General features: G+C 64.5%; 56 protein-coding genes (2 of these 56 running past the window's edge). 28 read left to right on the top strand and 28 right to left on the bottom strand.

The window, feature by feature from the left end; all coding sequences use genetic code 11:
- The 5 genes from JJB99_RS34300 to JJB99_RS34280 all read left to right on the top strand — a co-directional run.
- Positions 1–522, top strand: the 3' portion of a protein-coding gene (locus tag JJB99_RS34300; RefSeq protein WP_200496510.1) for a cytochrome c oxidase assembly protein. Its footprint begins 132 nt before the window's first position; 522 of the gene's 654 nt are visible here — the last part of the coding sequence; the start codon falls outside the window, past its left edge; its stop codon occupies positions 520–522.
- Between the two features lie 79 nt (positions 523–601).
- A complete protein-coding gene (locus JJB99_RS34295) occupies positions 602–1498 on the top strand; it encodes a cytochrome c oxidase subunit 3 (protein WP_200496509.1) in 897 nt (298 codons plus the stop codon).
- A gap of 96 nt (positions 1499–1594) precedes the next feature.
- On the top strand, positions 1595–1996 hold the full coding sequence (locus JJB99_RS34290; protein ID WP_200496508.1) for a DUF983 domain-containing protein: 402 nt from the start codon (positions 1595–1597) through the stop codon (positions 1994–1996).
- Positions 1993–2745: an SURF1 family protein gene (locus JJB99_RS34285; RefSeq protein ID WP_200496507.1), complete on the top strand. Its 753-nt coding sequence runs from the start codon at positions 1993–1995 to the stop codon at positions 2743–2745. Before JJB99_RS34290 ends, JJB99_RS34285 begins: the two co-directional genes overlap by 4 nt.
- A gap of 115 nt (positions 2746–2860) precedes the next feature.
- On the top strand, positions 2861–3226 hold the full coding sequence (locus tag JJB99_RS34280) for a nuclear transport factor 2 family protein (protein WP_200496506.1): 366 nt from the start codon (positions 2861–2863) through the stop codon (positions 3224–3226).
- Positions 3227–3323: 97 nt separating this feature from the next.
- Here the strand turns inward: JJB99_RS34280 and JJB99_RS34275 are convergent, their stop codons facing one another.
- The gene (locus tag JJB99_RS34275; protein WP_200496505.1) at positions 3324–4664 is read right to left on the bottom strand and encodes a histidine kinase; all 1341 of its coding nucleotides are present in this window, start codon (positions 4662–4664) and stop codon (positions 3324–3326) included.
- 87 nt (positions 4665–4751) lie between these two features.
- Between JJB99_RS34275 and JJB99_RS34270 the strand changes: the two genes are divergently transcribed.
- From JJB99_RS34270 to JJB99_RS34250, 5 genes are all read left to right on the top strand, one after another.
- Positions 4752–5396, top strand: a complete 645-nt coding sequence (locus tag JJB99_RS34270; RefSeq protein ID WP_200496504.1) for a response regulator transcription factor — start codon at positions 4752–4754, stop codon at positions 5394–5396.
- Positions 5397–6003: 607 nt separating this feature from the next.
- Entirely contained in the window at positions 6004–7422 is a 1419-nt protein-coding gene (gene thrC, locus JJB99_RS34265; protein ID WP_200496503.1) for a threonine synthase, read from the top strand.
- Complete coding sequence (locus JJB99_RS34260) at positions 7419–8708, top strand: M16 family metallopeptidase (protein WP_200496502.1); 1290 nt, start codon at positions 7419–7421, stop codon at positions 8706–8708. Before thrC ends, JJB99_RS34260 begins: the two co-directional genes overlap by 4 nt.
- A 40-nt stretch (positions 8709–8748) precedes the next feature.
- Positions 8749–9336 (top strand): GNAT family N-acetyltransferase, encoded by a 588-nt coding sequence (locus JJB99_RS34255; RefSeq protein WP_200496501.1) that lies wholly within the window; start codon positions 8749–8751, stop codon positions 9334–9336.
- Between the two features lie 143 nt (positions 9337–9479).
- Positions 9480–10136 (top strand): hypothetical protein, encoded by a 657-nt coding sequence (locus JJB99_RS34250; protein WP_200496500.1) that lies wholly within the window; start codon positions 9480–9482, stop codon positions 10134–10136.
- 453 nt (positions 10137–10589) lie between these two features.
- Here the strand turns inward: JJB99_RS34250 and JJB99_RS34245 are convergent, their stop codons facing one another.
- From JJB99_RS34245 to JJB99_RS34225, 5 genes are all read right to left on the bottom strand, one after another.
- Positions 10590–11075, bottom strand: a complete 486-nt coding sequence (locus tag JJB99_RS34245; protein ID WP_200496499.1) for an ATP F0F1 synthase subunit B — start codon at positions 11073–11075, stop codon at positions 10590–10592.
- A 5-nt stretch (positions 11076–11080) separates the two neighbouring features.
- A complete protein-coding gene (locus JJB99_RS34240; RefSeq protein WP_200496498.1) occupies positions 11081–11647 on the bottom strand; it encodes a F0F1 ATP synthase subunit B in 567 nt (188 codons plus the stop codon).
- A gap of 66 nt (positions 11648–11713) precedes the next feature.
- The gene (locus tag JJB99_RS34235) at positions 11714–11944 is read right to left on the bottom strand and encodes a F0F1 ATP synthase subunit C (RefSeq protein WP_007599451.1); all 231 of its coding nucleotides are present in this window, start codon (positions 11942–11944) and stop codon (positions 11714–11716) included.
- A gap of 53 nt (positions 11945–11997) precedes the next feature.
- Positions 11998–12747, bottom strand: coding sequence for a F0F1 ATP synthase subunit A (locus JJB99_RS34230; RefSeq protein WP_200496497.1), 750 nt, complete (start codon positions 12745–12747; stop codon positions 11998–12000).
- 110 nt (positions 12748–12857) lie between these two features.
- Positions 12858–13232, bottom strand: coding sequence for an AtpZ/AtpI family protein (locus tag JJB99_RS34225; RefSeq protein WP_200496496.1), 375 nt, complete (start codon positions 13230–13232; stop codon positions 12858–12860).
- Between the two features lie 358 nt (positions 13233–13590).
- Here JJB99_RS34225 and JJB99_RS34220 point away from each other — a divergent pair, with 358 nt between their 5' ends.
- Positions 13591–14121, top strand: coding sequence for a hypothetical protein (locus JJB99_RS34220; protein WP_200496495.1), 531 nt, complete (start codon positions 13591–13593; stop codon positions 14119–14121).
- A gap of 129 nt (positions 14122–14250) precedes the next feature.
- The gene (locus tag JJB99_RS34215; protein ID WP_200496494.1) at positions 14251–14724 is read left to right on the top strand and encodes a secondary thiamine-phosphate synthase enzyme YjbQ; all 474 of its coding nucleotides are present in this window, start codon (positions 14251–14253) and stop codon (positions 14722–14724) included.
- 126 nt (positions 14725–14850) lie between these two features.
- On the opposite strand, the gene JJB99_RS34210 is transcribed toward JJB99_RS34215, so the two are convergent.
- Positions 14851–16476 carry an MFS transporter gene (locus JJB99_RS34210; RefSeq protein WP_200496493.1) on the bottom strand — a complete coding sequence of 542 codons (1626 nt, stop codon included), beginning with the start codon at positions 16474–16476 and terminating at the stop codon, positions 14851–14853.
- Positions 16477–16816: 340 nt separating this feature from the next.
- Between JJB99_RS34210 and JJB99_RS34205 the strand changes: the two genes are divergently transcribed.
- A complete protein-coding gene (locus tag JJB99_RS34205) occupies positions 16817–17488 on the top strand; it encodes a response regulator (protein WP_200500431.1) in 672 nt (223 codons plus the stop codon).
- Positions 17489–17626: 138 nt separating this feature from the next.
- Here JJB99_RS34205 and JJB99_RS34200 read toward each other — a convergent pair whose 3' ends face one another.
- Entirely contained in the window at positions 17627–20467 is a 2841-nt protein-coding gene (locus tag JJB99_RS34200) for an ATP-binding protein (RefSeq protein WP_200496492.1), read from the bottom strand.
- A gap of 231 nt (positions 20468–20698) precedes the next feature.
- Here JJB99_RS34200 and JJB99_RS34195 point away from each other — a divergent pair, with 231 nt between their 5' ends.
- The 3 genes from JJB99_RS34195 to JJB99_RS34185 all read left to right on the top strand — a co-directional run bounded on the left by JJB99_RS34195 (position 20699) and on the right by JJB99_RS34185 (position 22809).
- A complete protein-coding gene (locus JJB99_RS34195) occupies positions 20699–21118 on the top strand; it encodes an organic hydroperoxide resistance protein (RefSeq protein ID WP_200496491.1) in 420 nt (139 codons plus the stop codon).
- A 35-nt stretch (positions 21119–21153) separates the two neighbouring features.
- Complete coding sequence (locus JJB99_RS34190) at positions 21154–22185, top strand: alpha/beta fold hydrolase (RefSeq protein WP_200496490.1); 1032 nt, start codon at positions 21154–21156, stop codon at positions 22183–22185.
- 114 nt (positions 22186–22299) lie between these two features.
- Positions 22300–22809: a cytochrome P460 family protein gene (locus JJB99_RS34185; protein WP_200500430.1), complete on the top strand. Its 510-nt coding sequence runs from the start codon at positions 22300–22302 to the stop codon at positions 22807–22809.
- Positions 22810–22848: 39 nt separating this feature from the next.
- On the opposite strand, the gene JJB99_RS34180 is transcribed toward JJB99_RS34185, so the two are convergent.
- The 8 genes from JJB99_RS34180 to JJB99_RS34145 form a co-directional block, all read right to left on the bottom strand.
- Positions 22849–26358, bottom strand: a complete 3510-nt coding sequence (locus JJB99_RS34180) for a PAS domain-containing hybrid sensor histidine kinase/response regulator (RefSeq protein ID WP_200496489.1) — start codon at positions 26356–26358, stop codon at positions 22849–22851.
- A 173-nt stretch (positions 26359–26531) separates the two neighbouring features.
- Complete coding sequence (gene hemA / locus JJB99_RS34175) at positions 26532–27761, bottom strand: 5-aminolevulinate synthase (RefSeq protein WP_200496488.1); 1230 nt, start codon at positions 27759–27761, stop codon at positions 26532–26534.
- A 207-nt stretch (positions 27762–27968) separates the two neighbouring features.
- Complete coding sequence (locus tag JJB99_RS34170; RefSeq protein ID WP_200496487.1) at positions 27969–29030, bottom strand: MBL fold metallo-hydrolase; 1062 nt, start codon at positions 29028–29030, stop codon at positions 27969–27971.
- Positions 29031–29146: 116 nt separating this feature from the next.
- Positions 29147–29593, bottom strand: coding sequence for a nuclear transport factor 2 family protein (locus JJB99_RS34165; protein WP_200496486.1), 447 nt, complete (start codon positions 29591–29593; stop codon positions 29147–29149).
- A 116-nt stretch (positions 29594–29709) separates the two neighbouring features.
- Positions 29710–31866, bottom strand: coding sequence for a methyl-accepting chemotaxis protein (locus tag JJB99_RS34160; RefSeq protein WP_200496485.1), 2157 nt, complete (start codon positions 31864–31866; stop codon positions 29710–29712).
- A gap of 187 nt (positions 31867–32053) precedes the next feature.
- Positions 32054–32779, bottom strand: a complete 726-nt coding sequence (locus JJB99_RS34155) for an outer membrane protein (protein WP_200496484.1) — start codon at positions 32777–32779, stop codon at positions 32054–32056.
- Between the two features lie 223 nt (positions 32780–33002).
- Positions 33003–33323, bottom strand: a complete 321-nt coding sequence (locus JJB99_RS34150; protein WP_200496483.1) for a hypothetical protein — start codon at positions 33321–33323, stop codon at positions 33003–33005.
- Between the two features lie 86 nt (positions 33324–33409).
- On the bottom strand, positions 33410–33814 hold the full coding sequence (locus JJB99_RS34145; RefSeq protein ID WP_200496482.1) for a RidA family protein: 405 nt from the start codon (positions 33812–33814) through the stop codon (positions 33410–33412).
- A 126-nt stretch (positions 33815–33940) separates the two neighbouring features.
- Here JJB99_RS34145 and JJB99_RS34140 point away from each other — a divergent pair, with 126 nt between their 5' ends.
- Both JJB99_RS34140 and JJB99_RS34135 read left to right on the top strand, forming a co-directional pair.
- Positions 33941–34705, top strand: coding sequence for an ArsR/SmtB family transcription factor (locus tag JJB99_RS34140; protein ID WP_200496481.1), 765 nt, complete (start codon positions 33941–33943; stop codon positions 34703–34705).
- A 41-nt stretch (positions 34706–34746) separates the two neighbouring features.
- A complete protein-coding gene (locus JJB99_RS34135) occupies positions 34747–35031 on the top strand; it encodes a hypothetical protein (protein ID WP_200496480.1) in 285 nt (94 codons plus the stop codon).
- Between the two features lie 59 nt (positions 35032–35090).
- On the opposite strand, the gene JJB99_RS34130 is transcribed toward JJB99_RS34135, so the two are convergent.
- Genes JJB99_RS34130 through JJB99_RS34120 form a run of 3 tightly spaced genes read right to left on the bottom strand, consistent with a single transcriptional unit; the run spans position 35091 to position 35774 of the window.
- The gene (locus JJB99_RS34130) at positions 35091–35300 is read right to left on the bottom strand and encodes a hypothetical protein (RefSeq protein ID WP_200496479.1); all 210 of its coding nucleotides are present in this window, start codon (positions 35298–35300) and stop codon (positions 35091–35093) included.
- Positions 35297–35473 carry a hypothetical protein gene (locus JJB99_RS34125; RefSeq protein ID WP_200496478.1) on the bottom strand — a complete coding sequence of 59 codons (177 nt, stop codon included), beginning with the start codon at positions 35471–35473 and terminating at the stop codon, positions 35297–35299. The genes JJB99_RS34130 and JJB99_RS34125 overlap by 4 nt, the downstream gene beginning before the upstream one ends.
- A gap of 46 nt (positions 35474–35519) precedes the next feature.
- On the bottom strand, positions 35520–35774 hold the full coding sequence (locus JJB99_RS34120) for a hypothetical protein (protein ID WP_200496477.1): 255 nt from the start codon (positions 35772–35774) through the stop codon (positions 35520–35522).
- Between the two features lie 63 nt (positions 35775–35837).
- On the opposite strand from JJB99_RS34120, the gene JJB99_RS34115 reads away from it, so the two are divergent.
- Together JJB99_RS34115 and JJB99_RS34110 are read left to right on the top strand one after the other, a co-directional pair.
- Complete coding sequence (locus tag JJB99_RS34115) at positions 35838–37199, top strand: class-II fumarase/aspartase family protein (RefSeq protein ID WP_200496476.1); 1362 nt, start codon at positions 35838–35840, stop codon at positions 37197–37199.
- Positions 37200–37312: 113 nt separating this feature from the next.
- Entirely contained in the window at positions 37313–38569 is a 1257-nt protein-coding gene (locus JJB99_RS34110; RefSeq protein ID WP_200496475.1) for an aminopeptidase, read from the top strand.
- A gap of 80 nt (positions 38570–38649) precedes the next feature.
- Here the strand turns inward: JJB99_RS34110 and JJB99_RS34105 are convergent, their stop codons facing one another.
- Positions 38650–39204: a hypothetical protein gene (locus tag JJB99_RS34105; protein ID WP_200496474.1), complete on the bottom strand. Its 555-nt coding sequence runs from the start codon at positions 39202–39204 to the stop codon at positions 38650–38652.
- Positions 39205–39440: 236 nt separating this feature from the next.
- On the opposite strand from JJB99_RS34105, the gene JJB99_RS34100 reads away from it, so the two are divergent.
- Positions 39441–39896 (top strand): cupin domain-containing protein, encoded by a 456-nt coding sequence (locus tag JJB99_RS34100; RefSeq protein ID WP_092212323.1) that lies wholly within the window; start codon positions 39441–39443, stop codon positions 39894–39896.
- A 76-nt stretch (positions 39897–39972) separates the two neighbouring features.
- Here JJB99_RS34100 and JJB99_RS34095 read toward each other — a convergent pair whose 3' ends face one another.
- From JJB99_RS34095 to JJB99_RS34060, 8 genes are all read right to left on the bottom strand, one after another.
- The gene (locus JJB99_RS34095; RefSeq protein ID WP_200496473.1) at positions 39973–41025 is read right to left on the bottom strand and encodes an amidohydrolase family protein; all 1053 of its coding nucleotides are present in this window, start codon (positions 41023–41025) and stop codon (positions 39973–39975) included.
- A gap of 112 nt (positions 41026–41137) precedes the next feature.
- A complete protein-coding gene (locus tag JJB99_RS34090) occupies positions 41138–41659 on the bottom strand; it encodes a hypothetical protein (protein WP_200496472.1) in 522 nt (173 codons plus the stop codon).
- A 73-nt stretch (positions 41660–41732) separates the two neighbouring features.
- Positions 41733–42677, bottom strand: coding sequence for an EamA family transporter (locus tag JJB99_RS34085; RefSeq protein WP_200496471.1), 945 nt, complete (start codon positions 42675–42677; stop codon positions 41733–41735).
- 71 nt (positions 42678–42748) lie between these two features.
- Entirely contained in the window at positions 42749–43564 is an 816-nt protein-coding gene (locus JJB99_RS34080) for an MBL fold metallo-hydrolase (RefSeq protein WP_200496470.1), read from the bottom strand.
- A 67-nt stretch (positions 43565–43631) separates the two neighbouring features.
- Positions 43632–44027 carry a type II toxin-antitoxin system VapC family toxin gene (locus tag JJB99_RS34075; RefSeq protein WP_200496469.1) on the bottom strand — a complete coding sequence of 132 codons (396 nt, stop codon included), beginning with the start codon at positions 44025–44027 and terminating at the stop codon, positions 43632–43634.
- A complete protein-coding gene (locus tag JJB99_RS34070) occupies positions 44024–44278 on the bottom strand; it encodes an AbrB/MazE/SpoVT family DNA-binding domain-containing protein (protein ID WP_200496468.1) in 255 nt (84 codons plus the stop codon). Before JJB99_RS34070 ends, JJB99_RS34075 begins: the two co-directional genes overlap by 4 nt.
- Positions 44279–44357: 79 nt before the next feature.
- Positions 44358–45884, bottom strand: coding sequence for a permease (locus JJB99_RS34065; protein WP_200496467.1), 1527 nt, complete (start codon positions 45882–45884; stop codon positions 44358–44360).
- Positions 45881–46630, bottom strand: coding sequence for an ABC transporter ATP-binding protein (locus JJB99_RS34060; protein ID WP_200500429.1), 750 nt, complete (start codon positions 46628–46630; stop codon positions 45881–45883). Before JJB99_RS34060 ends, JJB99_RS34065 begins: the two co-directional genes overlap by 4 nt.
- 262 nt (positions 46631–46892) lie before the next feature.
- On the opposite strand from JJB99_RS34060, the gene JJB99_RS34055 reads away from it, so the two are divergent.
- From JJB99_RS34055 to JJB99_RS34025, 7 genes are all read left to right on the top strand, one after another.
- The gene (locus tag JJB99_RS34055; protein ID WP_200496466.1) at positions 46893–47768 is read left to right on the top strand and encodes a branched-chain amino acid ABC transporter permease; all 876 of its coding nucleotides are present in this window, start codon (positions 46893–46895) and stop codon (positions 47766–47768) included.
- Positions 47769–47773: 5 nt separating this feature from the next.
- Entirely contained in the window at positions 47774–48925 is a 1152-nt protein-coding gene (locus tag JJB99_RS34050) for a branched-chain amino acid ABC transporter permease (protein ID WP_200496465.1), read from the top strand.
- Entirely contained in the window at positions 48922–49680 is a 759-nt protein-coding gene (locus JJB99_RS34045; protein ID WP_200496464.1) for an ABC transporter ATP-binding protein, read from the top strand. Before JJB99_RS34050 ends, JJB99_RS34045 begins: the two co-directional genes overlap by 4 nt.
- A 4-nt stretch (positions 49681–49684) precedes the next feature.
- Positions 49685–50476, top strand: coding sequence for an ABC transporter ATP-binding protein (locus JJB99_RS34040; RefSeq protein WP_200500428.1), 792 nt, complete (start codon positions 49685–49687; stop codon positions 50474–50476).
- 75 nt (positions 50477–50551) lie between these two features.
- Positions 50552–52390: an AMP-dependent synthetase/ligase gene (locus JJB99_RS34035; protein WP_200496463.1), complete on the top strand. Its 1839-nt coding sequence runs from the start codon at positions 50552–50554 to the stop codon at positions 52388–52390.
- 126 nt (positions 52391–52516) lie between these two features.
- Positions 52517–53716 (top strand): ABC transporter substrate-binding protein, encoded by a 1200-nt coding sequence (locus JJB99_RS34030; RefSeq protein ID WP_200496462.1) that lies wholly within the window; start codon positions 52517–52519, stop codon positions 53714–53716.
- A gap of 316 nt (positions 53717–54032) precedes the next feature.
- A protein-coding gene (locus tag JJB99_RS34025) for an IS4 family transposase (protein WP_200496377.1) crosses the window boundary here: on the top strand, positions 54033–55241 show its 5' portion. 90 nt of this gene lie beyond the right edge of the window; the window shows 1209 of its 1299 coding nt (coding positions 1–1209); its start codon is at positions 54033–54035; the stop codon falls past the right edge of the window.

The raw sequence follows: 55241 nt of genomic DNA, 5'->3' as shown, positions 1-55241 counted from the left end.
GGCGCCTCCTATGCGGCGGTGCCGTTCTACAACTGGTTCTGCCGCGCCACCGGCTTCAACGGCACGACCCAGGTTGCGACCTCCGCGCCGGCCGCCGGCCCGATCGCGCGAAAGATTTCGGTGCGCTTCGATTCCAACGTCGCGCCGGGTCTGCCCTGGAAGTTCGAGCCGGAGCAGAACGAGATCGAGGTCAATATCGGCCAGGTCGTCACGGTTTTTTACACCGTGACCAACCAGGCCGCGCGCACCACTTCGGGCCAGGCCGCCTACAATGTCGCGCCGCTGACGGTCGGGTCCTACTTCCAGAAGATCAACTGCTTCTGCTTTACCGAGCAGACCATGGCGCCCGGCGAGAAGCGCGAGATGCCGGTGGTGTTCTATGTCGATCCGTCGATTGCCGACGATCACGAGAACGACGGGCTGAGCACGATCACGCTGTCCTACACGTTCTATGCCGTGAAGGATCCGGTGGTGAAGCCGCTCGCATCCGGCGAGGACGATAAACGCAAGGGAAAGCTCTGATCACCGGGCTCGCGCCGCGGGGATTGGACACAAGGGGATAAGTGCCGCACAGGCACGGGATTGAGGAGAGAGACCGCAAATGGCTACCGCGCAAGGCAAGCATCACGACTACCACCTGGTCGATCCCTCTCCCTGGCCGGCCGTCGGCTCCGTCTCGGCCTTCATCATGGCGGTCGGTGCGATCGCCTGGATGCACCATATGTTCTCGGCCGCGCCGATCGTGTTCGGCGTCGGCACCGTCGGCGTGCTCTACACCATGGCGAGCTGGTGGGGCGACGTGATCAAGGAAGCCCAGTACAAGGGCGATCACACCCGCGTCGTGCAGCTCCATCACCGCTACGGCATGATCCTGTTCATCGCCTCCGAGGTGATGTTCTTCGTCGCTTGGTTCTGGGCCTATTTCAACGCGGCGCTGTTCCCGGCCGACGCCGTCCACGCCACCCGCGACGCGGTGTTCGGCTGCGGTCTCGGCACCCAGGCTGGCGCCTGCTCGGTCCCCGGCACCTGGCCGCCCCACGGCATCGAGACCTTCGACCCCTGGCATCTGCCGCTGCTCAACACGCTGATCCTGCTCACGTCGGGCACCACGGTGACCTGGGCGCACCACGCGCTGCTCGAGAACGATCGCCAGGGCCTGAAATACGGCCTGATTCTCACCGTCTTGCTCGGCGCGCTCTTCACCTGCGTGCAGGCCTATGAGTACAGCCATGCGGCGTTCTCGTTCGCCGGCAACGTCTATGGTGCCACCTTCTTCATGGCGACGGGCTTCCACGGCTTTCACGTCCTGGTCGGCACCATCTTCCTGATCGTGTGCCTGGCGCGCGCCTATGCCGGCCACTTCACGCCGAAGCAGCATCTCGGCTTCGAGTTCGCCGCGTGGTACTGGCATTTCGTCGACGTGGTCTGGCTGTTCCTGTTCCTCTGCATCTATGTGTGGGGACACGGCGCCGAGACTATGGCCCATGGCGCGCACTAAGTCCTGACGGATCGACCAGAAAGGGCGGCCGCAGGGCCGCCCTTTCGCTTTTCGGCCGCCGCGAGCATCGGCGGAGATTGTGATAGAGTCCGCCGCATGAACGACACTGCCGGCCCATCGGAGCCCGAGACCACCGTCCTGCAAACCGCGCTGCGGGGGCTGGCGTGCAAATGCCCGCGCTGCGGCCAGGGCAAGCTCTTTGCGGGTTTCCTGACGCTCGCGCCGTCCTGCGATCGCTGCGGCCTCGACTATGCATTCATCGATTCCGGCGACGGTCCGGCGATCTTCATCATCATGCTGGCCGGCGCGATCGTGGTCGGCTGCGCGCTCATCGTCGAGGTCAAGTATCAGCCGCCGTTCTGGCTGCATGCGGTGCTCTGGCTGCCGCTGATCCTCGCCACCACGCTATTGCCGCTGCGCTCGATGAAGTCGCTGCTGATCGCGCTGCAGTACCATCACAAGGCGGCGCCGGGCCGGCTGATCGACCGCACGAAATGAACGACACCGCGCGCAAGCCCCGCGTGGCCGGCTTCGCGCTGTTCACGTTCTTTCTCACTGCCGTCTTTGTCGCGCTCGGCCTCTGGCAAGTGCAGCGTCGCAGCGCCAAGCACGAACTGGTCGCAGCGCTCACCGAACGCCTGGCCGCAACACCGGTGGCGCTGCCGCCGCCGACGCAATGGAGTTCGCTCAATCCCGCGCACGATGAATTCCGCCGCGTCAGCTTCACTGCGACCTACGCTGCCCTGCCCGATGCCATGGTCTATTCCGCCGGCTCCGCCGTGCGCAAGGATGCATCCGGTCCCGGCACCTGGGCCTTCCTGCCGGCGCGGCTGCCGAGCGGCGAGATGGTCGTGATCGATGCGGGCTTCGTCGAGAACACGATGCAGGATCGCAGCGTCGAGGATCGCGCGGTGAAGAAGCTCGTCACCGGCACGCCGATCGTGCTCACGGGCTATCTTCGCTTTCCCGAGGCTCCGGGCTGGCTGACGCCGGCGGATAACCGGGACAAGCGGCTCTGGTTCGTGCGCGATCATCTGGCGATCGCAAACGCGCTTCATTGGGGTACCGTTGCGCCGTTCTACATCGATCTCGAGCAGCCGGCGCCCGAGAATGGCATTCCGCGTCCGGGCCCGCTCGACGTGCATCTGAAGGACGATCATCTGCAATACGCCATCACCTGGTTTGCGCTCGCGGGCGCGGTGCTGATTGCGTTCGGCGTCTGGATCAGAGGCCGGCGGCAGACGTGAGCCATGCGTATGTTCCCGGAAGGAACCGGGATAGTCCGGGGTTTATTATTCAGCACATATTCACGAGTGTGGTCCTAAGCCGCACACAGGTTTTCGCGGCAAACAGGATGTTGGCGTGAACGACATTGATCAGATGGGAATTGTCGTCGACTGGGTCGACGCCTGCCGCAAGGGTGACCTTGCGAGCCTGCTCGACCTCTACGCCGACGACGCTCAGCTTGAATGCACCTGCAACGGCACGCAGCACTATCGTGGCCGAAGCGAGCTCGAAGCCTATTGGCGACCGCGGCTCAGCACGTTCTCGTCGGTTGGATTCGGTCTCGAAGAAATCAATCCCGTGCCGCACGGCATCGATCTTGAATATTCCGTCGCGGGTTCGCTGCGCGTTCACGCCTCGTTTCGCTTCAGTGCGGAAGGCAAGATTTACAGCACGCTGTGCACGCCATCGCGGCAGAACTCCCACGACGGCTGCGCGTGCTAAGGCATGATCCGGAAAAGTGCCCAGCGGTTTTCCGAAAAGATCATGCCCAAACGACAACCTAAAGCGCGATGACGATTCATCCAAATCTCATTGCGCTTTAGCTGCGCGGCGGCTCGTCTCGCGCCGCTTCCACCGGCAGACGACAGCGCACATAGGTTCGCTCGTCGGCGCGCAGCAGTGAGAGCGAACCGCTGAGCGCACGCACGCGCTCATGCATTCCGGTCAGGCCGCGGCCGAACACGTTTCCTTCGGGAAAGCCGCCGCCGTCGTCGGAGATCTCGATCGCGAGCATCTCGCCGGCAATGGTCGCCTCGACATGGGCATGGCTGGCTGCGGCGTGGCGCAGCACGTTGGTCAGCCCCTCCTGGATCAGGCGATAGACGGTCTGGGCCAGCGGTCCGTCGATGGCGTTGAGGTCAGGATCGAGCGTGGCCGTCACGCTGATATGCGGCGCTTGCCTGCGAAAGTTCTGGAGCAGCGTCTGGACGCTGGTCGCGAGCCCCAGTTGCTCGATGTAGAGCGGCCGCAGCCGCTCGAGGATACGGCGATTGGTCTGCTGCAGCGCCTCGACTGACCGCATCACCTCCTGCGCCAATCTGCCGAGATCTCCCGCAGATGGTGCGGCTTCGACCAACGCGATTGTGCCGGCGCGGATGCCGAACAGCAGCGGGCCGAGCTCGTCATGCAACTCGCGGGCGAGGTCGCGCCGCTCGTCCTCCTGGAGCGACACCAGGCGATGCAGCAGGTCGCGATTGTCCTGGCTCAGCTGCGCGAGCGTTGTTGCCAGCGCATTGGCCTCCTCGCAGCTTTGGCGGATTTCCGGCGGCCCCGCCACCGGAATCGGCGTCGCGTAATCGCCGCGTCGTATCCGCGTGAGGCCGGCGCCGAGATCTTGCAGGGGACGCAAGGCCGAGCCCGCGAAGAGATAGGCGATCGTCCCGGTCAGCACCATCAGCACGGCGACCAGACTCGTCAGCGCCAGAAAGCCGATCCATTTCTCGAACAGGTCGGCCGAAAGGTCGGGCATGAAGACGATATCGCCGACACGTCTGCCGTCGATGATGACAGGTGAGGCCGCGTCCATGTCCGGAATGACGATGAGGTCGACGAACCATTGCGGCACGCCATGCAGATCGCGCAGACCGTCCTTCACGGAGGGCGCGGGACCCGCTTGCAAGGGGCGGAATTGGATATCAGAGGAGGGATCCAGCGAATGGACGAACGCGTCGAGAATCTTCCGCGGATTATCCGAGGCGCCGAGGGCGTCGTTGAGCGCGACGGCGACAGTCCGGGTCGAGCGGCGACCCGGCTCGCTCTCGTCGGCCAGCTGGCCGGTCGCAAAGGTCTGAAGCAGCACGCCGCCCATGGCCAGCGCGGCAAGAAAGCTCAAGCCGAGCGGAAGAAACAATTGTGTCCTGAACGAGAGCCGTTGCCACATTAGGTCGATTCTAACGCGCATTGGCGTGATTTGCTCTTTCCATTTATTCCCGCCGGTCTATGAGTTGGAGAAATAAGAGAGCGCGCGATGCAAGATACCGCCAAGCCGTCGACCAAAGTTCTGATCGTCGACGACCATCCCGTGGTGCTGTCCGGTTGCCGGACGCTGTTCGCGTCCGACCATTCGATCCGCATCGACGAGGCAACCGACGCCAAATCCGGGCATCGCGCCTATGTCAGCAAGCGGCCTGACGTCACGGTCATCGACATCAGCCTGCCCGACGTGTCCGGCTTCGAGCTGATGCGGCGGATCCGCAAGGACGATCCCGACGCCAAGATCATCATGTTCAGCATGAACGACGATCCGGCCTTCGTGGTGCGGGCGGTCGAGCTCGGTGCGCAGGGCTATGTGTCCAAAGGCGACGATCCCAGGATCCTGCTGAAAGCGGTGCGCAAGGTGGTCGCAGGCGACAACTACATCTCGCCCCAGCTCGCCGAGGCCGTGACGTTCTCCGGCGCCGCGATCAAGGCCAATCCGGCCTCGCAGATGACGCCGCGGGAGCTCGAGATTCTCCGTCTGCTCGGGCGCGGCGACAAGATCGTCGAGGTCGCTGAGGCACTCGGCATCTCCTACAAGACCGTCGCCAACACCACGTCACTGCTCAAGCAGAAGCTGGGTGCCAAAAACCATTCCGACCTGATCCGGATCGCGGTGGAAATCGGGATGGGCTGACGCTCGTATTGACGTCCCGGCACGATGGCCAAGGCACTGGCGGCCTGAGGTACTGACGGCCTGCCTGAGAGCACCGAACCGGCTGCTCCAATTTGCAGCCGGTTCGGCGGGGGCGGATCGGTATCGGCGCCAGCCGGGCAATGCATGGACACCGCCGACACTATCCGCGGACACAATGGGCAGGGTCGGCATTCGTTCCGGATTCGCCGGAAATTTCGGGATAAAGTGGCAATGGTGTTGACGAGGCCGCTCCTGCTTTCGTCAGCAAGCGTCGAGATACGCCGGGAAAAATAGGAACATCTTCCCGCACACGGCATTTTCTCCCTTGACGATTTCGTGACGGGCGCCGAAAGCTTGAATCGTCAGTTTTGGCGGGCCTGCGACCCGCGTGAGGCAAACTGGTCTGCACATATCAACGACAGACCTTCCAAGAGAGGGCTGCGGCATCGCCGCAGCCCTTTTCGTTGCAGCAGCCTCGGAGGGAAGCGGTTTCCCGATGCGGCAAAACACTTTATGGTGGCCCGACGCCTCTGGCTGTAAACAGTATTTCCATGAAATCAAAGGCTTGCAGATCGAGCCCAAGCTCGGCTGGCCTTTGGAGGGCAGTTTGACTCGTTATATCTCGACCCGGGGCGAGGCCCCCGAACTCGGCTTCTGCGATGTGATGCTGACCGGGCTTGCCCGCGACGGCGGCCTGTATGTGCCGGCTATCTGGCCGCAGCTTTCGACTGAAGCCATCGCCGGCTTCTTCGGCCGCCCCTATTGGGAGGTCGCGGTCGACGTGATCCGCCCCTTCGCCGGCGGCGAGATTTCCGACGCCGAGCTCGGCCGCATGGCGAATGAGGCCTACGCCACCTTCCGCCATCCGGCTGTGGTGCCGCTGCGCCAGATGGCGCCGCATCAGTTCGTGCTGGAGCTGTTTCACGGTCCGACGCTCGCCTTCAAGGACGTCGCGATGCAGCTGATCTCACGGCTGATGGACCACGTGCTCGCCAAGCGCGGCCAGCGCACCACCATCGTGGTCGCGACATCAGGCGACACCGGCGGCGCCGCGGTCGAAGCTTTCGCGGGGCTCGAGAACGTCGACCTCATCGTGCTGTTTCCGCACGGCCGCATCTCCGAAGTGCAGCAGCGGATGATGACGACGACGGGCGGTGCCAACGTCCATGCGCTCGCCATCGAGGGCACTTTCGACGACTGCCAGGCGCTCGTGAAGGGGATGTTCAACCATCACCGCTTCCGCGATGCCACGTCTCTGTCCGGCGTCAATTCCATCAACTGGGCGCGCATCGTCGCCCAGGTGGTCTACTACTTCACCTCGGCCGTTGCCGTCGGGGCGCCGGCGCGCGCGGTGGACTTCATCGTGCCGACCGGCAATTTCGGCGACATTTTTGCCGGCTATGTCGCCAAGCGCATGGGCCTGCCCGTGCGCACCCTCTGCATTGCCGCCAACGTCAACGACATCCTGGCGCGTACGCTGAAGACCGGGATCTACGAAGTGCGCGAGGTGCACGCGACCGCCTCGCCGTCGATGGATATCCAGATCTCCTCGAATTTCGAGCGGCTGCTGTTCGAGGCCGGCCGGCGCGATGCGGCCGGCGTCCGCCGCCTGATGGATTCGCTGAAGCAGTCGGGGCGCTTCGTGCTGCCCGATGCGATGCTGGCCGCGATCCGCAACGAGTTCGACGCCGGCCGCGCCGACGAGACCGAGACCGCGGCTGCGATCCGCGCCGCCTGGCGCGAGGCGGGCGAGCTGGTCGATCCGCACACCGCGGTGGCGCTTGCCGTTGCTGACCGCGACACCACCGACACCACGGTGCCCAGCATCGTGCTCTCCACGGCCCATCCGGCCAAATTCCCCGACGCGGTCGAGGCGGCCTGCGGCCAGCGGCCGCAACTGCCGGTCTGGCTCGATGGCCTCATGACCAAATCCGAACACATGAAGGTGATGAAGAACGACCAGAGCGAGGTCGAGCGGTTCGTGCTGTCGGTCAGCCGCGCCGCAAAACAAGGAGTTGCCGGATGAGCGTCGAGATTTCCAAGCTTGCGTCCGGCCTGACCGTCGTCACCGATGAGATGCCCCATCTTGAAACTGCGGCACTCGGCGTCTGGGCCGGCGTCGGCGGCCGCGACGAGAAGCCGAACGAGCACGGCATCTCGCATCTGCTGGAACACATGGCATTCAAGGGCACGACGAAGCGCTCCTCGCGCGAGATCGTGGAGGAGATCGAGGCGGTCGGCGGCGACCTCAATGCCGGCACCTCGACCGAGACCACATCCTATTACGCGCGGGTGCTGAAGGCCGACGTGCCGCTCGCGCTCGACGTGCTCGCCGACATCCTTGCCAATCCCGCTTTCGAGCCTGACGAGCTGGAGCGAGAGAAGAACGTCATCGTGCAGGAGATCGGCGCAGCGCAGGATACGCCCGACGACGTCGTGTTCGAGCACCTCAACGAGCTCTGCTATCCCGACCAGCCGATGGGCCGCTCGCTGCTCGGCACCGCGAAGACGCTGCGCAGCTTCAACCGCGACATGCTGCGCGGCTATCTTTCGACGCACTACCGCGGCCCCGACATGGTGGTGGCGGCGGCCGGCGCGGTTGACCACGCGCAAGTGGTCGCCGAGGCCGAGCAGCGCTTCGCGAGCTTCGAGGCGACGCCGGGTCCGAAGCCGCAGACGGCCGTGTTCGGCAAGGGCGGGGCCAAGGTGGTGCACCGCGAGCTCGAGCAGGCGCATCTGACGCTGGCGCTGGAAGGCGTGCCGCAGACCGATCTGTCGCTGTTCTCGCTGCAGGTCTTCACCAACATCCTCGGCGGCGGAATGTCGTCGCGGCTGTTCCAGGAGGTGCGTGAGAAGCGCGGCCTCTGCTATTCGATCTACACCTTCCACGCGCCCTATACCGACACCGGCTTCTTCGGCCTTTACACTGGCACCGATCCCGCCGATGCGCCGGAGATGATGGAGGTCGTGGTCGACATCATGAATGATTCAGTCGAGACCCTGACCGAGGCCGAGATCGCGCGCGCCAAGGCGCAGATGAAGGCGGGCCTGCTGATGGCGCTGGAAAGCTGCTCGTCACGTGCCGAGCAGCTCGCCCGGCACGTGCTGGCCTATGGCCGGCCGCAGACGGTGCAGGAACTGGTGGCCCGGATCGACGCCGTCAGCGTCGAATCGACCCGGGATGCCGCGCGTGCGCTGCTTTCGCGGAGCCGCCCTGCGGTTGTCGCATTGGGCAGTGGCAGGGGTCTGGACACGGCGGTGTCTTTTGCGGAAGGATTGACCCGGGCGCGCGCCAAGGCGCGGCTGCATTAGGAGCCGCGCCAAGTCGTCCCCCCCCCCGGGAAGCATCACCATGGCTCTGTTTCGCCTGCCATCCAGTGGACCTGCCGCCCTCGCGCCGCGCGGCAACGGGCTGTTGCTGCGCGCTCCGCAGATGTCGGACTTCCTGCAATGGGCGCATTTGCGCGAGAGCAGCCGCGACTACCTGACGCCCTGGGAGCCGATCTGGCCGTCGGACGACCTCACACGGTCGGGCTTCCGCCGCCGCCTGCGGCGCTATTCCGAGGATATCGCCGCGGACCGCTCCTATCCCTTTCTGATCTTCCGCGAGCTCGACGGCGCCATGCTCGGCGGCATCACGCTCGCCAATGTCCGGCGCGGCATCGTCCAGGCCGGCACCATCGGCTACTGGGTCGGCAAGCCCCACGCTCATCGCGGCTACATGACGGCCGCGCTGCGGCTGCTGCTGCCGACGCTGTTCGGCGAGCTCAACCTGCATCGGGTCGAGGCCGCCTGCATCCCCACCAATGCGCCGTCGATCCGGGTGCTGGAGAAGTGCGGCTTCTCCCGCGAAGGGCTGGCACGCCGCTATCTCTGCATCAACGGGATCTGGCAGGACCACCTGCTGTTCGGTCTGCTGCATGAGGATTTCCGCGGCTGAGCCCTCATTCCTGTGACCAAAGTCTCTTTGGTACTGCCTTTTTTGGTGCCTTGTTTACTGCCTTGGGTTCGCCGATTTTGACGATATAAACCGCATGCCCGGCCGGCGATCGGCCGGACAATTGTCATGGAGTATGGGCGTCGATGGTGCAGGAGCTTCGGTCATCGCGGAATGCGTTGCGGCGGGGGATGGGGATCGCGCTGGCGTTGTCGGTTGCGCTCGCCTCCGTCTCGCCGGTGGCGGCCCAGTCGCTCACCGACCGCTTCAAGAGCCTGTTCGGCGGCAAGTCCGACGAGCCGGCCCAGCCCAAGCCGGCGCCCGCGCCGGGCCAGCCAGCGGCCGATGACGACGTCGATTGCCCGCAGGTCACGGTGCGCGCCGGCGCCTCCACTTACGGGGTCGGGGCGACAGGCAAGCCGGCCGTCGGCAACGACGTCCGCTTCCAGGCCTCGATCAGCAAGATGGCGCGGGAATGCGTCCGGAACGGCGGCGAGATCACGGCCCGGATCGGCATCCAGGGCCGCGTCATCGCCGGCCCTGCCGGAGCGCCTGCTACGGTCGAGGTGCCGCTGCGCATCGCCGTGGTGCAGGGCGGCGTCGGCGAGAAGGTGATCGCCTCGAAGGCCTACCGGACCACGGTCGAGATGTCGGAGGGCGGCAGCGTGCCGTTCACCTTCGTCGCCGAGGACCTGTCCTATCCGATGCCCTCGGCCGCAGTGGCCGATTCCTACATCTTCTATGTCGGCTTCGACCCGCAGGCGCTCGCGCCCGAGCCGAAGGGGCGGGGGAAGAAGAAGTAGGGTGTATCTCTGGCAGCGGCAGCTCCCTCGGGTCCGCTACGACCAGGGATTTCCACCCATGTGGAAGAGCTTTGCGAGGTCGTAGCAAGCTCCGCAAAGTACCTTCGGATCGAGATGCTCCAGTGCATCTCCGATCCACTCACCGCCCGTAACGGCAACCCGGTTGTTGCACTCACTGCACCATGCGTCGGATCTTGGATTGTCTGAATCGGACGCCCAGAAGAAGCCAACGCGTTCGCGCCTCGCCAGCCCATGGACGACGTGCTGGCACACCAACGTCATGGGCTGCCGACCGTGCGTGCTGCATTGGACAGTTTTCATGCGATCTCAAAAGATCATGGGCCATATTGCTTGATTAGACAGCCAAACGGTCGGCCCGTCTACGATCGACTTGGCCCAACAAAAAAGCCGGCGCTCATCGCGCCGGCTTTTTGATGGGTGAAGGCAAATCCCTCAGTTCAGCTTCTGCCGAACCTCGTTGATGCCTTTGGCGAGCAGGTCGTCGGCGACATGGCCCTTGACCGACTGCGACAGGATCGTCGAGGCGGCCTGCACGGCGGCCTCCGCGGCTGCGGCGCGGACATCGGCCAGCGCCTGGGCTTCAGCGAGCGCGATCTTGCTCTCCGCGGTCTTGGTACGGCGGGCGACGAAGTCTTCCATCTTCGCCTTGGCTTCGGCCCCGATGCGCTCGGCCTCGGACTTGGCGTTGGCGATGATGTCGGCAGCTTCGCGCTCGGCGGTGGCACTGCGCGCCTTGTAGCCGGCGAGCACCTTGGCCGCTTCTTCCCTGAGGCGCGTCGCGTCGTCGAGCTCGGCCTTGATGCGGGCGGCGCGATGGTCGAGTGCAGCCATCGCCTTGTTGAAGATCCCGAGATAGCCGAACACGATCATCAGGATCACGAAGGCGACGGCGACCCAGGTTTCAGGATCGAAGAACATATCGACTAACCCTTCAAGGACGCATCGACCGCGGCATTGACTGACGCAGCATCGGGAACGACGCCGGTGAGCTGCTGCACGATCTGGCCTGCCGCATCGGCCGCGATGCCGCGGACGTTGCTCATGGCGGTCGCGCGGGTCGAGGCGATGGTCTTTTCCGCCTCGGCGAGCTTGACCGCCAGTTGCTCTTCCAGCGCCTTGCGCTCGGCTTCCGCCTGCGCATTCGCCTTGTCGCGGGATTCGTTGCCGATCGCCTGCGCCCGCGAACGCGCCGAAGCGAGCTCGCCTTCATAGGCCTTCAGCGCCGCCTCGGACTGATCCTTCAGCTTCTGCGCCTCGGTGAGGTCACCCTCGATCTTGTTCTGACGCGCTTCGATCGCGCCGCCGACCTTCGGCAGAGCGAGCTTGGACACGATCACGTAAAGCAGGACGAAGAAGATCGCGAGCGACACCAGCTGTGAAGCGAAGGTGCTGCTCTCGAACGGCGGAAACCCGCCACCGTGGTGACCACCGTCAGCCTCGGTGTGAGCGCCCGCCGCCGGACCTTTTGCGCCGCCATGACTCTCAGCCATGGAGTTCTCCTGTTGCTGTCACACGCGCCGCCCCAAGGAATTGGAACGGCGCGAAAATCGTCGTCCTCAGAGCGGAACGAACAGCAGCAGCAGCGCGATCAGCAGCGAGAAGATGCCGAGCGCTTCGGTCACGGCGAAGCCGAAGATCAGGTTGCCGAACTGGCCCTGAGCGGCCGACGGGTTGCGAACGGCCGCGGCGAGATAGTTGCCGAAGATCACGCCGACGCCGACGCCCGCGCCGCCCATGCCGATGCATGCGATGCCCGCGCCGATAAGTTTTGCTGCTGCCGGATCCATTTTAGACTCCTTGGAAGAAAGATTGGGTTGTGGGTGGAAATTCCCCGGACCGCTCAGTGTCCCGGATGAATGGCGTCGTTGAGGTAGATGCAGGTCAGGATCGCAAACACATAGGCTTGCAGGAACGCGACCAGAATCTCGAGCGCGTACAGCGCGATCGTCAGCGCCAGCGGCAGCACGCCGCCGACCCAGCCGAGGGCGCCGAGCGAGAAGCCGAGCATGGCGACGAAGCCCGCGAACACCTTCAGCGCGATGTGGCCGGCCAGCATGTTGGCGAACAGACGGACGCTGTGGGAGACCGGCCGCAGGAAGAACGACAGGACCTCGATGAACATCACCAGCGGCAGGATGTAGCCGGGGACGCCGTGGGGCACGAAGATGGAGAAGAATTTCAGGCCGTTCTTCGCGACGCCGTAGATCAGGACGGTGAAGAAGACCAGCAGCGCAAGCGCGGCCGTCACGATCAGGTGGCTCGAGATCGTGAAGGTGTAGGGGATGACGCCGACCAGGTTCGAGACGCAGAGGAACATGAACAGCGAGAAGATCAGCGGGAAGAACTTCATGCCTTCCGCGCCGGCCGTCGAACGGATGGTCGAGGCGACGAACTCGTAGGAGATTTCAGCGACGGACTGCAGACGCCCGGGAACCAGCTGCGTACCGCTGGCAAGCATCAGGATCGAGATGATGGCGACCGCCACCAGCATGTAGAGCGACGAATTGGTGAAGGCGATCGTGTGATTGCCGATATGGCCGATCGTGAAGAGAGGCTCGATGTTGAACTGGTGGATCGGATCGATTTTCATCAGCGCGGCATCTCTTGGTCTGCCGGGCCATGCCGGCGGGTCTCGGTCTGCCGGCCGGGCCGGCCCGCACCGGCGAAGCCGGCGCGATCAATTCCTCTGGTCGGATCGGCTCAAGAACCACCGCGCCTGTTTTGACCCGCGCCCGCCGTTCTCACCACATTCACCACGCCGGCGACGAAGCCGAGCAGCAGGAACACGATAAGTCCGAAAGGCGACGTCGACAGCAAGCGGTCGAACCCCCAGCCAATCCCCGCTCCGACAACAACCCCGGCGACCAACTCCGACGATAACCGGAAACCAAGCGCCATCGCCGAGGCTCTGGCCGCTCTGTCTTCTCCGTCACCTGCGGGTTGCTCGGTCTTGATGTGGCGGCCGCGAAGTTCGGACAACCGCTGATCGAGACTTCCGAGCCGTTCGGAAAGCGCAGCTTCCTCGGGCGATCTATCGCGATCTCCATTCCCGCCGTGTCCCGTGCCCTGTGTCATGCAACGAAGACCCGAAACGCCGCGGCTGAATGGAAATTACGCCCGCCACCCTCAAAAGCCGCGCGGACCATACTGATGGCCCATAATCAAGTCAAGCCAAGTCACGATTGCGTCGCTTTCTGTTATGTATCTGATTTATTTGACGATATTGACACGATTGGCAGCGCTGCACACAGCGTGACGCCGCACCGCAGCAGCTCTCCGCACGATCTGCCGATACGGCCGCCATTTCGCCCTGCTGCCGGGATCAAAGTGAGCGTCGCATTCGTTGAATTCAGCGTGCGCGTTTTTGACGGCGGATTGCCTGGGCGGGGTGTAGAACTAGCGAAGCCGCAGCAGCGCCGTGGCGGAGAGCGCGATGAGACCAGCGACGTCATTCACAACACCATGGCTTGCGGCGATGGCCGCTGTGATGGCCATCAGCGGCGGCCTCGTGGCCGCGCGATCCGCGCCCGACAGCGAAAACGGCCGCTACTCCATGACGGCCATCCCCGAGGGCGTGCTGCGGCTCGACACTCGCACCGGCACAATGTCGACCTGTTCGAAGAACGCCACCGGCTGGGCCTGCTACGCAGTGCCGGACGAGCGCGCCGCGTTCGATGCCGAGATCGGCAGGCTCCAGGCCGAAGTCGAAAAACTGAAAGCGCAGTTCGCGGCCGGGCCGACCGTGTCGGGGAAGATCGACGAGGCGCTGCCGAAATCCGACCCGCTCAAGAAGGCCGAGCCGCAAGCCCGAGAACCAAAGGCCGCCGAGGGCGACCGCACGATCGAGATCCCGCTGCCGAGCGACCAGGATGTCGACCGCGTGATGTCGTTCCTGGAAAAGGCCTGGCGCCGGCTGATCGACATGGCCAACCGCGTGCAGAAGGATGTGTCGGGGAAGATCTGACGCATACGAGATGCAAGGGTGGGCAAAGGCGCGAAGCGCTGTGCCCACCACCTTGATATCGTTGCGCGGATTGGTGGGCACGCTGCGCTTTGCCCACCCTGCGGCAGCTTTCGAATCGAGGGACTTTTCATGACATCGACCAAATCCGTGACCCGCTCAGCGCCATCGTCGGTGCAAGTCACCACGATCGCATCGTCACGGCTGACCGTGCAGACGCCGGGCCGCGGCTTCACCGATCTCACCAGCGAAGCCGCGAAATTTGTCAACGAGGCTCACGCGCGCGATGGCGCGCTGACACTGTTCATCCGTCACACCTCGGCTTCGCTGACGATCCAGGAGAACGCCGATCCGTCGGTGCTGGTCGATCTCACCACGGCGCTGTCGCGGCTCGCGCCCGAGGATGCGCCCTGGACGCACGACACGGAAGGACCGGACGACATGCCCGGGCACGTCAAGACCATGCTGACGCAGACCTCGCTGCACGTGCCGGTGCTGAACGGGGCGCTTGCGCTCGGCACCTGGCAGGCGATCTATCTGATCGAGCATCGTGCCCGCCCGCACCGGCGCGAGGTGGTGCTGCAATTCATCGGCGGCAATCAGTAGAGCGTTTTCGAGCGAAGCGGATACCGGTTCGCGTGAAGAAAACGCGTCAAAACAAAAAGCTATCCCCAAATGCAGACCGGCCGCGGATCGCTCCGCAGCCGGTTGGTCAGGTGCGTCGTGACGCGATCAGGTCGCCTTGATGTCGACGTCCTTGGTCTCGGGCAGGAAGAAGAAGCCGATCACGACGGTGATTGCCGCGAAGATGACCGGATACCACAGACCCGCATAGATATCGCCGGTCGAGGCCACGATCGCGAAGGCGGTGGCCGGCAGCAGGCCGCCGAACCAGCCGTTGCCGATGTGGTAGGGCAGCGACATCGAGGTGTAGCGGATCCGGGTTGGGAACAGTTCGACCAGCATTGCGGCGATCGGGCCGTACACCATGGTGACGAAGATCACCAGGACGAACAGCAGTCCGATAACCGCCGCCACCTGCGGACGGAAGATGTCGAACGGATGGACCATCTTCACGATGCCCGCGTCGCCGGCCTTCGGATAACCGGCGGCCTGCACCGCGGCGAGGATCGCCGGGTTGCCGTCCTTGGCGTTGGGGTAGGCGACTTCCTTGCCGTTGACCACCACCTTCACGCCGGAGCCGGCCGGACCCGGTGTGGTCGAGTACTTGACCGACGACTGCGACAGGTAGGCGCGCGCGGTGTCGCAAGGCGCGGTGAACACGCGGGTACCGACCGGGTTGAACAGGTCGCCGCAACCTGCGGGATCCGCCACCACGTCGACCTTGACCGACTCGATCGCCTTTTCCAGCGCCGGGTTGGCGTTGGTGGTGATCATCTTGAAGATCGGGAAGAAGGTCAGCGCCGCGATCAGACAGCCGCCGAGGATGATCGGCTTGCGGCCGATCCTGTCGGAGAGCATGCCGAACACGATGAAGAAGCCGGTGCCGAGCAGCAGCGACCAGGCGATCAGCAGGTTCGCGGTATAGCCGTCGACCTTCAGGATCGATTGCAGGAAGAACAGAGCGTAGAACTGGCCGGTGTACCAGACCACGCCCTGGCCCATCACGCCGCCGAGCAGCGCGAGCAGCACGAGCTTGCCGTTCTGCCAGTTGCCGAAGGCTTCCGTCAGCGGCGCCTTCGAGCTCTTCCCCTCGTCCTTCATCTTCTGGAAGATCGGGGACTCGTTGAGGCGGAGCCGGATCCAGACCGAGATGCCGAGCAGCAGCACCGAGACCAGGAACGGAATGCGCCAGCCCCAGGCCGCGAAATCGGCTTCGCCAGTCGCGGTGCGGGTGAACAGGATCACCAGCAGCGACAGGAACAGGCCGAGCGTCGCCGTGGTCTGGATGAACGAGGTGTAGTAGCCACGCTTGCCGTTCGGGGCATGCTCCGCGACATAGGTCGCCGCGCCGCCGTACTCACCGCCGAGCGCCAGGCCCTGGGCGAGGCGCAGCGCGATCAGGATGATCGGGGCCGCGATGCCGATCGTCGCCGCGCTGGGCAGCAGGCCGACGATGAAGGTCGACAGGCCCATGATCAGGATGGTGACGAGGAAGGTATATTTGCGGCCGACGATATCGCCGACGCGGCCGAACACGATGGCGCCGAACGGCCGCACCAGGAAGCCCGCGGCGAACGCCAGCAGGGCGAAGATATCGCGTGTGGCCGGAGGATAGGCCGAGAAGAACTGCGCGCCGATGATGCTGGCCAGCGAACCGTAGAGATAGAAGTCGTACCATTCGAAGACGGTACCGAGCGAGGAGGCGAGAATGACGAAACGTTCGTCCTTGGTCATCCCTCCCGCGCCTGTCTGAGACACAGCCATTGTCGACATGTTGAGTCGCTCCCCGAAATGCGTTTCCTCGCGCCCCGGATGTCCGGACATGCCGGATCAACCCAGGTCTTGCCGGCAAGGTAACATCGGCGTGAAACCCGCCCCAATACGACTTTCGGCCTTGCGCACTGACGCGCAACTGACGCCGTCACCGTCGATCCTCGCACCATCGTGCGATGCTGGGTTAACCCCATTCCCGCAAAGGGATATTGTCCACTTGCATGCCACGGCGGGTCGGGAAAGAATTGACCAAGGCCCCCGGGCCGGCCTACTGGCCGGTACGACTGCCAGCAAGAGAATGATGAACGCTGCCTCGACCCATCTCGTCATTGCCGATGACCACCCCCTGTTCCGCGACGCGCTGCGGCAGGCGGTGGCGGGCGTCCTGACTTCGGCCAGGATCGACGAGGCCGGGTCGTTCGAGGATCTGACCAGGCTTCTGGAACAGACCTCCGACGTCGACCTGATACTGCTCGACCTCTCGATGCCCGGGATCTCCGGCTTTTCCGGCCTGATCTATCTGCGCGCGCAATATCCGGCGATTCCGGTGGTGATCGTCTCGGCCTCCGACGACAGCGCCACGATCCGCCGCTCGCTCGATTTCGGCGCCTCCGGCTTCATCCCGAAGCGTTTCGGTGTCGAGACGCTGCGCGACGCCATCCTCAAGGTGATGGAGGGCGACGTCTGGGTTCCCGCCGACACCGATCTGTCGGCCGCCGCCGACCCCGACATGACGCGCCTGCGCGACCGTCTGGTGACGCTGACGCCGCAGCAGGTCCGGGTGCTGATGATGCTGTCGGAGGGGCTGCTCAACAAGCAGATCGCCTATGAGCTCGGCGTCTCCGAGGCCACCATCAAGGCGCATGTCTCCGCGATCCTGCAAAAGCTCGGCGTCGAGAGCCGGACGCAGGCCGTGATCGCCGCGGCGAAGATTGCCGGCGGCCAGTGGAAGCAGGGCACCCCGACGGGGTGATTCTCACTCCGTCTTCCTGAGGCGCCGAAGCGTAGCGGAGGCCTCGAAGGATGAACGGCCCGGCTGGCATCTTGGCCGTTCATCCTTCGAGGCTCGCTTCGCGAGCACCTCAGAATGACGGAGCTTGAGGGGCGGCGTCTATAATGTCTGCAGCACACTGTTCGCGGTTCTGGTATCCGCCGTCTCAGAGCCGTCCGTAAAACCTTCGAGCGTCGATTGAAGCAACCGCTTTGCTTCGTCACGCCGGCCACGTTCGGCAATGAACCCGGCGAGGTCGATCGCGGCGCGAAGCTCCCAGGCTTTGGCGCCGTTGCGGCGGCTCAATTCCAGTGATTGCGCGAAGCAGGCCTCTGCTTGCTCGGCATCGGGCTCCGGCAGCGACAGCAGAACCCTGCCTTTCATGCGCAGCAGCTCGGGCCTGTAGAGATGATCGCCGCCTTGCTCGACGAGGCGGATCGCATCATCGATCAGGCAGGCGCTCTGCTCGGTCTGGCTGAGCGCCATCAGGCCTTGGACCAGCGCGATGTTGAATGTCGTGGTGAGCAGCTCGTAGCCGGCCTCGTGGAGCTCGCGCAGGCAAGCCCGGATCGTCTCGACGCCATCGGCGGCGTTTCCGCGCCGGATCGCCAGCTCGCCTTTGACGCCGCGGCCCACCGCCAGATAGGGACCCATCGAGCGCGATTGGGCATGTGCAATGAAGCGCTCGATGTTCGCTTCCGCCGCCTCGAGGTCTCCGCTCCAGAGATCGAGCGACACCGCCCAGATCAGCGCGATGCAAAGCGTGATCGGATGGTCCATCTGCGCGGCCTCGGTAATCGTCTGTCGCGCCAGCTCCCGCGCATCCGCGGGCCGGCCTTGCAGCCAGAGCTCGCGCGCGAGAGTGATGCCGGCGCGGTTGCGATGATCGAAGCCGTAGACGGTACTGATCCGTTCCGTGCCCGGTCCATGCCAAGCGGCCTCCAGCATGCGCAGGGCATCGCGATGCTCGCCGGCCAGATGCAGGGAGACACCCAGCAGCGAATTTGCGAGGGCGATCGAGGCGGCATCGCCGAGCGTTTCGGCAACCACAAGACTCTGCTGTGCGTAGCCGAGCGCGGCGTCGAACTGGCCCATCCGCTCGTGGAAAATGTGCATCCGGCCGAGCAGCTGGAGCTGGTTCGGCGCATCGCCTCGCGCCTGGGCGATCGCAAGGCTGCGGCTCAGGGCCGTACGTGCTGCCTCGCTGCCGCCGCGCGTGAACATCAAAGTCAGGCCGAGGGCGGCCTGGATGTGCATCTCCTCGGCGCTGCCGCGCGAGGACGGATTGATCGCAAGCAGCGCCCGTTCAGACCAGCGCCGGCATTCGGTCAGCAGCGACATCGCGAGGAAAATGGGCGCTGCCGCTGCGGCGAGCGCAATGCCGATGTTGGCATCGCCGCGCGTACCAAAACACCAGTCGAGCGCCGCGCGCACGTTGTGAAGCGCGGAGAAATGGATCGCCCGCTCGTCGGCGCTCGGCACCGTCGCCCATGTCGCGCCGGCTTGTTCCAACCATCGCCGGTAGTAAGTCGCATGGCGGGCCGCGAGCGCCGTGTCATCCGGCTCGACCTCGAGCAGATAGGCGCGCGTCGTGTCGAGCAGACGGTAACGCATCATGGCGCCGACCGGCCGCGGCGCGACCATCGACTTGGCGACGAGGCTGTCGACGGCATCGAACAGCCGGGCGCGGTCGACATGCTCGTCCGGCACGATCTCGAGCGCGGCGCTGATGGTGAAATGTCCGGCGAAGACCGCGAGCCTGCGCAGCACGACGCGCTCGTTGTCCGACAGCAGCCCGTAGCTCCAGTCCAGCGTCGCCTGCAACGTCCTCTGTCGCTGCGGCGCGGTGCGCTGGCCCTGCCAGAGCAGATTGAGGCGCTCGTCGAGCAGCGTGGCCGTCTGCTCCAGGCCGTAGGCCTCGATGCGGCCGGCGGCCAGTTCGATTGCGAGCGCCATGCCGTCGAGCTTGCGGCAGATCCTCGCGATGATCGCGGCATTGGCATCGTCAAGTGCGATCTGCGCTCCGCCGGCCGCGGCGCGTTCGAGGAAGAGCTGAAGCGCAGGATAGGTCCGCGCTGCAGCGGCCGTCAGTCTGGAGTCGTCGGGCGGAACGGCGAGCGGCGCCAGCCGGTAGACCTGCTCGCCCTCGACACGCAGGGCTTCGCGGCTCGTCGCCAGGATATGGACATGCGGTGCGGCGTGAAAGATGTCAGCCGCCACCGGTGCCGCGGCCGCGACGACGTGCTCGCAATTGTCGAGGATCAGCAGCATCCGCTTGTCGCGCAGATGCGCGAGCAGCGCAGGCAAGGGATCATCGGCCTCGGCCGGCAAGCCTAGCATCAGCAGGATCGAGGTGATCACGAGATCGGGATCGCTGAGCGCGGCAAGATCGACGAAGTGAGCGGCGTCGGAGAATGTTTCGAGCAGGTCGTGGGCGATCGCCACCGCGACTGCGGTCTTGCCGACGCCGCCCGGGCCGACGATCGTGACGAAGCGCGAGGCGACGAGCTTGTCCGAGACCGCGGCGATCGCATCGTCGCGCCCGACCATCCGCTGCAGCCGATTCGGCAGCTTGACGGGCGGCAGTTCCACCTGCGGTGCGGGGCGCCGTGCCGGCGCGATCTCCGCCTGCGAGATCGGCGCCACGAAGCAATAGCCGCGGCCGGACAGGGTGGTGATGTAACGGGCACCGTCCTTGCCATCGCCAAGGGCCTTGCGAAGCGCTGCGACTTGAAAGCGCAGATTGGTCTCCTCGACGGTGATGCCGGGCCACACCAGTGCCATCAGTTCCCGTTTGCTGACGACCTGGTTCGGCCGCGACATCAGCGCGATCAGCGTGTCGAAAGCTTTTGCGCCGAGCGGCAGCGCGACGCCATCGCGCGTCACGAGCCTTTCATGCGGCGTCACGGTGAATGGCCCGAACGATCGTGCTTCGGTTGCGGCGCCGCGCGGCTCGGTCATGGTGGATACTGGTTCCTTTCGGACCGACCGGATAGCCAGAGGATGACGATCCGGCAAGACCTTCGCTGCACAAGACCTTCGCTGCACAAGACCTTCGCTGCATCGGCATCAGACCGCACATGCAGGCCTTGTAAGTCATGCAAGCCTCGTCCTCACAACTTCTCACAAGTCCAAACGGGCGTCTCGCGGCTGCCGCTGATAGTCGGTGGCGTGACGGCAAGGAGAACCTTCATGACGCAAGCGGCAAAACTGCTCTACACGGCCAGGACCCACACCAGCGGTGGGCGGCACGACGGCATCTCGCGCAGCTCCGACGGTCGCCTCGACGTCAAGCTGTCGCCGCCGGGCGGCGCCGGCATCGGCACCAATCCCGAGCAATTGTTCGCGGCCGGCTGGTCGGCCTGTTTCGAAGGCGCGATGGAGATCGCGGCGCGTAAGCGCAGCATCGAGCTTCCCCGGAAGTGCGCAATCGATGCGGAGGTCGACCTCGTGCTCGACGGCGGCGGCTATTCGCTAAGGGCGCGCCTCAATGTGAGCCTGCCGGGCCTCGACCCCGAGATCGCCCGCGGCATCATCGATGATGCGCACCAGACCTGCCCCTATTCCAAGGCGGTCCGCGGCAACGTCGACGTCACGGTCGCGCTGATTTGACGCACCATCACCAACCATCGAAAGGCAACAACACGATGAAACAGATCGTCGATCAGCACCGCCGCCACTTTCTCGGCGTCGCGGCAGGAACCGTCGCCGTCGGCCTCGGCGTGATCGAGCTCGCCCGCGCCGAATCGGACGCGCCGCGCTCGTCCGCAGCCAATGCGTCCTTCGGCACGATCAAGCAGATCGACGCCGGCGTCCTCAAAGTCGGCTATGCGGAGGCCGGCCCGTCGAACGGTCCCGTGGCCATCCTGCTGCACGGCTGGCCCTACGACATTCACGCCTTTGTCGACGTCGCGCCGGTCCTGGCGCAGGCCGGCTATCGCGTGATCATTCCGTATTTGCGCGGCTACGGCGCGACGCATTTCCTCTCAGCCGAGACGCCGCGCAACGGTGAGCCCATCGCGATGGCCGTCGACATCATTGCGCTGATGGACGCGCTCAACATCAAGAAGGCGGTCGTTGCCGGATTCGACTGGGGCGCGCGAACTGCCGGTATTATCGCGGCATTGTGGCCCGAGCGTTGCCGTGCGCTGGTGTCGGCCAGCGGCTATCTGATTTCCGGCGAGGCGGCCGGCGCCACGCCGTTGCCGCCGCAGGCCGAGTTGCAATGGTGGTACCAGTTCTACTTCGCGACCGAGCGCGGCCGTGCCGGATACGAGAAATACACGCGCGATTTCGCCAGGCTGATCTGGAGGATCGCCTCGCCGCAGTGGAAATTCGACGACGCCACCTTCGACCGGAGCGCGGCGGCCTTCGACAATAAGGATCATGTCGCGATCACGATTCACAATTACCGCTGGCGGCTCGGGCTCGCCCAGGGCGAAGCGAAATACGAGCAGCTCGAAAAGAAGATTGCCGCAACCCCCAACATCGACGTGCCGACGATCACGCTCGAGGGCGACGCCAACGGCGCGCCGCACCCCGAGCCGAGCGCCTATGCCAAGAAGTTCTCGGGCCGATACGAGTTTCGGCTGATCACCGGCGGCATCGGCCACAATCTGCCGCAGGAAGCACCACAGGCCTTTGCCAAGGCCGTCATCGACGCCGATGGCGGCGCTTGAAGATTTTGCCAGTACCCGGTCCAGCCCGGCTGGACCGGGGTGTCACATGCAACTCGATGAAGCGCCACGGCGACAATGAAATCTGAAAAGAGCAAATTTCCATTCACGAGGACGATGATCGCGCTGGCCGTGCTCCTCCTCGTCGTTGCCCTGACCTGCGTGCCGTATCCGGTTACGATCGCCCTCGCGGACGAGCCGGCGACGGCGGACGCCTCGCCGATCTTCGGCGTCACGATCCCGCCGGGCTACAAGCAGTGGGAGCTGATCGCGCCGGCCGAAGAGGCGGCCCCGCTCGACGAGCTTCGCGCAGTGGTCGGCAACCAGATCGCGATCGAGGCCTATCAGGGCGGAAAACTTCCGTTTCCGGACGGCACCGTTCTGGTCAAGCGTGCCTGGACGAGGAAGCAATCTCCGCAGTTCGCGTCCGCGACGATCCCTGGCGCTGCCACCACGGTCCAGGTGATGGTCAAGGACTCCAAAAGATACGCCTCGACCGGCGGCTGGGGCTTTGGCCGCTTCGTCGACGGCAAGCCGGTCGACGAGGCCCAGCATCGGACTTGCTGGGGCTGTCACGAAGCTCGCGCCAAAAGCCGCGACTACGTGTTCACGCGGCTTGCGCCTTGACGCGCGAAGGCGTGCCGGCGTCTCGCAACAAGACGATCCCTATTCCGCCGCCACCATCTGCTGCGTTCGCCACTGACCCAGCAGGGCGCGGAGCGAAGCCGGCTTCACCGGCTTGTTGAGCACCGCGATCTTCTCGTCGCGCGCCGCGACCTGCACGGCGGGGCTGCGGTCGGCGGTGATCAGGATCGCGGGGATGGTATCGCCGAAGCGGCGGCGGATGTCGCGGATCGCGGCGATGCCGTTGCCGCGGTCGAGATGATAATCGACGAGCAGGCCGGTGACGCGGCGGCCGGCGGCCTCGATGGCCGCGATCGCACCCTCGGGATCGGCGACCGCGATCACCTCGGCGTTCCACGCCTTCAGCAGCGTGCGCATGCCGTCGAGGATCGCCGCATCGTTCTCGATGCAAACGATCAGGGCGCCCGAGATCGGCGTGCGCGCCAGCGGCGTCGCGCTGGTCACGGCGGCCGTGTGCGTCACAGCCTTCGCCGTCGGCACCGTCACGGAGAACACCGAGCCGCCGCGGGCATTGCCGTCGATGCTGATGCCGTGCTTGAGCACGCGCGCCAGCCGTTCGACGATCGACAGGCCGAGCCCGAGGCCGCGCGCAATCCGGGCGCCCTGCTCGAGGCGGTGGAATTCCTTGAATATCTCGGTGCGTTTGGCCGCCGGAATGCCGACGCCGGTGTCGTAGACGCAGATCTTGAGCGAGGCGCCGCGGCGGCGGCAGCCGACCAGCACGCGGCCGCGCGGGGTATATTTGATCGCGTTGGAGATCAGGTTCTGGAGCAGGCGCCGCAACAGCAGACGGTCGGATTCGACCGGTAGCGAGCAGGCCACGAAGGTGAGGTCGAGGCCCTTGGCGCGGGCGATCGGCGCGAACTCGATCTCCAGCGAGCGCATCAGGTCCGCCATCTTGAAGCTTGAGATCGAGGTGGTCATCGCGCCGGCGTCGAGCCTGGAGATGTCGAGCAGCGCCCCAAGGATTTCCTCGATCGCCTGCAGCGATTCGTCGATGTTCTCGACCAGCCGCGTTTCCTCGCCATTGTGCTGGCGTTCGACCAGGCTCGTCACATAGAGCCGCGCCGCATTCAGTGGCTGGAGGATATCGTGGCTGGCCGCCGCGAGGAAGCGCGTCTTGGAGATGCTGGCGTCCTCGGCCGCGCTCTTGGCGAGCGCGAGCTCGGAGTTCAGCCGCGTCAATTCCTCGGTGCGGTCACGCACGCGCTTTTCCAGGCTCGCATTGGCGCGCTCCAGCGCTTCGGCGGCCTCGAAGGTCGGCGTGACGTCGGTGAAGGTGATGACGAAGCCGCCGCCGGGCATGCGATTGGTGAGCACCTCGATCACCATGTGGCGTTCCGGCAGGCGCTCGAGATAGGGTTCGCTGTCGGTGGTGTAGGCGACGAGCCGCTGTTCGATCATCGCCTCGCGATCGGTCTGGCCGGCCGGATCGCTCACGCCCATGAATTCCAGGATCTCGCGCAAGGGGGTGCCGAACTGGATGAAATGCGGGGGAACGTTGAGGAGATCGCCGAACTGGCGGTTGGAGCAGATCAGTTGCAGGTCGGCGTCGAACACCGCGATGCCCTGGCGCACATGGTTGAGCGCGGTCTGGAGGATCTCGCGGTTGAAATGCAGCGCCGCGTGGGAATCGTCGAGCAGCTTCAGCGCGGCTTTCGCCGAAACCGTGCGCTTGCGCAGCAGCAGCGACATCACGAGGCGCGACGAGGCCGCCCCGATCGAGGAGGCGATCAGGTGCTCGGCATGCTGCAACAGCTCGAAATCGGCGGGTGCCGCGGGCTCAAGCCGCATATTGCGCCTTGCCGAAAAGGCCTCGAACGAATGCCGGGCGCGGTCGGGCCCGAGATATTGCGCCACCGTGGCCTGGATGTCCTGCACCGTGACGGTGGTGCGCCAGCGGCGGAAATTCGGCGAGATCGGCGCCAGCGTGTTGGGCACGAACAGATCGGCCTGCACCAGCTCGATCGACGACGGCTGGCGCGCCAGCGACAGCAGCACATAAGTGAGGATGTTGAGCGATAGCGACCAGATCACGCCATGCATCAGCGGCGGCAGGTCGGCGCCGAACAGCGCCTGCGGCCGCAGCGCCTCGATCCCGAACGGACCATGCTGGAGCCACAGGATGCCGGCCGTCGAGGAATCCATGAAGCTCGGCAAGAACAACGTGTAGAGCCACACCGCGAAGCCGACCAGCATGCCGCCGATCGCGCCGCGCGCGGTTGCGCGCCGCCACAGCAGCCCGCCGAAGAAGCTCGGCGCGAGCTGGGCGATGGCGGCAAAGGAGAGCAGGCCGATCGCCGCGAGCTGGGTGTTGCCGAGCGCGCGGTAGTAGAAATAGGCCATCACCATGATGGCAAAGATCGCAAGGCGGCGGGAGCGCAGCAGGAAGTCGCTGAAATCGGCCCCGCCGGTGCGTCCCTCCGGCCGCCGTTGCAGCACCAGCGGCACCACGAGGTCGTTCGAGACCATGATGGAGAGCGCGACGCATTCGACGATCACCATCGCGGTCGCAGCCGACAGGCCGCCGACGAAGACGGCGACGCTGAGCAGATCCGCCCCGCCCTCTATCGGCAGCGCCAGCACGTACATATCCGGATCGGCCGCTCCGAACGGGAAAGTCACGAGGCCGGCGATCGCGATCGGGATCACGAACAGATTGATGGCGATGAGATAGAGCGGAAACAGCCAGCGCGCGCGGCCGACTTCGGCATCCGATGAATTCTCCACCACGCTGACGTGGAACTGGCGCGGCAGCAGCATCACCGCGCAGAGCGACAGCAGCGTCATGGTCAGGAAGTTGCCGATCGACGGCGAATAGTTGATGGCGCGCACCGCCTCCGGCGTCTTCATTGCGCGCTCGATCAGCTCGTGGGGCGAGAACATCCAGAAGGTGACGAAGATGCCGGCGGTGAGGAAGGCGACCAGCTTGACGATGGATTCGGTTGCGACCGCGAGCATCAGGCCGTGCTGGTGCTCGGTGGCGTCCGTTTGCCTTGTGCCGAACAGCACCGCGAAGGCTGCCATTGCCAGCGTCACCATCAGCGCCACATCGCCGAGGATCGGGATGTGGGAGAACGCCTGGTCCTCGCTCAGGATGGTTTCGAGCGAGGACGCCACCGCCTTGAGCTGGAGCGCGATGTAGGGCACCGAGCCGATGATCGCGATCAGCGCGACGGTTGCCGCCACCGCCTGGCTCTTGCCGTAGCGCGCGCCGATGAAGTCGGCGATGGAGGTGATGTTGTGGGTCTTGGCGAGCTGGATTACGCGTCGGAGCACGCCGGCGCCAAGCCCGATCATCAGGATCGGGCCGACATAGATCGCGAGGAAGTCGGTCGAGGTGCGGGTCGCGAAGCCGACCGAGCCGAAGAAGGTCCAGGACGTGCAGTAGATCGCCAGCGACAGGGGGTAGATCAGCCCCGACGCGCGGCCGGCCTTGGCCTGCGAGCGGCGGTCGCCATGACTCGCCACCAGGAACAGAAAGCCGATATAGCCGAAGGCGGCGGCGATCACGCCCCAATCGTGCTGCATGGCGAGCGTGCTTCTCCCAGGGGCGCCAGGGCGCCCGATCTCATTTTCGCTTGCAAATCTAGCGCGTTGGCCGGGTGGAGGCGACAGCGAAATGCCGGGACACGCGCGGAACTGGGGTTGTCGTTAAGGAGCTACGCTCGTCCCGGACCCCTCCAGGGGAGGGTAAGAAAGACTTACTCCGCCGCCAGCGATTTCTCGCGTAGCGGCAGGCCGAGGCGGTCCCACACCTGCAACAGTGCCTCGGCGAGCCGGTCGATCAGGCCATCGTCATGATAGGGCGAGGGCGTGATGCGCAGCCGCTCGCTGCCTTTGGCGACGGTGGGATAGTTGATCGGCTGGATGTAGATGCCGTGCTGCTCGAGCAGCATATCCGAGGCCTGCTTGCACTTCTCGGGATCGCCGACGAACAGCGGCACGATATGGGTATCGCTCGACATGACAGGCAAGCCGGCGGCATTGAGGATCGCCTTGACGCGGGCGGCGCGGTCCTGGTGGCGCTCGCGCTCCCAGTTTGAGGTCTTCAGGTGCTTGATCGCCGCGGTTGCGGCCGAGCAGATCGCCGGCGGCAGCGCGGTGGTGAAGATGAAGCCCGGGGCATAGGATCGTACGGCGTCGATGATCTGGCCGTTGGCGGCGATGTAGCCGCCGAGGCAGCCGAACGCCTTGGCGAGCGTGCCTTCGAGGATGTCGATGCGATGCATGACGCCGTCACGCTCGGCGATGCCGCCGCCGCGCGGACCGTACATGCCGACGGCATGGACCTCGTCGACATAGGTCATCGCGCCGTATTTCTCGGCAAGATCGCAGATTTTTGCGAGCGGGGCGACGTCGCCGTCCATGGAATAGAGGCTCTCGCACGCGATCAGCTTCGGCCGGTTCGGACCCGCCGCCTTCAACAGCGCTTCGAGATCGGCGAGATCGTTGTGGCGGAACACTTGCCGCTCGCAGCCGGACTGGCGGATGCCTTCGATCATCGAATTGTGGTTGAGCTCGTCCGACAGGATCAGGCAGTTCGGAATGAGCTTTGCGATGGTCGCGATGCCGGTCTGGTTCGAGACGTAGCCCGAGGTGAACAGCAGCGCCGCTTCCTTGCCGTGCAGGTCGGCGAGTTCGGCCTCGAGCTGCACCAGCGGATGATGCGTGCCGGCGATGTTGCGGGTGCCGCCCGCGCCGGTGCCGACGCGCGTCGCGGTCTCGACCATGGCGCCCACCACCTTCGGGTGCTGACCCATGCCGAGATAATCGTTGGAGCACCAGATCACGACGTCGCGCTTGCCCTTGGGCGAGTGCCAGACCGCGTGCGGGAACCGGCCCGCCGTGCGCTCCAGGTCAGCGAACACGCGGTAGCGCCGCTCATTGTGGAGACGATCGAGGGCGGAATTGAAGAACTGGGCGTAATCCATCGGCAAAACCCAAGACGGAACTGACCAAAAGGCGGCATCTTCTTAGAGCTTTTCCAGCTCTAATGTCTATGTGCTATCCCACATCTGGGCATGCGAGGCATTTGGGCAAAATGCCCTATCGTGCGGATTGAAACGTGATCCCGATCAAGCTCGCGCGAGACATAATGCTGCTCTGCACCATTCGCGCGAATGCGAGCCCTGGCTCTCTCACGTCGTCCTGAACTGGAGCACGCCGTCTTTTGTCTCCGCCGTGAGCCGGCCCTCGACGATCATGTAGTTGACGTGGGCGACGAGTTCGCCGGCGGCAAAACCCATCTGGTGCTCGTCGAGCACATGCTTGTTGAACACAACGGGCACCAGGGCGCGCGAGGTCTGCGGCACCTCACGGCAGGCGTCCGCGATCAGCCGGCAGCGCTCCTCGTGGTGGTCAGCGAGTTGCTTGATGCGGGTCTTGAGGCCGTAGAACGGCACGCCGTGGCCGGGCAGCACCAGCAAATCATAGGGCAGCGTGGTGGTGAGGCTTGCGAGCGAGGCCAGATATTCGCCGAGCGAGTTCTGGTCGGGCTCGACCGCCCACACGCTGACATTCGGTGAGATCTTGCTCAGCACCTGGTCGGCGGAGAGGAACAGCTTGTCATCGGCGCAATACAGCATCACCTGGTCGAGCGCGTGGCCGCCGCCGGTGATCACCTTGAAGCGGCGCGTGCCGATCACGACCTCGTCGCCGTGCGAGATGCGGCGGTAGGACGGCGGCAGCACCGAGACGCGCTTGAGATAATCTTGGCCGCGGCCGAGCAGCTTCTCGGTGAGCGACTCGTCCATGCCGTGGCGCCGGAAGAACAGCCGCTGCGCCTCGCGCCGCTCCTCGGTGCCGCGGTTCTGGTGATAGACCGATTGCAGATATTCGACCTGCGACATCAGCAGCGGGCAGTTGAACCGCTCGACGATCCAGCCCGCGAGGCCGACATGATCGGGGTGCGAATGCGTCACGATCAGCCGCGTGATGTTGACGCCCTTCAGCGGCCCGTCGAACAGCTTGGTCCAGGCCTCGATCGTCTCCTCGTTGCCGAAGCCGGCATCGACCATCGCATAGCCGTCGCCGTCGGCGAGCAGATAGATGTTCACGTGGTTGAGGCGGAACGGCAGCTTCAGCCGCACCCACAATATGCCGGGCCTGATCTCGACCACCTCGTCGGGGCCGGGATGCTGTTCCCAGGGGTAGCGCAGGGCCTCGGCCGAGGACGGCACGGTGTCGGTTTTCGCGTTCATGGACTATCGGTACCCGCACATCGGGCGGGATGCCAGCCGAAAAACGCTGCCGGCGCTACTCCGCATAACCGTCATTCCGGCCCGATTTTCCGTAGCCCGGATCGCTGGCGGCGAGGTTAGTGGCGGTACTCGTCGCGTTGGAGAACGCGGAAGCCGAACCAGCCCCAATAGACGCAATGGCGCTGGATCAGGCCGGCGTCATTGAGCTCCATCGCTTCGACAAAATCCATCTGCTCGCCGTGGCCTGCGTCCCGCGGATATTCCCAGATCAGACGTTTGCCATCGGTGAGATATGCGGTGCGATGATATTGGCGGACCGGCGGTTTGCGGATGGCAAGCAGGTCGAACAGCGCGCGAAGCTCCCCGCGTCCGTGCAGCCATCCCCTCTCGATGCCGAGCAGGTGCGGAACCAGCGGACTTTCGAGCCACGAATCGTCCGCATAGAGCGCCAATAGCGCGTCCACGTCATTGTGCGAGAGCGCATCGTTCCACGCGAAATACATCCGCTCGATCGGCGTTGCTCCTGCACTCACGAGGGCGCGGGGGAGGGTGGCTTCGTTCATGATTGGCTCCTCGATCAGACACATCTGTCCAATCGAGGCCCGACGGACCCGTTCCCATGTCCTGTCGCAATGCATCCGAGCGGTGCACGCAGAGCCTGCGCCGCTCCAATCGCGAACTACGCCGCCCGCATGTTGTTGAGGAACGCGTCGATCTCCCCGCGCAGCATGTCGGCCTCGCGGCGGAGCGCATCGGAGGCGCCCAGCACTTCGCTCGCGGCAGCGCCGGCTTCAGCCGAGGCCGTGGAGACGCCGACGATGTTGCTGGAGACCTCGCTGGTGCCGCCGGCGGCATGCTGGATGTTGCGGGCGATCTCGCGGGTCGCCGCACCCTGTTCCTCGACCGCAGCCGCAATCGTCGTGGTCACGTCGTTGATCTCGCCGATGATCCGGCCGATGCCCTGGATGGCGCCGACCGCCGAAGTCGTGACCTGCTGCATGCTGGCGATCTGGGTGCGGATTTCCTCCGTGGCCTTGGCGGTCTGGCTCGCCAGGCTCTTCACTTCGGAGGCGACCACCGCGAAGCCGCGGCCGGCCTCGCCCGCACGCGCCGCCTCGATGGTGGCGTTGAGCGCGAGCAGATTGGTTTGCGAGGCGATGGTCTGGATCAGGTCGACGACGACGCTGATGCGGCTCGCGCTGTCGGCGAGGCTCTGCACCGTGGCGTCGGTGGCGCCGGCCTCGTCGACCGCCTTCTTGGCGATCGCGGCCGAGGTGACGACCTGCTTGCTGATCTCCTCGATCGAGGAGGAGAGCTGCTCGGTGCCGGCCGACACGGTCTGCACGTTGACCGAGGTCTCCTCGGCGGCCGAGGCGACTGCGTTCACCAGCGCGTTGGACTGGTCGGCGGTGTTGGACATGCTCTGCGCGGTCGACTGCATCGAATTGGCGGACTGCGCCAGATTGTCGAGCGCGGTGCGCACCGTGCCTTCGAACTCGGCGATCTTCGCCTCAATGCGGGCGGCGCGCTCGGCCTTGGCGACCCGGTCCTTGTCCTGCTCGCTCGACATCGCGCGGGCCTCGATCATGCTCTCGCGGAACACTTGCAGCGCGTTCGCCATCACCGAGATCTCGTCATTGTGGTTCTTCGAGCGGTAGATCTCCGTCTCAAGGTCGCCGTTCGCCAGGAACTGCATCGATTGCTGCAGGGCGCCGATCCGGCGCAGGATGTTGCGGCCGACATAGAGCCAGACGAACAGCGCCGAGCCGACCAGCATCAGCGCGCCCAGCGCCAGCATTGCGGTCGTCGCCAGCGAAATCTCCTGCCGCGCCTGGAAGGTCGACGCATTGGTCTCCTTCTGCACGCCGTCGACGAGCTGCTGCACGCTGATGCCGAGGCCGACATTGAGCTTGCGCGTCTCGTCCAGGATGGTCTGGCCATAGTCGATGGCATCGAGCTCCTTCTGGCGGATCTTGAACACGCCGGTCTTGCCCTCACCGAAGGCGAACAGCTTTTGCACGGCGTCGCGCACGGCCTGCACCGAGGGCATGTTCGGCAGGTCTTCGAGGTTCGACTTGACGCGGTCGCGCGTCGTCTTGAATTCCTTCTCGATCGCCTCCAGCGTGTCGCTGTTGTTGGCCGACAGCGCCGCCATCATGTCGGCGGCCATCAGGTTGCCGTTGGCGGAGATCGTCGAGATCTGCGCGACGGTGCGGGCGGCCTCGGTGGCATCGTCCGCAGAGAGATCGGCCGCGCCGAGAATCGCGTTGAGGCGCGTCTGCGCATCGAGCATCGCCGGACCCGCCGCGCCGACGAAGGCAAGCTGGGCCTTGCGCAACGCTTCATACTGCTTCTCGTGCAGCGCGCCGGTATCGAGCCGTTCGCGGGCCGCCGAGACCAGGCTCTGCGTGGCCTCGTCGATGCTCTTGGCGGTATCGCGCAGCGCGCCCGCGATCTGCTTGTCGGCGCCGAGCTCGATGATCTCGCCGAGCTTGGCCATGGCGAGCTGCTGGATCTCCTTCACGCTCTTGGTGCGATCGTTCAGCGCATCGTCGGACGGCGATGCCAGCACGCCCGGGCCCTGCGCCGCGAGCGTGGCGCTCTGCGAGGCGAGCTGAAGGCTGGCGGAGAGGCGCGGAATGTCGCGCCCGCTCAGGTCCATCATGGTCTCGCCGAGGTGCTTGAACACGAAGCCGGCGCCGGCCGCGATCACGAGGCCCATGCCCGCGATCAATGCGAAGGCCGCGAACAGGCTGCCGCGCACGCCCCATTTGGGCATTTTGAAGCGAGGCTTCAAACGGCCGAAGACACGGCCAAGGCTGAGACGGATCGCCATCGAAAATTCCCCCAACGCTCTTGCTTCTGCTTTGTGGCGGACAGTATCGGTGGGGCGGGTTAAAAAATCGCAATTCGCGCAATTGCTTGCATTGGTTCCGCAGGGCGAAAAAAGCGGAGCCAAAAAGCAAAAAAGAAGGGCCGGCGAGAACGCCGGCCCTTCGCCTGAATAAGGTTTTGCTAACCGATCAGTAGCGCGCGACCGTCGAGTTGGCCCAGTTGAAGCGGTAGTTGAGGCCCGCCTTGACGGTGTGATCGTCGGTGGTGAAGTTGCCGGTGCCCGCCAGCGGGCCGCCGGTGAAGTGCGCATCGCCGAAATTGTAATACTGGTACTCGGCCTTGGCCGACCAGTTCGGGGCGAACATGTATTCGAGGCCGGCGCCGATCGTGTAGCCGTTCTTGTGATCGCCATCGATGACGAAGGCGGTCGGCACGCCGCCGACGGTCACCTTCTCGTTGTTGTCCGAATAGGCGTAGCCGCCCTTCACATAGACGAGGCCCGGACCCCAGGTGTAGCCGACGCGGCCGGTGATCGAGCCGAGGCCGCGCTGGTCGTTGGTGTAGGCGATGCCGCCGGGGAATACCGCGCCGACGCTGCCGGAGAGCCAGGAGTACTGGCCTTCGACGCCGACCACGAAGTTCGGGTTGAGCTGCCAGTCCGCACCGACCTGCACGCCGCCGAGAAAACGGCCGTTGCCGTTGTTGCCGGTGGAGAGGCCGTTGAAATTGTTGTCGCTGGAGAACGCGCCGCCGACATGGCCGCCGATATAGAAGCCCGTCCAGTTGTAGATCGGCGCGGCATAGGCCGGCGCGGGCGCCTTGTAATAATTGCGGCTACCGAGATCGGCACCGGCGGCCGGCGCGGCAGCGCCCGCGACGAGCAGCGCGACAGTCGCAATCAGAATCTTTTTCATCGTCCAAACTCCAGCACTAAAGGTCCCCGGCAGGCGCGCTATCCGCGCCGCGTTGGTTTTGCAGATAGCTCGCTTTTGTCGAAAATGCTGTCACATCCGTGGCACAGCGGCACCCAACCTAACGTATTGGGCTGCAAATGCTTTTCGTGCTTAATGGCGGCTTAAGAAATGCTGAAGGAAGGCTTAATCCGGCGCTTGCTGAGCAATCTTCGCGCGACTTTCATTAACCAAGACGCCGCCGCGCCTCTTCGCGCATCTGCTCGCGGAATGCGGCGCGCTTGGCCGGCCGGTCTTCCTCGCGCACGTCGTGACGGTCGAAGATGTCGAACTTCTCCATGATCGGATAGCGCTCGCTCGCCATCGCAAGCACGCGCAGCACCTTGGTCGCGGCCGGCGACGGGCCGCTCACCTCCCAACGCCGGATGATGTCGGCGCCGCCCTTCTCCGGCAAGCCGCACAGCTTGGCCATGTCGGCCGCAGTGAGCTTGCGCTCGAGCGCGTCGGAGAGGTCGTTGCGGAGCTGCTTCAGTTCGGGGCCGGTCATGCTGCTTGCGTCCAGGGAGGTCACTTGATGAGCAATGCACTAGCGCTGATTCGGGTCCATCCGAAGGCAGGCCATCCGCGACAAGCTCATCCGTCGCGCCCTGCCAGTGCGACGCAGTCGACCTCGATGTCGAATGGCCCGGGCCACGACGGCACGTGCACGAAGATGCGTGCAGGCGAATGGTCGTGGAAGTAACGGGCATAGACCGCGTTGAACGCGGCGAAATGGGCGGGATCGGGCGTGCAATAGACATTGCATTTGATCACCTCCGCCAGCGACGATCCTGCCGCCTCCAGGCAGCGCTGCATCTGTTCGAGCACGATCTCGGCCTGCCGCTCGAACGGCAGCGGCCTGACGTCGCCCGTGTCAGGGTCGAACGGCGGCAGGCCGGACAGATAGACCAGGCCCCCGGCGACGAGGACCGGGTGGATCGGGCCCTTGCGGCGGCGCTCCAGATAGCTCGATATCGGCTCCACGCGGATTCTCTTCATATGGCTCCTCGTATGGCTGCCGCCCGTTTGCGGAAGCCAGGATAGAGCGCGCGCGGTGCCCGATGGTTCGGCCGCCGCCAAACCATTGCCGTTGTCGCGCCAATGCTGCCGGGATACGGTCTCGCCATGGTCGCAGCGGCAAACATGGTCGAAGTGGCGGCGCTGGTCGGCGACACCGCGCGGGCCACGATGCTTGCGGCGCTGATGGGCGGTCAGGCGCTGACCGCAAGCGAGCTTGCCTCGCGCGCGCGAATATCGCGATCGACGGCGAGCGGACATCTCGGCAAGCTCGTCGGTGCAAAGCTGCTCCACGTGACGCAGAAACGCCGCAACCGCTATTACCGCATCGCTTCGCCGCTGGTGGCCAGAATGCTGGAGGGCATCAAGGCCGTCGCCGCCATCGAGCTTCCGCAGCGCCACCAGCCGCGCTCGATCACGGAGGATCGGCTTCGTTTCGCGCGCACCTGCTACGACCATCTGGCCGGCTATCTCGGTGTCGCCATTGCTGACGCCCTCATCGCCAAAGGGCACGTGGTCCTGACGGATGACGGCGGCGAGGTGACGGCTTCAGGGATGGACTTTCTCGCCGCGTTCGGCGCGATGCCGGCGCCGAAATCCGGGAGCCGGCGGATCTTCTGCCGCCCCTGTCTCGACTGGAGCGAGCGCCGCTATCACATCGCCGGTCACGTCGGTGCGGAGATCCACCGCTGCTGTCTGGAGCGCGGCTGGCTGAGACGGGACCGCGACAGCCGGATCGTGCGCATCACGCCGGCCGGGCAGATCGGCCTGCGCAAAACTTTCGGCATCGATCTCGGCGGCAGCCGCAATCCGGCACAATCGCCTGTACACGGTGTTATGACCGTGTGCCTATGGAAATCTCCCGATCAATGAACAGATGGCACAAGGGGCTCCCAGCGACCGAGGGACCAACCATGACCCGCATGAAACTCGCCATTGCCGCACTCATCGCCACAGGACTGCTTGCCGCGCCCTTCGCGGCTGAGGCGAAGAAGCACCGGTCGAGCCGGCACTACAGCACCAACGTGATGGGCCCGACCTATAGCGGCGCTGGCGCGCCGGCCGCGCAGCCCGGGGCCGCTTACGGCTCGTCCGGACAGACTGTCGGCACGGTCACTGCGCCGTCGGTCGGAACCTATAACTGGCCGTCGGTGGGCGTGACCAATTCAGTGCCGACCTGGAGCAACACCACCCGATAGAGCCGAGGTGGATCGGCGCGGCCAGGCGGTGACGATGATCGCGAACACCGGAAGGACCGCTAGATTCCCCGGCCGTTCTGCTCACCGATGACGCAGCGCCAGGCCGCCAGGCGCTCGGCCGGATGCTGGTTCATCCATTCGGCGAGTTGCGGTGCGCCCATCAGGCAGGACTGCACCGAGACCTGCGCGAAGTCGGAGCTGGTGACGAGCTGCTCGTGGCAATTGGTCGGAGAGGCGAGGCTGCAAAGCACCGCGATGATCTTGATCACGACAGGTTACCCCCGTCGCGGCCAATGAACGCGCGGCCGACCGCGACCTTGTCCTGGCTCTCGCTGGCCGGATCAGCCGGCGGGAAGATGCTGTCGTAGATCGCGCGTGCCTCCTGAATGAGGCGTGTGCGCTCGCGCTCGGATTTCGAGACAAATCGAATAACTTCGCCCATGTTGGCTCCGAATAGCGGTTGGCAAACCGTCATGAGATGACGTTGATCATTCAATCGCGACATATGATGCCGCGTCGGGTTTTGCAGCGGCGCGCCAGGTCACCACGGATAAAAAGCGCGTGACCACGCTTCCCGCATCCCAACGTATGCCGGTGTTAGCGTACCCCTTGCTGTCATCAGCAAGGGTCATCTTCATCAAGCAATGCTGCGGGCTCGAATATGTTTCGTCTGGTGCCGCGTGCAAGTTTTTGGAACCATCACGCAGGTCGATGAACGACGCATGCGAACCGCCATTGTCCATTGCCGAACACTGCGGCCTGCGTAAGCTGACCCCACACAAAACACCAACCATAAAGAAACGCCCATGTCCGCTTTTCCCGCCTCGACCACCGTGCTCGATTCGATGCTCTTCCGCGATGCCTTCGGCACGGCCGAGATGCGCGAGGTGTTCTCCGACATCGCGCTGGTCGGCCGCTATGCCGAGGTCGAGGTGGCCCTTGCGAAGGCGGAGGCGACCTGCGGCGTGATCCCGCGCGAAGCCGCCGAGGAGATCGCGGCGCGAACCGATGTCGCCGCGCTCGATTTCGACCTGCTGCGGCAGGAGACCGACATCGTCGGCTATCCGATCCTCCCGCTGGTGCACCAGATGGTGAAGCAGTGCGGCGAGGCCGGCCGTTACGTCCATTGGGGCGCGACCACGCAGGACGTCATGGATACCGCGGTGGTGCTGCAGCTGCGCGCCGCGCTCGACATCATCGAGAGCGATATCGCCGAGCTGCGAAAAATCCTCGCTGATCTCTCCCGGCGCTATCGCGACACGCCGATGGCGGGCCGCACCCATCTCCAGCAGGCGCTGCCGGTGACGTTCGGCTACAAGACCGCGATCTGGCTCGCGATGTTCGACCGCCACGCCGAGCGTCTCGCGCAGTTGAAGCCGCGCGTCCTGGTCGGCCAGTTTGCCGGCGCCGCGGGCACGCTGGCCTCGCTCGGCGACAAGGGGTTTGAGGTGCAGGAGGCGCTCTGCGCCGAGCTGCAGCTCGGCGTTCCCACTTCGACCTGGCACGTCGCGCGCGATGGCTTTGCGGAAGGCCTGAACTTCCTCGCGCTCGTCACCGGCTCGCTCGGTAAGATCGCGCTCGATATCATGATCATGGCCTCGACCGAATTCGCGGAGATCTACGAGCCGTTCGTCAAGGGCCGCGGCGCCTCCTCGACCATGCCGCAGAAGCGCAACCCGATCTCCTCGGAACTGATGCTCGCAGCAAGCAAGGCAGTGCGCCAGCACGCCGGCCTGATGCTGGATGCCATGGTGCAGGATTTCGAGCGCGCCACCGGTCCCTGGCACGCCGAGTGGATGGCCATCCCGGAAAGCTTCGTGCTCACCGCCGGCGCGCTGCACCAGGCGAAATTCGCACTCGCGGGCCTCATCGTGGACGAGGCGAGGATGAACGACAATCTCGCCATCAGCCGGGGCCTGATCGTGGCCGAAGCGGTCATGATGGGGCTCGCGCCGCAGATCGGGCGGCAGGAGGCGCATGACGTGGTCTATGACGCCTGCCGGCTCGCCAACGAGAAAGGCCTGACGCTGGCGGATGCGCTCTCGTCCGACTCTCGGGTCGCGAGCCGCATCGACCGCGCCACGATCGAGGCGCTCACCTCACCGAAAAATTACCTCGGGCTCGCGCCGGCCATGGTCGACCGGGTGCTGAAATCCGCAACGCGTTGAAAACCACGATGCGTGAAATTGCGTATCTTTCATGTGTCGCGAGGTGCTCGCACACTTGTGTCTCGCGATGCTAGACTTAGATTGAACGAGAGACCTTCGGCAGAGGACCCCGCATGACTGATCACCGCAATACGCCCACTCCCATCGATCCCGCGAAACTCGACCGGCTGGCCGAGGTGGCGGTGAAGGTGGGCCTGGGCTTGCGGCCGGGGCAGGATCTGCTGTTGACGGCGCCTGCGATCGCGCTGCCGCTGGTGCGGCGGATCGCCGTGCACGCCTACAAGGCCGGCGCCGGCATCGTGACGCCGATCCTGTCCGACGAGGAGATGACGCTGGCGCGCTACCGCCACGGTCACGACAACAGTTTCGATCGCGCCGCCGGCTGGCTCTATGAGGGCATGGCCAAGGCGTTCTCCGACAACACCGCGCGGCTCGCCATCGTCGGCGATAATCCGATGCTGCTGTCGGGCGAGGATCCGTCCAAGGTTGCGCGCGCCAGCAAGGCGAATTCGATGGCTTACCAGCCGGCGCTGGAAAAGATCGTCAATTTCGACACCAACTGGAACATCATCGCCTATCCGAGCCCGTCCTGGGCCAAGCAGGTGTTTCCGAACGATCCCGAAGAGGTTGCGATCGGCAAGCTCGCGGATGCGATCTTCGCCGCCTCCCGCGTCGATCGCGAAGACGTGATGAGCAATTGGGCGAGCCACAATGCGGTGCTGCGCGAGCGCACCAACTGGCTCAACGGCCAGCGTTTCCGAGCGCTCCAGTATAGCGGGCCGGGCACCGACCTCACCATCGGACTTGCCGATGGCCATGAATGGGAAGGCGGCGCCTCGCTCTCCAAGAATGGCATCAGCTGCAACGCCAACATCCCGACCGAAGAGGTCTTCACCACCCCGCATTGCCGGCGGGTCTACGGCCATGTCGTGAGCTCGAAGCCGCTGTCCTACCAGGGCACGCTGATCGACAACATCGCGGTGCGCTTCGAGGACGGCAAGATCGTCGATGCCAGGGCCTCGCGCGGCGCGGAGGTGCTGAACAAGGTGCTCGACACCGACGAGGGCGCACGGCGCCTCGGCGAGGTGGCCCTGGTGCCGCATTCCTCGCCGATCTCGCAGAGCGGGCTGTTGTTCTACAACACGCTGTTCGACGAGAACGCGGCCTCGCATATCGCGCTCGGCCAGTGCTACTCGAAGTGCTTCGTCAACGGCGCCGAGCTCACGCCGCAGCAGATCGCGGCGCAGGGCGGCAACCAGAGCCTGATCCATATCGACTGGATGATCGGCTCGGCCGAGACCGACATCGACGGCATCCTGGCCGACGGCAGCAAGGTGCCGGTGTTCCGTAAGGGCGAGTGGGCGAAGTAACTCTCGCTTCACCTCTCCCCGTCGGGGAGAGGTAAGGATCGGCCGACATATTTCGTAGACTCATATTCCTGTGCGGCGGCTCACGCCGCTGCGTTACGCAGCGTCGGATTGCTGTCGATGCTGAAGCGGTTGAAAAGCGTCGTGAACGGGCTGCCATCGGTCGCTCGCACGATGGCGTCGGAAGCCGCGACCGCTTCGTAGAGCGCGCCGACCGGATCGTCCGCCTCGGGCAGGTCAAGGCCTCCGCGGATTTCCTCTCTCGCCTCGCTGATGTCGTCTTCGTCGTCGAGTGTCGCCTCCAGCGCATCCGCCGCGCGCCGCATCTCCGCGAGGTCGCCGCCGGCCGAGAATTTCAGGATGTCGAACCAGTAGGGGCGGGCGACGACGAGCTGGACGAAGGCCTCGAAACTCTCCGCGATGATCCCGGCGCGACCTTCCGATGACACGTAGAGCACATGCCGCGACGGCAGCAGCACGAACGCGCCGCCGGAGCCGTCACTGCCGATCTGCCGGGGATTTTCGATGCCGTCGATGGTGAACCAGCGCTCCTCGTCCGGCGCAAAGGAGATATCGAGGCTGCCGAGCCAGGCGACGACGTCGCCGTTGGCCGTCAGAACCTCCGGGGTCAGGGGCATCGGTGGAGCTCCTTGCTGATACTTCGCGCGCTTTGTCGCACCCCCGAAAAGGTCGGTTCATGTGCGCGAATTTGCAGAGAAATCCTGACGTTAACCGTTTCGCACCTGCAACTTGCGGCTGATTTTCGGGACCCGCGTAAGAAAGAATTAAAAACCGGCTACTAGCGTCCCAACATCTTTCGAAACAATCCGGGCCGAGACCCGGCCATACATATTTTATACTTCTGGGGAAGCAGATGTCGCGCGCATTGATCGAAGTCGGTAGTTGCAATGTGGACCTCGAGCTGCGGCCGATCGAGCCGTCCTGGATCATCGAGGGCAACCCGGTGTCGCGCTCGCACATCCTGTCCACCAGCGCCGACGGCACTGCGTCGACCATCATCTGGCACTGCACCGAAGGCCGCTTCAACTGGTACTACGACATCGACGAGACGATCATGATCATGGAAGGATCGATCGTGCTCGAAAGCGACGGCATGCCGCCGAAGCGCTACGGCCCCGGCGACGTCATCTTCTTCCGGGACGGGGCCCATGCCAAATGGCATGTCGAGGGCTACGTCAAGAAGATCGCCTTCTGCCGCAAGACCAATCCGGTGATGATCGGTTTCCTGATCCGTGTCGTCAACAAGCTCAAGAAGATGTTCGTCTCCACGGGCGAGCGCCGTCCGGCCTCGCTGATGGGCGCCGGCTAGTCATTCAAATTTCAAGGACGCTTCCCAGCGGCCACGACGAAGAGGGGTCGGGATCACTTCCCGGCCCCTCTTCTCGTCATGACGGCAGATCGAGCCGGTAGAAATCGGTTGCGGTCTGCGAGAACAGCGATGTCTTCTCGGCCTCGCTCAGAGACGCTGCGATGCGCTTGAAGGCGTTGAAGATCACCTGGTAGCTGCACTGGCCCTTGTCCGGCGGGAAATTGCTCTCGAACATCGCGCGCTTGGGCCCGAATGCCTCGATGCAGGTCTCGACATAGGGCCGCCATGCCGCGGCAAGCTCCTCGGACGACGGCGGCTTCTCGCGCAGATGGAAGTCATAGCCGAGCAGGCACATCGCGAGTCCGCCGAGCTTCACCACCACGTTCTCGCATTTGGCGATCTCCTGGATCGAGGCGCGCCATTGCGAAAACACCTCTTCGCGACGTCCGGCAAAGCGGCCGATTCCGGCCGGGCCGCCGCAATGGTCGAGCACGATTTTGGTGTCGGGGAAGGCGCGCGCGAGTTCGGTCAGCTCGCCGATCTGCGGATGGAACAGCCAGGCATCGAAGCTGAGATTGAGCCGCGCAAGGCAGGCGAAGCCCTTGCGGAACGTTGCGTCCTGCAAAAGTCCCCTCGGCCGGTTCGCATACATGCCGGCGACGGCAGGGTCTTCGTCCCACGCCGAGGAATGGCGGATACCGCGGAAGCGGCCGTTGCCCGCCGCGATCTCCGCTTCCAGCACCGGCCTCGCCGCATCGCCCAGCAGCAGATTGGCATGGCCGACGATGCCGGCGCAGATCGCGGCCTTGCCGTAGCCGCCGCTCGCGCTCATCGCGGCGGCGCCATTGGCGAACTCGACCTCGCCGACGGGCCGGAATGCCTCGGGCCCGCGCGCGCGATACATGGAGCGGCAGTCGACATAGACGGTGCCGATGACGTTGTGGCCCGAGGCGATGTCGGCCGCCATCTCCTCGATCAGGTAGCGGTGCCCGCGATTCCAGAGATGGTGATGGGGATCGACGATCGGCCGGGCTGGATCGATGATCTCCTCCTGATGTCGCGCGAGCCAGTCCTCCCGCGGCTCGACGAATAGCCCGCTCGTGTTGGCGGGCAGACCGCTTGCGGCCATCGGCGTTCGCTCCCTCTATGTTTTTGTGATGGGAGCCTAGCACCTCGTCTTCCCGCGCAGCAGCGCGTGCTGCGCAACCGCACCCGGCATTGCGAGGGCAGCGGTGCCGTCGTCAACCTGCGCGACGTTTCGCCCTCACACCGACCACCAGCCGCCACTCGGCTGCCGTGGCAGGCTTGACCTCACCGAGCCAGTGGAAGGAATCCGCGGTGATCTCGGTAAAACTCCAGCGCGTCAGCTCGCCCGCCTCGGTCGTGCCTTCCTGCACGATGTCCGCGCCGCGCGGGCGGCCGATCTGCTGGCGAAAGACGCCGCGGCCGGGATCGAACCAGGAAATCCGCCACGCGGAAATGGCGGGATCGTAGACCCGCAGCGTCGTGCCGTACCAATTGCCGGCAACCGGAAAGGCCGCGCTGCCGGCGGGGCGGGGGATGATCCAGACGTCCTGCATGGCGCGCCCCTCCAGCACCCAGCCGAAATGAATCTCGCCGGGCGCGCTGTGCTTCGTTCCATCGGCGCCATGGGCGGTGATCTCGGCGTTCCAATCGCCGACGAAGCGGCCGTAGAGCTGGAGCGCTGCTGTATGCTCAGGGTTTGGTCCGTCAGCGTGCAGCAATCTCGCAAAGTCGGTCATGTCGATCTCCTGTTGCGAAGAGATCAGCACGAGCGGACCGCAGCTGACTTGGAGAAAATTGCCGTCGGGATCGTCAGGTCTTGCGCAGGGCCAGATTCTTGATGTCCCGATCGGCCTCATCGTTCGTCCGCGTGCTCCCTGAGCGTTCCGCTCGCCAGATCACGATGACAGAGACGACGACGAGGCCCGCACCGAGCAGCATCATGGATGAGAACGGCTCGCCGAGCACGACGGTGCCGAGCAGCACCGCGATCACCGGATTGACGAAAGTGTAGGTCGACACCAACGAGGTCGAGACATTCTCCAGCAGCCAGTTATAGGCGACGAATCCGATCACGCTGCCCGAGATGATCAGCCACAGCGCTGCGGCAAGTGAGGTCAGCGAGACCTCGGTCGGACTGAAGTTTCCGGTCTCGCCCGTCAGCCAGCTGATCGCGAACAACACGATACCGCCGATCGACAGCTGCATGCCCGAAAGCAGGATGGCGGAGCTCTGGCTCGACATGCGCCGGGACAGTACGGTCCCGGCGGACCATGACAATGCCGCGGCTAGCAGCAGGACGACGGGAAGAATGCTGATGCCGGCCTGCTCGACGTTTTGCCAAGCCACGAGTCCAACGCCCAGGAAGCCCGGCACGAGCGCCAGCAAGGCAACGGGCTTCGGTCGCTGATCGCCGGGGAACACGACATCGATCAGCAGGATCCAGAACGGGATCGTGGCGAGCACGATGGCTGCCACGCCCGAAGGAACCGATTGCTGGGCGAAGGCGAGCACGCCGTGGCAGCCGACAAAGAACAGCAGTCCACACAGGCTCGCCATGGCCCAGGCCTGCAAGGACATGCTCGCGATCTGTCCTCCGCTCATCGCCAGCAACACGATGCCGCCGCAGAACGAGCGAAGCGCCATCAGCAGAAATGGCGGGATCGATTTCAGACCCAACGTGATGGCGAAGTAGGTGGAACCCCACAGCAAATAAATCGCCGCGAATGAGCCGATGACCAGAAATTTTCTGCTCATGATTGCTCCGATCGAGGATGATCCTGAAGCAACCAAGTCGGCGACGGTTCATGCGTTCCCGCTTTTGCGGGTCAGACCCCGTCGAGAATGATCACCGTCGGCTTCGACGGCAGCGCATCGCGCGACATCCGGAAGGAGCGCTCGCTGCGCCGGTCGATCTCGAACTGCTGGCCGATGCGGCTCATGAATTCGTCGAGCGGGGTGGCGAAGCGATGCATCGGCAGCACCACCGAGGCGCGCAGGCGCCGGGTGATGTCGGAGATGCCGTCGAGCGACATGGTGTAGGTGCCGTCGATCGGCACCATCACGATGTCCAGCCGCCCGATCTGGGCAAAGTGGCTGTCGTCGAGCTTGTGGTGGAGATGGCCGAGATGGCCGATGCAGAGGCCGGCGACCTCGAAGATGAAGATCGAATTGCCGTCGCGGATCATGTCGGCGCCGGCATCGTTGCCGAAATAGCGGCGGATGTCCGTGGTGACGTTGCGGATGAAGGTGTCGCCGATGCGTTCCGAGACGATGGCGGGCTTACCGTCGTGGCTCCAGCCATGCAGCACATGGGGAATGCGCTTGTCGGGAAACAGCGTGTAGTGGGTGCTGTGAGCGCGGTTCATGGTGACGACATCGGGCAGGCGGCCGACCTGATAGGCGCCGCTGTAGTCGGTCGCGATGCGCAAGCCGCCCGGCGTGTCGATGAAATAGGTGGAATGGCCGGCATAGGTGATCTCGACCTCGGGGGCACTCGCCGCCTGCCTGAAGGCAACCGACATGACCCGCGGCGCGGCGCTGGCCATCGCCAGGCATTCGCTGCGCTGGGGCTGCTGCTGGGCGAAGGCGGGCGTCGCCAGCCAAGCGAGAAACGTCAAGGCCATCAGGAAAATTCGGGACATGACAAACCGTCCGCCGTTTAGACGATATAAAGAGTGTATCCAGGAATTATCCCACCGTCATGCGGTGCTAAGGCAGCCGCGCCGATCCGCCGCTTGCCTCGATCAGCCTCACGGCCTGTTTGTCGAAGGATACGAAGGTGTCGGCGCCAAGCCAGTTGCCCTCATGGGCGATCACGCCGTCGGCGAAATCGCCACCGGCATCGAGGACCGCCAATCCGGCTTCGGCTAGGGGCCAGTTGACGACCGCATTGGAGGCATTGATCAAGTGCCGGATCGAAGCCGCGATATTCTCAGCGGAAGTTTTGTAGCCCCGTGAGAGGACCCAGGCCAACTCGCACAGTGCGGGAATCGAGATGGCTATCAGGTCAGCCTTCTTGAGGAGGGCTTCGGCCAGCTTGCTCTGTTCGGCATCATCTCTGACCAGAACCCGCACCAGGACGTTGGTGTCGGGTGTTATCTTCATCGCTTGCCGACCCAGCCGTCAGCGATGATCTCGTTCATCTCTTCGATCGACAGCGATCGACCGTTGGTTTTTCCTTTCAGAAAGCCGAAGGCATCCGAAATCTTTCCGGTCGGCCGAGCCGCCTTCACCTCAACTCGCCCTCCGGGAAGCTTTTCTATCGAGATCTTGTCTCCCGGATGCACGCCGAGGTGCTCCAGGAGATCCTTCCGCAACGTGACCTGCCCCTTGGCGGTGACGGTAAGCGTGGCCATGAGTTCCCTCATTGCTTGATCCTCGATTAGTAAGGCGTTTTATCCTTACTTTCAAGTGAGGTGGATTTGGTGGCCCGCCTTACTGCCGCCGTGGGCTGAACTTCCAGGTGATGGCAACCAGCCCCGCGGTGATCAGGCCGCTGATGAGCCCGGCGATCGGCAAGGCGAGCAGCAGCGCGGCGCTGGCGGCCCAGCCGATCGAGGAGAAGGCTTCGGCGAAGGTCGCAAGCCGCGACGACGTCTGGCGGCGGCGGAATTGGCTGCGCCTTGCCTGCACCCGGAACCAGAGCTGGATCGCAGTCGCGCAGGCCGCGCTGATGATGATGGCGCCGGCACTGACCGCAGCCTGGTATGGCGAAGCCAAGGCGAGCGCCGCAAGCAGCGGGCAGAAGATGGCGGCGATCGCGATCAGCACCACCTCGATCTTGGCGCGAATGACGGTGGACGGCGTCAGCGGCGCGGTCGCAACCAGATCAGGCGCGTCCTCGCCGGAGATCGTCAGCCAGGCGAGCCCACCGGCGAGCTGTCCGGCCGCCATGACAATGACGGGCGTGATCAGCGTCACCGCGGCGGAGCTGTCGGCAAAGCTGCGCCAGAGCAGCAGCGCCGGCGGCACCAGATAGAGCAGCTGCATCAGCGTCTGCGAGATCAGCCAGGGATCGCGCCAGAGCAGCATGAATTCCTTGCGCCGCAGCGCCTGCTGCCGCGAGCCGCCGCGGAACCGGCGCTCCTTCGCGCGCTTGCGCCCCGAGCTGCCGTAGGCGGCGGCGTCGATCGCGGTGTCGGCAAAACGGTGCGAGAAGATCGTCATCACGCCGCCGAGCAGCACGAGCCCGAGCGCCAGAAGCAGCAGCAGTGCCTCGCTGTCGCCCATCGTCGCACGCGCCGGCCACCACCAGATGCTGTCGACGTCGGGGGCGTAGGCGGCAACGCTCCCGGAGGTCAGGATGGTGAAGCGCGACAGCGTGCCGTAGGACATGATCGCGGCGATTTGGAGCGCGATCACGAAGCCTGCGCCGATGATCGCGGCGAGGATCTGGGCGACGAAGCGCGTCCGCGCCGGGCCGATCAGGCGGAATAAGAGGATGGTGACGGCAATCGCGACCGCCGCGGCCGACAGGCCCATGGCGATGACGACGCCGAACGCCGCAAGCCAGCGTGGCCCGCCGCCAATCACCAGCACGTCGATGAAGGGTGTCGAGAACAGCAGCGCCATCACCGTGACGGTGAGCGCGATCGCGGCAATGCGCACGGAGAACAGATTGGCGAGTGTCGCCGGCGAGGACATGATCAGGTCGAGATCGGCGCGGGCATAGAACACCCGCGTCACCGATTCGATCGCCTGCGACAGCATCAAGGTCCAGGCCAGGAAGATCGTCGCCGTGATCACGATCAGCGAGGATTTGTCGAGCGGCAGTTGCAGATCGGCGAAGCGGCCGATCACCGCCCAGGCCGGCACGTGCAGCAGGCCTGCGAAGAACAAAAGGCCGATCATTGCGGCGCGCGCCCGCTTGCGCCGGCCGCCCGTCATCATGGCGAACCATTCGCGCCAGGCGAGCCGCAGCTCGTGGCGGGCAAACCAGGACAGCGCGGTGGCCGAGCTCATGCGGCTTCCGGAAGCGTCACCAGCGCGATGAAGAGATCTTCCAGGCTGGTATCGGCATGGCCATTCTGCTGGCGCAGCTCGGCCAGCGTGCCCTCGGCGACCAGACGTCCCGATGCGATCACGCCGATGCGGTCGGCCATGCGTTCGGCAACTTCCAGGATATGCGTCGTCATGATGACGGTGCAGCCGGCGCGGACGCGTTCGCTGAGCAGGCCCTTGACGTGCCGGGCGGAGACGGCATCGAGCCCCGTCAGCGGCTCGTCAAGGATGATGAGGCGGGGATCGTGCACCAGCGCGCCGGCCAGCGCCACCTTCTGGCGCATGCCCTTGGAAAAGCCTTCGCAGCGTTCGTGCCGGTGCGGCTCGAGCCCGAGCGAGTGCAACAGCTCCTGCGCCACCGGTTCCGAGACCGAGGGTGCGATACCCCAGAGGCCGGCGACAAATTCGAGATATTCGAGTGGCGTCAGCTTGTCATAAATCATGGGTTCGTCGGAGACCCATGCCATTACCTGCTTGGCGGCGACGGGGTTTTGGAGCGCGTCGATGCCGAAGATCGAGACCGCGCCGGCATCGGGCCGGAGCAGGCTGGCGACCATGCGCAAAGTGGTGGTCTTGCCGGCGCCGTTGGGGCCGACCAGCGCGTAGAATTCACCGGCATGGATGCTGAGATCGAGGCTGTCGACCGCCAAACGGTCAAAACGCTTCGTTAACCCCAAGACTTCAAGCGCCGCGCTGTCCGGCTTCATGACGGCCACACCATCCGGTTTTGCATTGCTGGCGACCATGACCTGAAGATGTTTCGGCACGGTGAATCGTGCTGCCGCAAATTCCGCCATCCGCCTTGGACTAAAGGCAAGTCACCGTTTGTTGACAGCGCGCAGGCGTTCAGGCTGAATTGATTCCGGACAAATGGCGCGAACGCGGCGAAACGACTGCGTAGCGACTGGACACAAGATGCGGCGAGGCGGTCACGAAGAACCGCCGGTTGCATCGGGAGGATGCGCGGCGATGCTGGATTTCGTTCAGCAGCTGGTCAGCGGTGTTGCGCTCGGCTGCGTCTACGGCCTGATCGCGCTCGGCTTCGTGCTCGTCTACAAGGCCACCGAAGTCGTCAATTTCGCCCAGGGCGATCTGATGATGCTCGGCGGGTTCTTCGCCTTCACCTTCATCGGCATGATGGGACTGAACTACTGGGTCGGCTTTGCCGGTGCGGTGGCGGCGATGGCGCTGTTCGGCATGCTGGCCGAGCGCGTGGTGGTGCGGCCGATCCTCGGCTATCCGCAATTCTCCATCATCATGGCGACGATCGGGCTCGGCTACTTCCTGCGCTCGATCGCCGGGATGATCTGGGGCACCGATGATCTGAAGATCGAGACGCCGTTCAGCCAGGGCGTGCTGCGCATCGGCTCGCTGGTGCTCGCCTACGACAAGCTCTCGGTGATCGCGGCGACAATGATTCTGTGCACGCTGCTCTATCTCTTCTTCAACAAGACCACGCTCGGCACCGCGATGCGCGCCAGTTCCGAGAACATGCTGGCGGCCTATTACATGGGGATCCCGGTCAAGCGGGTGGTGTCGGTGGTCTGGGCCATCAGCGCGGCGGTCGCGACCTGCGCCGGCGTGCTGCTGGCCCCGATCACCTTCATTCACTCCAACGTCGGCCTCGTGCTGGGCCTCAAGGCATTTCCCGCCGCCGTGCTCGGCGGCTTCGGCTCGATTCCGGGCGCGGTCGTCGGCGGTGTCCTGATCGGCGTGATCGAGAGCATGGCAGGGTTCTATCTGGCCGAGGGCTGGAAGGACGTCGCGCCCTATGTCGTCTTGCTCGCGGTGCTCTTGCTCAAGCCCGAAGGCCTGTTCGGCCTTCACGTCCGCAAGAAGGTCTGAGCGCCATGCGCTTCCTGTTCAAGACCGACTATGAGGACGACATCAGGCTGTTTCCGCATTCGGGCTACGTCGTTTCCTACGGCATCCTGCTCGCGCTGCTGCTGATCGCGCCCTACGTGCTCTCCAGCTATCTGATGAGCCAGCTCGTCTTCGTCTGTATCTATGCGACCGTCGGTGTGGGGCTGATGATCCTGACCGGTTTTACCGGGCAGGCATCGCTCGGCCATGCCGCGTTCCTCGCCATCGGCGCCTACACCGCGGCTTACTTGCAGAAATACAACGTGCCGTTTCCCGTCTATTTCGTGGCCGCGGGCGTCCTCACAGGCTGCATCGGCGCGCTGGTCGGCTTTCCCGCGCTGCGGCTCCAGGGCATCTATCTCGTCATCGCCACCATCTCCTTCGCCTTCATCGTCGAGGAGATCCTGGCGCGCTGGGAGAGCGTGACGAACGGCAACGAGGGGATGCGGGTCAAGACGCTATCGCTGCTTGGCGTCACTGTTCCGCGCGACAGCCCGACCTTCTATTTCCTCTGCCTTGCCGTGCTGGTCCTGACCATCGTCGGCACGCTCAATCTGCTGCGATCGCCGACCGGCCGGGCCTTCGTCGCGATCCGCGACAGCGAGACGGCGGCGCGCAGCATGGGCATCAACGTCGCGCTGTACAAGGTCAAGTCGTTTGCGATCTCGGCGGCGATCACCGGCTTTGCCGGCGTGCTGTTCGCGCACAAGCTCTCCTTCATCTCGCCGGAGATGTTCACGCTCCAGCTCTCGATCGAGTTCATTATCGTGATTCTGATCGGCGGCATTTTCAGCCTGCACGGCGCAGTGCTGGGCGCGATCTTCATCGTGATGATCGATCCGTTCCTGACCTATCTCAAGGACGACATGCCCGGCATCATCGCCGGCATTGCCGCGACGTTCTGGGCCGGCCCGGCGACTGCGGCCGAAATCCAGTCTAAGGTCGCTGCCTTCGCCTCGCTCAACGGGCTGAAGGGCGCGATCTACGGCATCATCATCGTGCTGTTCGTGCTGTTCGAGCCGCTCGGGCTCTACGGCCGCTGGCTCAAGATCAAGCTCTTCTTCCAGCTATTTCCACTCTACAAGCGCGCCACGTTCAAGCGGCAAAAGATCTACGTGAAGTCGGAGCGGAACCGATGAGCTATTTCCGCGCCGAGAACCTGTCACTGCATTTCGGGGGCCTGAAGGCCGTCGATGCGGTCTCGTTCGCGGTGGAGAAGGGCGAGATCCTCTCGATCATAGGCCCCAACGGCGCCGGCAAGAGCTCGATCTTCAATTTGATCTCGCGGATCTACCGGCCGACCACGGGCCGCATCTTTTTCGAGGACCAGGACATCACGGAACAGCCGCCTTACGACATCGCAAGGCTCGGCATCGCCCGCACCTTCCAGAACATCGAGCTGTTCGAGAATGCCACCGTGCTGTCGAACCTCCTGGTCGGCCGTCACCGCCATTCGACCACGCAGCTGTGGCAGGAGCTTCTGTTCCTGCCCAGCGTGCGCGCCAACGAGAAAGTGCATCGCCGCCGGGTCGAGCAGGTGATCGAATTCCTCGATCTCGAACCCTACCGCGACAAGTTGATCTCCGGCCTTCCTTACGGCGTGCGCAAGGTGATCGAGCTCGCCCGCGCGCTGTGCTCGGAACCGAAGCTGATCCTGCTGGACGAGCCGTCCTCCGGCCTCAATGTCGAGGAGACCGACGACATGTCGTTCTGGATCCGCGACATGAAGAGCGAGCTCGGCATCACCGTGCTGATGGTCGAGCACGACATGTCGCTGGTGAATCGCGTCTCCGACCGCGTCATCGCGCTGAACTACGGCCGGGTGCTGGCGACGGGCTCGCCCGCCGAGGTGCAGCAGCACCCTGATGTCGTCGCCGCGTATCTGGGAGCGTGACGCGATGGATGCGACCGCGGCGCCCGACATCATCATCCTGAAACTCTCCAACATCGAGAGCTATTACGGGCCGATCATGGCGATCCGCGGCATCTCGCTGGAGGTGCCGCGCGGCCGCATCGTCACCCTGCTGGGTGCCAATGGTGCCGGCAAGACCACGGTGCTGAAGACGATCTCGGGCATCCTCGATCCGCAGAAGGGCGCGATCGAGTTCATGGGCAAGCCGATCCAGCGCATGGAGGCCGACAAGATCGTGCGTCTCGGCCTCAGCCACGTGCCGGAGGGGCGCGAGGTGTTCCCGTTCCTCTCCGTCCGCGAGAACCTGATGATGGGCGCCTATCCGCGCCGGGATCGCGACGGTGTCGCGGAGGATCTGGAGCGGGTCTACGGCTATTTCCCGCGGCTGAAGGAGCGTATCGACCAGCCGGCCGGCCAGCTCTCCGGCGGCGAGCAGCAGATGCTGGCGATCGGGCGAGCGCTGATGAACCGGCCGACGCTGCTGCTGTTAGATGAGCCCTCGCTCGGCCTGTCGCCGCTGCTGGTGAAGGAGATCTTTACCATCATCCGCCGCGTCAACGAGGAGCAGGGCATGTCGATCCTGCTGGTCGAGCAGAACGCCAAGGTGGCGCTGGAAACGGCGCATTACGGCTATGTGCTCGAGATCGGCCGCATCGTGATGAACGACAGCTGCGACCGCTTGATGCATTCGAAGGACATCCAGGAGTTCTACCTGGGTGCCAAGGAAGCCGGCGCGCGAGGCGAACGGCGCTGGAAAAAGAAGAAAACGTGGCGTTAGATGGGTAACCCCTCCAGCGCATAGACCGCCGGCAAGGCAGGCAGCGGAGGGGAACGCGACAAGGAGGAGACGCGCATGGCCCGACCGGCGGTGCTGACGGTCGCTGATACGATCGCGAAGAGCTTCTTGCGCGCCGCCGAGACGCGGGGCGACAGGCCGGCGATCCGCGAGAAGAAATTCGGCATCTGGCAGCCGACCAGCTGGCGCGAATGGCTCGAGATATCCAGGGAGATCGCCTACGCACTTCGTGCGATCGGATTTCTGCCGGGCGACGTCGCCTCCATCATCGCCAACGCCGTGCCCGAATGGGTCCATGCCGACATGGGCATATTGTGCGCCGGTGGCATCTCCTCCGGCATCTACCCCACCGATTCGTCGTCTCAGGTCGAATATCTCGTCAACGATTCCGGCACAAAGGTCATCTTTGCCGAGGACGAGGAGCAGCTCGACAAGATTCTCGCCTGCCGCGCGCGCTGTCCCTCCCTGCAAAGGATCATCGTGTTCGACATGGAGGGCCTCAGCGGCTTCTCCGACGACATGGTGATGTCGCTCGACGAGTTTCGCGCACTCGGGCGCAACCACATGGTCGGAAACGAGGCGCTGTGGCAGCAGATGATCGACAGCCGCAGCGCCGGCGATCTCGCCATTCTGGTCTACACCTCGGGCACCACGGGCCCGCCCAAGGGCGCGATGCATGCCAACCGCAGCGTCACGCACCAGATGCGGCACGCCAACGACTTCATTCCGGCGCGTGAGGACGAGGACCGGCTGATCTTCCTGCCGCTCTGTCATGTCGCCGAGCGCGTCGGCGGCTACTACATCTCGGTCGCGCTCGGCTCGGTCATGAATTTTGCCGAGAGTCCGGAGACGGTGCCGGACAATCTTCGCGAGGTGCAGCCGACCGTCTTCCTCGCTGTGCCCCGCATCTGGGAGAAATTCTATTCCGCCATCAGCATCGCGGTAAAGGATGCGACGCCGTTCCAGCGATGGGTCTATCGCCGCGCCATCGCGATCGGCTATCGCATGGTCGATTGCCGGCTCGAGGGCAGGCCGCCGCCGCTGTCGCTGCGCATCGCCAACCGCCTCGCTTATCAGATTGCGTTCCGCAACATCCGCCGCATGATCGGGCTCGACCGCTGCCGCATCGCCTTCACCGGCGCTGCGCCGATCGCGCCGGAGCTGATCCGCTGGTATCTTGCGCTCGGCATCGACATGCACGAGGTCTATGGCCAGACCGAGAATTGCGGCGTCGCCACCATGATGCCGGCAGAGCGGATCAAGCTCGGCTCGGTCGGCAAGGCGGTGCCGTGGGGCGAGGTCGCGCTATCACCCGACGGCGAGATTCTGATCAAGGGCGACTTCCTGTTCATGGGCTATCTGAACCAGCCGGAGAAGACCGCGGACACCATCGATGCGCGCGGATGGCTGCACACCGGCGACGTCGGCACCATCGACAATGAGGGCTTCGTCCGCATCACCGACCGGATGAAGGACATCATCATCACCTCCGGCGGCAAGAACATCACGCCGTCCGAGATCGAGAACCAGCTGAAATTCTCGCCCTACATCTCGGACGCCGTGGTGATCGGCGACAAGCGGCCGTATCTCACCTGTCTCGTGATGATCGACCGGGAGAATGTCGAAAAATTCGCCCAGGACCATGACATCCCCTTCACCAACTATGCCAGCCTGTGCCGGGCGACGGAGATCCAAGACCTGATCTGGCGCGAGATCGAGCAGGTCAACGGCAATTTCGCCCGCGTCGAGACGATCAAGCGGTTCTACCTGATCGAACGCCAGCTGACGCCGGAGGACGAGGAGCTGACACCGACCATGAAGCTGAAGCGCGGCTTCGTGAACAAGCGCTACGCCGCCGAGATCGACGCGATGTATCGCGAGCGCGCGGTGGCGTGAGACACGCATGCCCCCCGGAAAAGTGGGAACCGGTTTTCCGACAGGGGGCATGCGCAAAATAGAAAAGCGAAGGAGCGATGGCCGCCGCCCTTCGCGTAACACGGGCCTTTAGGAGAGGAGACGTCAATGTCGAAATCGTTCAGCGCGTTCGGCCTTGCTGTGAGTGCAATGGTGCTCACCTGTCTGCCGGCCGCGGCGCAAACCAAGGTCACCAATGAAGGCATCTCGGCCTCCGAGATCGTGATCGGCACCCATCAGGACCTGTCGGGGCCGATCAAGGGCTGGGGCGTCCCCGTCGCAAACGGCATGAAGATGGCGGTCGAGGAGGTCAACGCGGCCGGCGGCATCAACGGCCGCAAGCTTCGGCTGGTCGTCGAGGATAGCGGCTACGATCCGAAAAAGGCCGTGCTGGCGTCGCAGAAGCTGATCGAGCGCGACAAGATCTTCGCGATGGTGGGGGCGATGGGCTCGCCGACCGTGCTCGCCGCGCAGGACATCCTGTTCGACGCCGGCGTGCTCCAGCTCTTCCCGCTGACGGCGGCCGAATTCACCTTCAAGTTCGATCCGGCCAAGCCGCAGGAGCGGCTGAAGTTCAACAATTTGCTGCCCTATGTCGAGAGCACGCGGGCCGCGCTCAAATACATGATGGAGTGGAAGGGCTTCAAGAAGCCCTGCATCATGCATCAGGATGACGAATACGGTAAGAACGTGCTCGACGGCTTCAATCAGCAGCTCACCGCCATGAAGGCGCAGCCGGCCTCCATCACCAGCTACAAACGCGGCGCTTCCGACTTCAGCGCGCAGATCGCCAAGATGAAGTCCGACGGCTGCGACCTCGTCGTGCTCGGCACCGTGCTCCGCGAGACCATAGGGGCGATGAGCGAAGCCAGGAAGCTCGGCTGGGACGTCACCTTCCTCGGCGCCACGCCGACCAACGTGATGGAAGTTCCCATGCTCGGCAAGGATGCCGTCGAAGGGCTCTACGCCGCGTCCGGCTTCGAGATCCCGTACGAGGACACCGCCAAGGGCAAGGTCAAGGACTGGCTCGTCAACTACAAGAAAATGTTCAACACCGACGCCAACACCCAGGCCATCATCGGCTACAATGCGGTGATGACATTTGCGTTCTACGCGAACAAGGCCGGCAAGGATCTGACCGGACAGAAGATGCTGGACGCGCTCGAATCGGGCGATAAATTCCTCGACATCTTCAACTCGCCCCCCACCAAGTTCTCCAAGACCGACCACCTCGCCAACACCATCACCCAGGTGCAGCAGGTCAAGGGCGGCCGCTGGGTGCTGGTGAAGGACAATCTGATGTTTTGATGCGGTCTCGCTTACCCTCCCCTGGAGGGGGAGGGTCGATCGCGCGCAGCGCGAGCGGGGTGGGGTGATCTCTCAACACGGGCAGTGTCCAGTGATGAGAGACCGTCACCCCACCCCGTCTCACATTTCGCTGCGCTCAATATGAGCCGATCCTCCCCCTCCAGGCTAAGGCGTGCACACGATTTTTCTTGCCTTGAGGGAATCGAGTCTGATTCCTTGCGGTGCGGTTTGCAAGAAGGATAACCGCATTGAAGGCAGGAATGGATTGGTCAGTCGGCCGTTTTGGTGACGTTCGACTGGCCAAAAGGGGGCGCTGTTGTTGCAGCGCGCCGTCGAACGCGTCACGATGAACCTGCGCGCAGCCGCCGATGGCCGTGCCGAATGGGTGGGGTTCAGCCGCTGGCTGAACAATCCGAGCGTGACAGTGGATGAGATCGCCGGGCATGGCGCAGAGGTGCTGTCGGAGCGGGTTGCAGGGCTGCATGCGCTTGCGATCCAGGACACGACGGAACTGAACTATGCGAGGCATGCCGGCCGGGTCCGGGGCCTTGGCCCTTCCGGTAACGGGATTGACCCGGGCTTGTTTGTGCATCCGGTATTGGCAGTTGACGCCGGGAGCGGAGCCTTGCTCGGGCTCGCTGGGATGCAGATTTGGACGCGCCGGGGGCCTGCATCGCCTGATTACCGAAACCAGCCGATCGAAGAGAAGGAGTCCTATCGTTGGATCAAGGGCGCTGCGGGCGCCAAGAGTGCGCTTGCTGCGGCGGCGATGATCACGGTGATTGGCGACCGTGAGAGCGACATTTACGAAGAATTTGACCGGATTCCTGACGCTCGGACCCATTTGCTCACGCGCGTCTGTCGCGATCGCGCCTTGGTGGGTGGCGGAAGGTTGTTTGATATTGCCCAGAACTGGCCGGTCCAGCATCGCTTCGATTTGGAGGTTCGGGCACAGCCCGGCCGTCCGGCCCGAACGGCCAAGATCGCACTGCGCTTTGGCGAGGTGACCATCAAGCGCCCGGCCAACTGCAGCGACCGGAAAGCGGCGCATCAATTGACGTTGCGTTTGGTAGAGGTGAAGGAACTCGATCCCTCTGTCGAAGAGCCGATCCACTGGCGCCTTGTTACTACTCATGCGGTGACGACGGTTGAGCAAGCGCTGCAGATTGTCGCTTGGTACCGTCAGCGCTGGCACATCGAGCAGCTGTTCCGCACCAGCAAAAGCCAAGGGCTCGACATCGAGAGCAGCCAGGTCGAGGCGGCCGAGGCGCTGTTCAAGCTCGCCGCCATCGCGGTGATGGCAGCTATCAAGATCATGCAACTCGTCCTCGCCCGCGACGGCACGGTCGACCGTCCGGCCACTGACGTAGTGCCGGCGGACCAGCTGCCGATACTCAAAACCTTGCAGGTCAAGCTCGAAGGCAAAACCGTCAAGCAAAAGAACCCTCATCCCGAGCACTCCATCGCTTGGCTTGCATGGATCATTGCTCGGCTCGGAGGATGGACCGGCTACGCCTCCGAGCGG

The organism is Bradyrhizobium diazoefficiens (assembly GCF_016616235.1).
GTDB classification, from domain to species: Bacteria; Pseudomonadota; Alphaproteobacteria; order Rhizobiales; family Xanthobacteraceae; genus Bradyrhizobium; species Bradyrhizobium diazoefficiens_H.
Note: the sequence above shows the minus strand (reverse complement) of the source record. Positions and strands in the feature narration are given on the sequence as shown.

Coding starts and splice junctions, on each gene's coding strand:
- JJB99_RS34295 (WP_200496509.1), top strand. CDS start 602: ATGGCTACCGCGCAAGGCAAGCATCACGACTACCACCTGGTCGATCCC.
- JJB99_RS34290 (WP_200496508.1), top strand. CDS start 1,595: ATGAACGACACTGCCGGCCCATCGGAGCCCGAGACCACCGTCCTGCAA.
- JJB99_RS34285 (WP_200496507.1), top strand. CDS start 1,993: ATGAACGACACCGCGCGCAAGCCCCGCGTGGCCGGCTTCGCGCTGTTC.
- JJB99_RS34275 (WP_200496505.1), bottom strand. CDS start 4,664: ATGTGGCAACGGCTCTCGTTCAGGACACAATTGTTTCTTCCGCTCGGC.
- JJB99_RS34270 (WP_200496504.1), top strand. CDS start 4,752: ATGCAAGATACCGCCAAGCCGTCGACCAAAGTTCTGATCGTCGACGAC.
- JJB99_RS34260 (WP_200496502.1), top strand. CDS start 7,419: ATGAGCGTCGAGATTTCCAAGCTTGCGTCCGGCCTGACCGTCGTCACC.
- JJB99_RS34255 (WP_200496501.1), top strand. CDS start 8,749: ATGGCTCTGTTTCGCCTGCCATCCAGTGGACCTGCCGCCCTCGCGCCG.
- JJB99_RS34250 (WP_200496500.1), top strand. CDS start 9,480: ATGGTGCAGGAGCTTCGGTCATCGCGGAATGCGTTGCGGCGGGGGATG.
- JJB99_RS34245 (WP_200496499.1), bottom strand. CDS start 11,075: ATGTTCTTCGATCCTGAAACCTGGGTCGCCGTCGCCTTCGTGATCCTG.
- JJB99_RS34240 (WP_200496498.1), bottom strand. CDS start 11,647: ATGGCTGAGAGTCATGGCGGCGCAAAAGGTCCGGCGGCGGGCGCTCAC.
- JJB99_RS34235 (WP_007599451.1), bottom strand. CDS start 11,944: ATGGATCCGGCAGCAGCAAAACTTATCGGCGCGGGCATCGCATGCATC.
- JJB99_RS34230 (WP_200496497.1), bottom strand. CDS start 12,747: ATGAAAATCGATCCGATCCACCAGTTCAACATCGAGCCTCTCTTCACG.
- JJB99_RS34225 (WP_200496496.1), bottom strand. CDS start 13,232: ATGACACAGGGCACGGGACACGGCGGGAATGGAGATCGCGATAGATCG.
- JJB99_RS34220 (WP_200496495.1), top strand. CDS start 13,591: ATGAGACCAGCGACGTCATTCACAACACCATGGCTTGCGGCGATGGCC.
- JJB99_RS34215 (WP_200496494.1), top strand. CDS start 14,251: ATGACATCGACCAAATCCGTGACCCGCTCAGCGCCATCGTCGGTGCAA.
- JJB99_RS34210 (WP_200496493.1), bottom strand. CDS start 16,476: ATGACCAAGGACGAACGTTTCGTCATTCTCGCCTCCTCGCTCGGTACC.
- JJB99_RS34205 (WP_200500431.1), top strand. CDS start 16,817: ATGAACGCTGCCTCGACCCATCTCGTCATTGCCGATGACCACCCCCTG.
- JJB99_RS34200 (WP_200496492.1), bottom strand. CDS start 20,467: ATGACCGAGCCGCGCGGCGCCGCAACCGAAGCACGATCGTTCGGGCCA.
- JJB99_RS34195 (WP_200496491.1), top strand. CDS start 20,699: ATGACGCAAGCGGCAAAACTGCTCTACACGGCCAGGACCCACACCAGC.
- JJB99_RS34190 (WP_200496490.1), top strand. CDS start 21,154: ATGAAACAGATCGTCGATCAGCACCGCCGCCACTTTCTCGGCGTCGCG.
- JJB99_RS34185 (WP_200500430.1), top strand. CDS start 22,300: ATGATCGCGCTGGCCGTGCTCCTCCTCGTCGTTGCCCTGACCTGCGTG.
- JJB99_RS34180 (WP_200496489.1), bottom strand. CDS start 26,358: ATGCAGCACGATTGGGGCGTGATCGCCGCCGCCTTCGGCTATATCGGC.
- hemA (WP_200496488.1), bottom strand. CDS start 27,761: ATGGATTACGCCCAGTTCTTCAATTCCGCCCTCGATCGTCTCCACAAT.
- JJB99_RS34170 (WP_200496487.1), bottom strand. CDS start 29,030: ATGAACGCGAAAACCGACACCGTGCCGTCCTCGGCCGAGGCCCTGCGC.
- JJB99_RS34165 (WP_200496486.1), bottom strand. CDS start 29,593: ATGAACGAAGCCACCCTCCCCCGCGCCCTCGTGAGTGCAGGAGCAACG.
- JJB99_RS34160 (WP_200496485.1), bottom strand. CDS start 31,866: ATGGCGATCCGTCTCAGCCTTGGCCGTGTCTTCGGCCGTTTGAAGCCT.
- JJB99_RS34155 (WP_200496484.1), bottom strand. CDS start 32,779: ATGAAAAAGATTCTGATTGCGACTGTCGCGCTGCTCGTCGCGGGCGCT.
- JJB99_RS34150 (WP_200496483.1), bottom strand. CDS start 33,323: ATGACCGGCCCCGAACTGAAGCAGCTCCGCAACGACCTCTCCGACGCG.
- JJB99_RS34145 (WP_200496482.1), bottom strand. CDS start 33,814: ATGAAGAGAATCCGCGTGGAGCCGATATCGAGCTATCTGGAGCGCCGC.
- JJB99_RS34140 (WP_200496481.1), top strand. CDS start 33,941: ATGGTCGCAGCGGCAAACATGGTCGAAGTGGCGGCGCTGGTCGGCGAC.
- JJB99_RS34135 (WP_200496480.1), top strand. CDS start 34,747: ATGACCCGCATGAAACTCGCCATTGCCGCACTCATCGCCACAGGACTG.
- JJB99_RS34125 (WP_200496478.1), bottom strand. CDS start 35,473: ATGGGCGAAGTTATTCGATTTGTCTCGAAATCCGAGCGCGAGCGCACA.
- JJB99_RS34120 (WP_200496477.1), bottom strand. CDS start 35,774: ATGGACAATGGCGGTTCGCATGCGTCGTTCATCGACCTGCGTGATGGT.
- JJB99_RS34115 (WP_200496476.1), top strand. CDS start 35,838: ATGTCCGCTTTTCCCGCCTCGACCACCGTGCTCGATTCGATGCTCTTC.
- JJB99_RS34110 (WP_200496475.1), top strand. CDS start 37,313: ATGACTGATCACCGCAATACGCCCACTCCCATCGATCCCGCGAAACTC.
- JJB99_RS34105 (WP_200496474.1), bottom strand. CDS start 39,204: ATGCCCCTGACCCCGGAGGTTCTGACGGCCAACGGCGACGTCGTCGCC.
- JJB99_RS34100 (WP_092212323.1), top strand. CDS start 39,441: ATGTCGCGCGCATTGATCGAAGTCGGTAGTTGCAATGTGGACCTCGAG.
- JJB99_RS34095 (WP_200496473.1), bottom strand. CDS start 41,025: ATGGCCGCAAGCGGTCTGCCCGCCAACACGAGCGGGCTATTCGTCGAG.
- JJB99_RS34090 (WP_200496472.1), bottom strand. CDS start 41,659: ATGACCGACTTTGCGAGATTGCTGCACGCTGACGGACCAAACCCTGAG.
- JJB99_RS34085 (WP_200496471.1), bottom strand. CDS start 42,677: ATGAGCAGAAAATTTCTGGTCATCGGCTCATTCGCGGCGATTTATTTG.
- JJB99_RS34080 (WP_200496470.1), bottom strand. CDS start 43,564: ATGTCCCGAATTTTCCTGATGGCCTTGACGTTTCTCGCTTGGCTGGCG.
- JJB99_RS34075 (WP_200496469.1), bottom strand. CDS start 44,027: ATGAAGATAACACCCGACACCAACGTCCTGGTGCGGGTTCTGGTCAGA.
- JJB99_RS34070 (WP_200496468.1), bottom strand. CDS start 44,278: ATGGCCACGCTTACCGTCACCGCCAAGGGGCAGGTCACGTTGCGGAAG.
- JJB99_RS34065 (WP_200496467.1), bottom strand. CDS start 45,884: ATGAGCTCGGCCACCGCGCTGTCCTGGTTTGCCCGCCACGAGCTGCGG.
- JJB99_RS34060 (WP_200500429.1), bottom strand. CDS start 46,630: ATGAAGCCGGACAGCGCGGCGCTTGAAGTCTTGGGGTTAACGAAGCGT.
- JJB99_RS34055 (WP_200496466.1), top strand. CDS start 46,893: ATGCTGGATTTCGTTCAGCAGCTGGTCAGCGGTGTTGCGCTCGGCTGC.
- JJB99_RS34050 (WP_200496465.1), top strand. CDS start 47,774: ATGCGCTTCCTGTTCAAGACCGACTATGAGGACGACATCAGGCTGTTT.
- JJB99_RS34045 (WP_200496464.1), top strand. CDS start 48,922: ATGAGCTATTTCCGCGCCGAGAACCTGTCACTGCATTTCGGGGGCCTG.
- JJB99_RS34040 (WP_200500428.1), top strand. CDS start 49,685: ATGGATGCGACCGCGGCGCCCGACATCATCATCCTGAAACTCTCCAAC.
- JJB99_RS34035 (WP_200496463.1), top strand. CDS start 50,552: ATGGCCCGACCGGCGGTGCTGACGGTCGCTGATACGATCGCGAAGAGC.
- JJB99_RS34030 (WP_200496462.1), top strand. CDS start 52,517: ATGTCGAAATCGTTCAGCGCGTTCGGCCTTGCTGTGAGTGCAATGGTG.